The sequence below is a fragment of the Komagataeibacter ossonobensis genome, assembly GCF_057359305.1.
In genome coordinates this window covers 54,207-108,394 of record NZ_JBXAYQ010000003.1, presented here as the reverse complement: position 1 = coordinate 108,394, position 54,188 = coordinate 54,207, and the positions used below count along the sequence as shown (strand labels likewise).

63 protein-coding genes and 3 tRNA genes (2 of these 66 cut by a window edge) are annotated in these 54,188 nt (G+C 62.5%); 48 read left to right on the top strand and 18 right to left on the bottom strand.

Translation table 11 applies throughout. The features are described 5' to 3' along the window. The 19 genes from AC1RQ9_RS04480 to AC1RQ9_RS04390 form a co-directional block, all read left to right on the top strand. Nucleotides 1-1,267: the 3' portion of a UDP-N-acetylmuramoyl-tripeptide--D-alanyl-D-alanine ligase gene (locus tag AC1RQ9_RS04480; protein ID WP_485985740.1), read on the top strand. 128 nt of this gene lie to the left of the window's left edge; only the last 1,267 of its 1,395 coding nucleotides appear in the window; the start codon falls outside the window, past its left edge; it ends in the stop codon at nt 1,265-1,267. After that, nucleotides 1,267-2,358, top strand: coding sequence for a phospho-N-acetylmuramoyl-pentapeptide-transferase (gene mraY, locus AC1RQ9_RS04475; RefSeq protein ID WP_193732271.1), 1,092 nt, complete (start codon nt 1,267-1,269; stop codon nt 2,356-2,358). Before AC1RQ9_RS04480 ends, mraY begins: the two co-directional genes overlap by 1 nt. Further along, entirely contained in the window at nt 2,355-3,755 is a 1,401-nt protein-coding gene (murD, locus tag AC1RQ9_RS04470; RefSeq protein WP_485985739.1) for a UDP-N-acetylmuramoyl-L-alanine--D-glutamate ligase, read from the top strand. The genes mraY and murD overlap by 4 nt, the downstream gene beginning before the upstream one ends. Continuing rightward, nucleotides 3,752-4,915: an FtsW/RodA/SpoVE family cell cycle protein gene (locus AC1RQ9_RS04465; RefSeq protein WP_485985738.1), complete on the top strand. Its 1,164-nt coding sequence runs from the start codon at nt 3,752-3,754 to the stop codon at nt 4,913-4,915. Before murD ends, AC1RQ9_RS04465 begins: the two co-directional genes overlap by 4 nt. After that, the gene (locus AC1RQ9_RS04460) at nt 4,912-6,027 is read left to right on the top strand and encodes a UDP-N-acetylglucosamine--N-acetylmuramyl-(pentapeptide) pyrophosphoryl-undecaprenol N-acetylglucosamine transferase (protein WP_485985737.1); all 1,116 of its coding nucleotides are present in this window, start codon (nt 4,912-4,914) and stop codon (nt 6,025-6,027) included. Before AC1RQ9_RS04465 ends, AC1RQ9_RS04460 begins: the two co-directional genes overlap by 4 nt. Nucleotides 6,028-6,059: 32 nt before the next feature. Then, entirely contained in the window at nt 6,060-7,514 is a 1,455-nt protein-coding gene (gene murC, locus AC1RQ9_RS04455) for a UDP-N-acetylmuramate--L-alanine ligase (RefSeq protein WP_010509263.1), read from the top strand. After that, on the top strand, nt 7,511-8,476 hold the full coding sequence (murB, locus tag AC1RQ9_RS04450) for a UDP-N-acetylmuramate dehydrogenase (RefSeq protein ID WP_485985736.1): 966 nt from the start codon (nt 7,511-7,513) through the stop codon (nt 8,474-8,476). Before murC ends, murB begins: the two co-directional genes overlap by 4 nt. Beyond that, a complete protein-coding gene (locus AC1RQ9_RS04445; protein ID WP_485985735.1) occupies nt 8,473-9,414 on the top strand; it encodes a D-alanine--D-alanine ligase in 942 nt (313 codons plus the stop codon). The genes murB and AC1RQ9_RS04445 overlap by 4 nt, the downstream gene beginning before the upstream one ends. Beyond that, entirely contained in the window at nt 9,411-10,343 is a 933-nt protein-coding gene (locus tag AC1RQ9_RS04440) for a cell division protein FtsQ/DivIB (protein WP_485985734.1), read from the top strand. The genes AC1RQ9_RS04445 and AC1RQ9_RS04440 overlap by 4 nt, the downstream gene beginning before the upstream one ends. Beyond that, nucleotides 10,340-11,743: a cell division protein FtsA gene (ftsA, locus tag AC1RQ9_RS04435; protein WP_485985733.1), complete on the top strand. Its 1,404-nt coding sequence runs from the start codon at nt 10,340-10,342 to the stop codon at nt 11,741-11,743. The genes AC1RQ9_RS04440 and ftsA overlap by 4 nt, the downstream gene beginning before the upstream one ends. 77 nt (nt 11,744-11,820) lie before the next feature. Further along, nucleotides 11,821-13,332: a cell division protein FtsZ gene (gene ftsZ / locus AC1RQ9_RS04430; protein ID WP_193732280.1), complete on the top strand. Its 1,512-nt coding sequence runs from the start codon at nt 11,821-11,823 to the stop codon at nt 13,330-13,332. A gap of 169 nt (nt 13,333-13,501) precedes the next feature. Continuing rightward, nucleotides 13,502-14,467 (top strand): UDP-3-O-acyl-N-acetylglucosamine deacetylase, encoded by a 966-nt coding sequence (gene lpxC / locus AC1RQ9_RS04425; protein ID WP_485985732.1) that lies wholly within the window; start codon nt 13,502-13,504, stop codon nt 14,465-14,467. 82 nt (nt 14,468-14,549) lie between these two features. After that, on the top strand, nt 14,550-15,434 hold the full coding sequence (locus tag AC1RQ9_RS04420) for an outer membrane protein assembly factor BamD (RefSeq protein WP_193732282.1): 885 nt from the start codon (nt 14,550-14,552) through the stop codon (nt 15,432-15,434). A 39-nt stretch (nt 15,435-15,473) separates the two neighbouring features. After that, nucleotides 15,474-17,195, top strand: a complete 1,722-nt coding sequence (recN, locus tag AC1RQ9_RS04415; RefSeq protein ID WP_193732283.1) for a DNA repair protein RecN — start codon at nt 15,474-15,476, stop codon at nt 17,193-17,195. Nucleotide 17,196: 1 nt separating this feature from the next. After that, nucleotides 17,197-19,344, top strand: coding sequence for an NAD-dependent DNA ligase LigA (gene ligA, locus AC1RQ9_RS04410; protein WP_485985731.1), 2,148 nt, complete (start codon nt 17,197-17,199; stop codon nt 19,342-19,344). Between the two features lie 155 nt (nt 19,345-19,499). After that, complete coding sequence (locus AC1RQ9_RS04405) at nt 19,500-20,621, top strand: BMP family ABC transporter substrate-binding protein (protein WP_485985730.1); 1,122 nt, start codon at nt 19,500-19,502, stop codon at nt 20,619-20,621. Further along, entirely contained in the window at nt 20,614-22,200 is a 1,587-nt protein-coding gene (locus tag AC1RQ9_RS04400; RefSeq protein WP_485985729.1) for an ABC transporter ATP-binding protein, read from the top strand. The genes AC1RQ9_RS04405 and AC1RQ9_RS04400 overlap by 8 nt, the downstream gene beginning before the upstream one ends. After that, nucleotides 22,200-23,264: an ABC transporter permease gene (locus tag AC1RQ9_RS04395; protein WP_193732287.1), complete on the top strand. Its 1,065-nt coding sequence runs from the start codon at nt 22,200-22,202 to the stop codon at nt 23,262-23,264. Before AC1RQ9_RS04400 ends, AC1RQ9_RS04395 begins: the two co-directional genes overlap by 1 nt. Continuing rightward, nucleotides 23,261-24,199: an ABC transporter permease gene (locus AC1RQ9_RS04390; protein WP_485985727.1), complete on the top strand. Its 939-nt coding sequence runs from the start codon at nt 23,261-23,263 to the stop codon at nt 24,197-24,199. The genes AC1RQ9_RS04395 and AC1RQ9_RS04390 overlap by 4 nt, the downstream gene beginning before the upstream one ends. On the opposite strand, the gene AC1RQ9_RS04385 is transcribed toward AC1RQ9_RS04390, so the two are convergent. Together AC1RQ9_RS04385 and AC1RQ9_RS04380 are read right to left on the bottom strand one after the other, a co-directional pair. Beyond that, a complete protein-coding gene (locus AC1RQ9_RS04385) occupies nt 24,196-24,651 on the bottom strand; it encodes a hypothetical protein (protein WP_485985725.1) in 456 nt (151 codons plus the stop codon). The two genes, AC1RQ9_RS04390 and AC1RQ9_RS04385, sit on opposite strands and share 4 nt — an antisense overlap. Beyond that, nucleotides 24,644-25,177 carry a hypothetical protein gene (locus AC1RQ9_RS04380; protein WP_485985723.1) on the bottom strand — a complete coding sequence of 178 codons (534 nt, stop codon included), beginning with the start codon at nt 25,175-25,177 and terminating at the stop codon, nt 24,644-24,646. Before AC1RQ9_RS04380 ends, AC1RQ9_RS04385 begins: the two co-directional genes overlap by 8 nt. A 203-nt stretch (nt 25,178-25,380) precedes the next feature. Here AC1RQ9_RS04380 and AC1RQ9_RS04375 point away from each other — a divergent pair, with 203 nt between their 5' ends. Further along, the gene (locus AC1RQ9_RS04375) at nt 25,381-27,582 is read left to right on the top strand and encodes a TonB-dependent siderophore receptor (protein ID WP_485985722.1); all 2,202 of its coding nucleotides are present in this window, start codon (nt 25,381-25,383) and stop codon (nt 27,580-27,582) included. Between the two features lie 141 nt (nt 27,583-27,723). Here the strand turns inward: AC1RQ9_RS04375 and AC1RQ9_RS04370 are convergent, their stop codons facing one another. Further along, the gene (locus AC1RQ9_RS04370; protein ID WP_485985721.1) at nt 27,724-28,827 is read right to left on the bottom strand and encodes an ABC transporter substrate-binding protein; all 1,104 of its coding nucleotides are present in this window, start codon (nt 28,825-28,827) and stop codon (nt 27,724-27,726) included. Between the two features lie 142 nt (nt 28,828-28,969). On the opposite strand from AC1RQ9_RS04370, the gene AC1RQ9_RS04365 reads away from it, so the two are divergent. Then, nucleotides 28,970-29,045, top strand: a tRNA-Asn gene (locus AC1RQ9_RS04365). Between the two features lie 425 nt (nt 29,046-29,470). On the opposite strand, the gene AC1RQ9_RS04360 is transcribed toward AC1RQ9_RS04365, so the two are convergent. Beyond that, complete coding sequence (locus AC1RQ9_RS04360) at nt 29,471-30,427, bottom strand: alpha/beta hydrolase (RefSeq protein ID WP_193732291.1); 957 nt, start codon at nt 30,425-30,427, stop codon at nt 29,471-29,473. A gap of 532 nt (nt 30,428-30,959) precedes the next feature. Between AC1RQ9_RS04360 and AC1RQ9_RS04355 the strand changes: the two genes are divergently transcribed. Then, nucleotides 30,960-32,177, top strand: a complete 1,218-nt coding sequence (locus AC1RQ9_RS04355; protein WP_485985720.1) for a cation:proton antiporter — start codon at nt 30,960-30,962, stop codon at nt 32,175-32,177. Between the two features lie 210 nt (nt 32,178-32,387). Here AC1RQ9_RS04355 and AC1RQ9_RS04350 read toward each other — a convergent pair whose 3' ends face one another. Together AC1RQ9_RS04350 and AC1RQ9_RS04345 are read right to left on the bottom strand one after the other, a co-directional pair. Next, the gene (locus tag AC1RQ9_RS04350) at nt 32,388-32,600 is read right to left on the bottom strand and encodes a DUF6911 family protein (RefSeq protein WP_485985719.1); all 213 of its coding nucleotides are present in this window, start codon (nt 32,598-32,600) and stop codon (nt 32,388-32,390) included. A gap of 126 nt (nt 32,601-32,726) precedes the next feature. Next, a complete protein-coding gene (locus AC1RQ9_RS04345) occupies nt 32,727-33,974 on the bottom strand; it encodes an MFS transporter (RefSeq protein WP_193732294.1) in 1,248 nt (415 codons plus the stop codon). A gap of 106 nt (nt 33,975-34,080) precedes the next feature. Here AC1RQ9_RS04345 and AC1RQ9_RS04340 point away from each other — a divergent pair, with 106 nt between their 5' ends. From AC1RQ9_RS04340 to AC1RQ9_RS04320, 5 genes are all read left to right on the top strand, one after another. Then, nucleotides 34,081-34,452 (top strand): tRNA-binding protein, encoded by a 372-nt coding sequence (locus AC1RQ9_RS04340; protein WP_485985718.1) that lies wholly within the window; start codon nt 34,081-34,083, stop codon nt 34,450-34,452. Further along, a complete protein-coding gene (gene gpt, locus AC1RQ9_RS04335; RefSeq protein WP_019086624.1) occupies nt 34,452-34,934 on the top strand; it encodes a xanthine phosphoribosyltransferase in 483 nt (160 codons plus the stop codon). Before AC1RQ9_RS04340 ends, gpt begins: the two co-directional genes overlap by 1 nt. 145 nt (nt 34,935-35,079) lie before the next feature. Continuing rightward, a tRNA-Pro gene (locus AC1RQ9_RS04330) sits at nt 35,080-35,156 on the top strand. 22 nt (nt 35,157-35,178) lie between these two features. Continuing rightward, a complete protein-coding gene (locus AC1RQ9_RS04325; RefSeq protein WP_019086625.1) occupies nt 35,179-35,484 on the top strand; it encodes an ETC complex I subunit in 306 nt (101 codons plus the stop codon). Between the two features lie 27 nt (nt 35,485-35,511). Next, nucleotides 35,512-35,588: transfer RNA gene (locus tag AC1RQ9_RS04320), tRNA-Arg, on the top strand. An 82-nt stretch (nt 35,589-35,670) separates the two neighbouring features. Here the strand turns inward: AC1RQ9_RS04320 and AC1RQ9_RS04315 are convergent. From AC1RQ9_RS04315 to AC1RQ9_RS04260, 12 genes are all read right to left on the bottom strand, one after another. Then, nucleotides 35,671-36,864: a tyrosine-type recombinase/integrase gene (locus AC1RQ9_RS04315; protein ID WP_485985716.1), complete on the bottom strand. Its 1,194-nt coding sequence runs from the start codon at nt 36,862-36,864 to the stop codon at nt 35,671-35,673. After that, complete coding sequence (locus AC1RQ9_RS04310) at nt 36,797-37,153, bottom strand: DNA-binding protein (RefSeq protein WP_485985714.1); 357 nt, start codon at nt 37,151-37,153, stop codon at nt 36,797-36,799. Before AC1RQ9_RS04310 ends, AC1RQ9_RS04315 begins: the two co-directional genes overlap by 68 nt. Further along, nucleotides 37,140-37,577, bottom strand: coding sequence for a hypothetical protein (locus AC1RQ9_RS04305; RefSeq protein WP_485985713.1), 438 nt, complete (start codon nt 37,575-37,577; stop codon nt 37,140-37,142). Before AC1RQ9_RS04305 ends, AC1RQ9_RS04310 begins: the two co-directional genes overlap by 14 nt. Continuing rightward, nucleotides 37,574-38,257 carry a DUF7168 domain-containing protein gene (locus AC1RQ9_RS04300; RefSeq protein ID WP_485985711.1) on the bottom strand — a complete coding sequence of 228 codons (684 nt, stop codon included), beginning with the start codon at nt 38,255-38,257 and terminating at the stop codon, nt 37,574-37,576. The genes AC1RQ9_RS04305 and AC1RQ9_RS04300 overlap by 4 nt, the downstream gene beginning before the upstream one ends. A gap of 23 nt (nt 38,258-38,280) precedes the next feature. Continuing rightward, the gene (locus tag AC1RQ9_RS04295) at nt 38,281-38,535 is read right to left on the bottom strand and encodes a hypothetical protein (protein WP_485985710.1); all 255 of its coding nucleotides are present in this window, start codon (nt 38,533-38,535) and stop codon (nt 38,281-38,283) included. Beyond that, entirely contained in the window at nt 38,532-38,657 is a 126-nt protein-coding gene (locus tag AC1RQ9_RS04290) for a hypothetical protein (RefSeq protein WP_485985708.1), read from the bottom strand. Before AC1RQ9_RS04290 ends, AC1RQ9_RS04295 begins: the two co-directional genes overlap by 4 nt. After that, nucleotides 38,654-38,950, bottom strand: coding sequence for a hypothetical protein (locus tag AC1RQ9_RS04285; RefSeq protein WP_485985707.1), 297 nt, complete (start codon nt 38,948-38,950; stop codon nt 38,654-38,656). The genes AC1RQ9_RS04290 and AC1RQ9_RS04285 overlap by 4 nt, the downstream gene beginning before the upstream one ends. Beyond that, entirely contained in the window at nt 38,947-39,219 is a 273-nt protein-coding gene (locus AC1RQ9_RS04280) for a hypothetical protein (protein ID WP_485985706.1), read from the bottom strand. The genes AC1RQ9_RS04285 and AC1RQ9_RS04280 overlap by 4 nt, the downstream gene beginning before the upstream one ends. Then, a complete protein-coding gene (locus AC1RQ9_RS04275; RefSeq protein WP_485985705.1) occupies nt 39,216-39,578 on the bottom strand; it encodes a hypothetical protein in 363 nt (120 codons plus the stop codon). The genes AC1RQ9_RS04280 and AC1RQ9_RS04275 overlap by 4 nt, the downstream gene beginning before the upstream one ends. Nucleotides 39,579-39,706: 128 nt before the next feature. After that, complete coding sequence (locus AC1RQ9_RS04270) at nt 39,707-40,057, bottom strand: helix-turn-helix domain-containing protein (RefSeq protein ID WP_485985704.1); 351 nt, start codon at nt 40,055-40,057, stop codon at nt 39,707-39,709. 380 nt (nt 40,058-40,437) lie between these two features. Then, nucleotides 40,438-40,935, bottom strand: coding sequence for a hypothetical protein (locus AC1RQ9_RS04265; protein WP_485985703.1), 498 nt, complete (start codon nt 40,933-40,935; stop codon nt 40,438-40,440). A gap of 150 nt (nt 40,936-41,085) precedes the next feature. Further along, a complete protein-coding gene (locus AC1RQ9_RS04260; protein ID WP_485985702.1) occupies nt 41,086-41,868 on the bottom strand; it encodes a DUF4145 domain-containing protein in 783 nt (260 codons plus the stop codon). Between AC1RQ9_RS04260 and AC1RQ9_RS04255 the strand changes: the two genes are divergently transcribed. The 21 genes from AC1RQ9_RS04255 to AC1RQ9_RS04155 form a co-directional block, all read left to right on the top strand. Further along, nucleotides 41,867-42,070 (top strand): hypothetical protein, encoded by a 204-nt coding sequence (locus AC1RQ9_RS04255; RefSeq protein WP_485985700.1) that lies wholly within the window; start codon nt 41,867-41,869, stop codon nt 42,068-42,070. The two genes, AC1RQ9_RS04260 and AC1RQ9_RS04255, sit on opposite strands and share 2 nt — an antisense overlap. Next, the gene (locus AC1RQ9_RS04250; protein WP_485985699.1) at nt 42,067-42,789 is read left to right on the top strand and encodes a hypothetical protein; all 723 of its coding nucleotides are present in this window, start codon (nt 42,067-42,069) and stop codon (nt 42,787-42,789) included. Before AC1RQ9_RS04255 ends, AC1RQ9_RS04250 begins: the two co-directional genes overlap by 4 nt. Next, complete coding sequence (locus tag AC1RQ9_RS04245; RefSeq protein ID WP_485985698.1) at nt 42,782-43,072, top strand: hypothetical protein; 291 nt, start codon at nt 42,782-42,784, stop codon at nt 43,070-43,072. The genes AC1RQ9_RS04250 and AC1RQ9_RS04245 overlap by 8 nt, the downstream gene beginning before the upstream one ends. A gap of 16 nt (nt 43,073-43,088) precedes the next feature. Then, entirely contained in the window at nt 43,089-43,715 is a 627-nt protein-coding gene (locus tag AC1RQ9_RS04240; RefSeq protein WP_485985697.1) for a hypothetical protein, read from the top strand. Next, entirely contained in the window at nt 43,715-43,924 is a 210-nt protein-coding gene (locus AC1RQ9_RS04235; protein ID WP_200409965.1) for a hypothetical protein, read from the top strand. The genes AC1RQ9_RS04240 and AC1RQ9_RS04235 overlap by 1 nt, the downstream gene beginning before the upstream one ends. A gap of 178 nt (nt 43,925-44,102) precedes the next feature. Next, entirely contained in the window at nt 44,103-44,348 is a 246-nt protein-coding gene (locus AC1RQ9_RS04230; protein ID WP_019085768.1) for a hypothetical protein, read from the top strand. After that, nucleotides 44,333-44,605 (top strand): hypothetical protein, encoded by a 273-nt coding sequence (locus AC1RQ9_RS04225; RefSeq protein ID WP_141300207.1) that lies wholly within the window; start codon nt 44,333-44,335, stop codon nt 44,603-44,605. Before AC1RQ9_RS04230 ends, AC1RQ9_RS04225 begins: the two co-directional genes overlap by 16 nt. Beyond that, the gene (locus AC1RQ9_RS04220; protein WP_485985695.1) at nt 44,602-45,804 is read left to right on the top strand and encodes a hypothetical protein; all 1,203 of its coding nucleotides are present in this window, start codon (nt 44,602-44,604) and stop codon (nt 45,802-45,804) included. The genes AC1RQ9_RS04225 and AC1RQ9_RS04220 overlap by 4 nt, the downstream gene beginning before the upstream one ends. Continuing rightward, nucleotides 45,801-46,004, top strand: coding sequence for a hypothetical protein (locus AC1RQ9_RS04215; RefSeq protein WP_485985694.1), 204 nt, complete (start codon nt 45,801-45,803; stop codon nt 46,002-46,004). Before AC1RQ9_RS04220 ends, AC1RQ9_RS04215 begins: the two co-directional genes overlap by 4 nt. Before the next feature lie 214 nt (nt 46,005-46,218). Continuing rightward, nucleotides 46,219-46,764: a hypothetical protein gene (locus AC1RQ9_RS04210; protein WP_485985693.1), complete on the top strand. Its 546-nt coding sequence runs from the start codon at nt 46,219-46,221 to the stop codon at nt 46,762-46,764. A 113-nt stretch (nt 46,765-46,877) separates the two neighbouring features. Next, nucleotides 46,878-47,285 (top strand): hypothetical protein, encoded by a 408-nt coding sequence (locus AC1RQ9_RS04205; protein ID WP_485985691.1) that lies wholly within the window; start codon nt 46,878-46,880, stop codon nt 47,283-47,285. 330 nt (nt 47,286-47,615) lie between these two features. Continuing rightward, a complete protein-coding gene (locus AC1RQ9_RS04200) occupies nt 47,616-47,792 on the top strand; it encodes a hypothetical protein (RefSeq protein ID WP_485985690.1) in 177 nt (58 codons plus the stop codon). Continuing rightward, nucleotides 47,792-47,914, top strand: a complete 123-nt coding sequence (locus AC1RQ9_RS04195; protein ID WP_485985689.1) for a hypothetical protein — start codon at nt 47,792-47,794, stop codon at nt 47,912-47,914. Before AC1RQ9_RS04200 ends, AC1RQ9_RS04195 begins: the two co-directional genes overlap by 1 nt. Before the next feature lie 147 nt (nt 47,915-48,061). Then, nucleotides 48,062-48,937 carry a tyrosine-type recombinase/integrase gene (locus AC1RQ9_RS04190; protein ID WP_485985688.1) on the top strand — a complete coding sequence of 292 codons (876 nt, stop codon included), beginning with the start codon at nt 48,062-48,064 and terminating at the stop codon, nt 48,935-48,937. A gap of 44 nt (nt 48,938-48,981) precedes the next feature. Then, nucleotides 48,982-49,161 carry a hypothetical protein gene (locus AC1RQ9_RS04185; protein WP_485985687.1) on the top strand — a complete coding sequence of 60 codons (180 nt, stop codon included), beginning with the start codon at nt 48,982-48,984 and terminating at the stop codon, nt 49,159-49,161. Further along, nucleotides 49,158-49,766: a DUF3164 family protein gene (locus tag AC1RQ9_RS04180; protein ID WP_485985686.1), complete on the top strand. Its 609-nt coding sequence runs from the start codon at nt 49,158-49,160 to the stop codon at nt 49,764-49,766. Before AC1RQ9_RS04185 ends, AC1RQ9_RS04180 begins: the two co-directional genes overlap by 4 nt. A gap of 271 nt (nt 49,767-50,037) precedes the next feature. After that, a complete protein-coding gene (locus AC1RQ9_RS04175; RefSeq protein WP_485985685.1) occupies nt 50,038-50,805 on the top strand; it encodes a DNA adenine methylase in 768 nt (255 codons plus the stop codon). A 24-nt stretch (nt 50,806-50,829) separates the two neighbouring features. After that, nucleotides 50,830-51,513: a hypothetical protein gene (locus AC1RQ9_RS04170; RefSeq protein ID WP_485985683.1), complete on the top strand. Its 684-nt coding sequence runs from the start codon at nt 50,830-50,832 to the stop codon at nt 51,511-51,513. 2 nt (nt 51,514-51,515) lie between these two features. Next, the gene (locus tag AC1RQ9_RS04165; RefSeq protein WP_485985681.1) at nt 51,516-52,157 is read left to right on the top strand and encodes a hypothetical protein; all 642 of its coding nucleotides are present in this window, start codon (nt 51,516-51,518) and stop codon (nt 52,155-52,157) included. Nucleotides 52,158-52,312: 155 nt separating this feature from the next. Continuing rightward, nucleotides 52,313-52,897, top strand: a complete 585-nt coding sequence (locus AC1RQ9_RS04160; protein WP_141260444.1) for a helix-turn-helix domain-containing protein — start codon at nt 52,313-52,315, stop codon at nt 52,895-52,897. After that, nucleotides 52,863-54,188, top strand: partial view of a phage terminase large subunit family protein gene (locus AC1RQ9_RS04155; RefSeq protein WP_485985680.1) — the 5' portion only. 696 nt of this gene lie beyond the right edge of the window; the window shows 1,326 of its 2,022 coding nt (coding positions 1-1,326); it begins with the start codon at nt 52,863-52,865; its stop codon lies off the right edge, out of view. The genes AC1RQ9_RS04160 and AC1RQ9_RS04155 overlap by 35 nt, the downstream gene beginning before the upstream one ends.

Sequence of the window (54,188 nt, the reverse complement as noted above, 5' to 3'; positions counted from 1 at the left end):
GTTCATTGCGCTGCAGGGTGAAAACAGCAACGGGCACGACCATGTGGCCGCAGCGCTGGATGCGGGGGCTGCGGCAGTCGTTGCGCATGAACCATGCGGGATTGACGACCCGCGTATCCTGATGGTCGGCAATACGCTTGCGGCCATGCAGGACATGGCGCGTTTCGCACGCGCGCGCTTTGCCGGGCGCATGGTGGCGGTGACCGGCAGCGTGGGCAAGACATCGGTCAAGGACATGCTGCGCCATGCGCTGGCGGCGTGCGGCCCCACCCATTACGCGGTGGCGTCATACAACAACCACTGGGGCGTGCCGCTGACGCTGGCGCGCCTGCCGGCCAGCGCCGCGTACTGCGTGTGCGAGATCGGGATGAACCACCCCGGCGAAATCGCGCCCCTGGCCACCATGGTGCGGCCCGATGTCGCGGTGGTGACGACGGTTGCGTCCTCCCACCTGGGGCTTATGGGCAGCCTTAACGCCATTGCGCGCGAAAAGGCGGAAATCCTGCTGGCCCTGCCGCGTGGCGGGACCGGGATCGTGCCCGCGCATGTCACCGGCGCGAATTATTTCCGGCGCAATGCCGAAAGCGTGGGGGCCACGCTGTGGTGGGCGGGCCATGCGCCGGACTGCACCGTATATGAAACGGATGTGAAAACCGACGCGCAGGGCAGCGGGTTCGACCTGTCCCTGCCCGGTTGGCAGGGACATGCGCAGGTGAACGCGCCGGGACGCCACATGGCCGATAACGCCATGCTGGCGCTGGCCGCAGCCCATGCGGCGGGCGCGGATATGGGCCATGCGGTGGCCGGACTGGCCACCTTCCACCCCGGCGCCGGACGCGGGGCGATGGCAAAGGTGATGCATGACAAAGTCACCCTGCTGGATGAAAGCTATAATGCGTCCCCTGCCTCCGTACGGGCGGCCCTGGACCTGCTGGGGCTGGTCGCCACGGGGCGGCGTGTCGCCATTCTGGGTGACATGCTTGAACTGGGTGCGTTTGCACGGCATGAGCATACCTCCCTTCTCCCTGCCGTCCGCGCGAACGCGGATATTGTCTTCTGTTGCGGCCCGAATATGAAAACACTCTTTGACACCCTGCCTTCTTCCCTACAGGGGGGGTGGATGCCTGATTCCAGCCAGCTTGCGCTACTTGCGCGCGCGGCCCTGCGCGCGGGGGACACCGTCATGGTCAAGGGCAGCCTTGGCAGCCGGATGCGCCACGTCGTCAACGCCCTGCAGGCCGATGACGCGCGGGTGGGACAGGCCTAATGCTGTATGACCTGTTCCAGCAGCATGCGGGGGCGCATACCTCCATGCTCAACCTGTTCCGCTACATCACGTTCCGTTCCGGGGCGGCATGCCTGACGGCGCTGGTCATCAGCCTGTGCCTTGGCAATCCGCTGATTACGCACCTGCGCCGCATCCAGCGCGGGGGGCAGCCGATCCGCACGCTCGGGCCGGAACGCCACCTGATCGAAAAGGTCGGCACCCCCACCATGGGCGGCGTGCTGATCCTGATCTCGCTGTTCGGGTCCACCCTGCTGTGGGCGGACCTGACCAACGGGTTTGTCTGGGCCGTGATGCTGATTACGCTGGCATTCGGCGCGGTGGGCTTTGCCGATGATTACCTGAAGCTGTCACGCCGCAATACCGATGGCGTTTCCAAGCGCATGCGGCTGGGGTGTGAATTCGGCGCGTCCCTGATCGGTGGCATCTGGCTGGAACACATGATGCCGCCCGACCTTGCCAACCACCTGGCCTTCCCGTTCGTGAAAGACCTGCTGCTGCCGCTGGGCTATGCCTTTCCGCTGTTTGCCATGATCACCATCACGGGCTTTGGCAACGCCGTGAACTTTACCGACGGGCTGGATGGTCTGGCGATCGTGCCGGTCATTATCGCGGCCCTTGTGTTCGCGCTGATTTCCTACCTGGTGGGCAATCATGTCTTTGCCGACTACCTGCAACTGCATGCCGTGCCGGGCACGGGGGAGCTTGGGGTGTTCTGTTCAGCACTTGTGGGCGCGGGGCTTGGGTTCCTGTGGTTCAACGCGCCGCCGGCTGCCGTGTTCATGGGGGATACGGGGTCGCTGGCGCTGGGTGGCGCGCTGGGGGCGGTCGCGGTCGCGGTCAAGCATGAACTGGTGCTGTGCATTGTTGGCGGGCTGTTTGTGGTGGAAACCTTTTCCGTCATCATCCAGGTGTTCTGGTACAAGCGCACCGGGCGGCGCGTATTCCTGATGGCGCCACTGCACCACCATTTTGAAAAGAAGGGCTGGGCGGAATCCAAGATCGTCATCCGGTTCTGGATCGTATCCATCGTGCTGGGGCTGTGTGGTCTGGCCACGCTGAAACTGCGATGAGCACGGCCTTCCCCCCGTCCCTGCTGGCCGCGCACCATTACGGCGTGGCAGGTCTGGGCCGCAATGGCGCCGCCGCCGTCAACGCCCTGCTGGCGATGGGGGCCAGCGTGCAGGCATGGGACGACCGCGCGGAAGCCCGTGCGGCCCTTACCCCGCATGAACGGCTGAAGGTGGCCCCCTTTGACAACATGCTGGGTCTGGCGGGGCTGGTGCTTTCGCCGGGCATTCCGCACAACCTGCCCAGCCCCCACCCGCTGGCGCGCATGGCGGTGGAGGCATTCGTGCCGATCCTGTCGGATGCGGAACTGCTGTACCGCGCCGTGCGCACGGCGGGCAGCCGTGCACGGTTCGCGGGCATTACCGGCACCAATGGCAAATCGACCACCACGGTGCTGCTGGCCCACATGCTGGCCGGTTGCGGCATGCCGGTTGCGGCTGGCGGCAACCTTGGCCCGGCCGCACTGTCCCTGCCGCTGCTGCCCGATGACGGGGTGTACGTTCTGGAAATGTCGTCCTACATGCTGGAACGGCTGGAGCAGATGCATTTCAATGTCGCCTGCCTGCTGAACCTGACCCCCGACCATCTGGACCGGCATGGCGACATGGCGGGCTACACCACCGCCAAGCTGCATGTATTCGACCACCAGCATGCGGGCGACCTGGCGGTACTGGGCGAAACCCTGCCCGATTACGAGACGATCCGCAGGCGGCTGGCGATCACGCGGACCACCATTGCCTGCGTCAGCGGCGCCGACATGCCGCAATGCGACCTGTACTGCACGCCCGACGCGCTGTGTGACCATGAAGGCGTGATCGCCGACCTGCGCGCGGCCCATGACCTGCCGGGCACCCATAACCGTGAAAACGCGGCGGCCGCCACCGCCATGGCGCTGCATCTGGGCATGCCACGGGCTGCGGTGGAACCCGCCCTTGCGTCCTTCACCGCACTGGACCACCGGCAGAAAACCGTGGGCAGCATTGATGGCGTCCGATTCATCAATGACAGCAAGGCCACCAATGCGGACGCGACCGCGCGCGCGCTGGCGTGCCATGACCGGATGGTATGGATCGCGGGTGGCACGGCCAAGGCTGGCGGGATCGAGGAACTGGCCCCCCTGTTCGACCGCATCGCCATGGCGCTGCTGATCGGGCGGGATGCACCGGCGCTGGCGGCAACGCTGGCCCGCCACGGCATTCCCCACCGCATTGTCGAAACCCTTGAGCGCGCCGTGCCCGAAGCACTGGAGTGCGCGCGCGAACCGGGGGCTGATGTCGTGATGCTGTCACCCGCCTGCGCCAGTTTCGACCAGTTCAGCGGGTTCGAGGCGCGTGGCGCGCATTTCGCCGCACTGGTGCATGAACTGGCCGCCAGCAGGGACGGAACCGCCCGCGCATGAGCGGCATATCGCGCATAAACACGTCATGGGCGGCACGGTGGTGGCGCAGCATCGACCGGGTCACGCTGATCTGCGTGGGGATCCTGATCGGTTTCGGCTATATCCTGATGCTGGCCGCCAGCCCCGCCGTGGCCGTGCGCATTGGCGCGTCGCGCGACATGTTCATTTTCAAGCAGGTGTGCTTCCTGGTCCTGGCGGCGCTGATCGTCGTTTTCACGTCCATGATCTCGCTGCGTGCCGTCAGGCTGACGGGGTGGATCGGGTTCGTGCTGGCGCTGGCCGCGACATTCATGACACTGGTGCACGGGATCGAGATCAAGGGCGCGCGGCGGTGGATCGCGCTGCCGATGATGTCGGTGCAGCCATCGGAATTCCTCAAGCCGTTCTTTGCCGTGGTCACGGCGTGGCTGCTGACCGAACGCCAGACGCGACGGTATTTTCCCGGCATGCTGATGGCGATCGGGCTGTTCGCGCTGGTGCTGCTTTTGCTGAAGTCACAGCCCGATATCGGGATGCTCAGCGTCATTACCACGGTTTTCCTGACCCAGCTTTTCATTGACGGGCTGAGCCTGTTTCTGGTCGGCGCAGGGGTGGCGGGCATGGTCGCGGCCTTTGCCGGGGCGTACATGGTGTTCCCGCACGTGCGATCACGCGTGGAGCGCTTCCTCAACCCTGCCGTGGGTGACCATTACCAGATTGACACGGCCCTGCGGGCCTTTGGCAATGGCGGCCTGCTGGGCCGTGGCCCCGGCGAGGGCCGGGTGAAGGACCTGCTGCCCGATGCGCATGCCGATTTCGTCTTTGCCGTGGCGGGGGAGGAATTCGGCATGCTGGTCTGCCTGTTCATCGTGGGCGTGTTCGCCACCATCGTCATCCGCACGCTGCTCAAGCTGCTGCATGAAAACGACCCGTTCATTACGGTGGCGACGGCAGGGCTGGTGACGGGGTTCGGGCTTCAGGCCTTTGTCAACATGGGGTCCACGCTGCACCTGATCCCGACCAAGGGCATGACGCTGCCCTTTATCTCCTATGGCGGTTCCTCCGCCATGTCGGTTGCGCTTACAATCGGCCTGGTGCTGGCGCTGACCCGCAACCGGCCGGGGGAAGGCCGGTACGGACAGTTCGGTTCCCCTTCTTCATCGCAGAAAGCACCGTCATGACCCGTCACTGCATTGCTGTCGCGGCCGGAGGCACCGGCGGCCATTTTTTCCCGGCCGAGGCACTGGCCTGTGAACTGGTGCGCCGGGGGCATGACATCATCCTCATGACCGACCGGCGCGCGGGCCAGCGTGAAACCGGCGTCTTTGCCGGGCGGCAGCAGTTTGTCCTGCCCGGTGCGGGGATTGCGGGGCGCGGCATCATCCGGGCCGCGCGCGCAGCCATGGCACTGGGCCGCGGAACGGTGCAGGCGCGTGGCATCCTCTCGCGCATCCGGCCTTCGGCCGTTATCGGGTTTGGCGGATACCCGTCCGTGCCGCCGCTGCTGGGGGGCAGCCTGCTACCGAAAAAGCAGCGGCCGCTCCTGTTCATTCATGAAGGCAATGCCGTGCTGGGCAAGGCCAACGGTTTCCTGGCCGCCCGCATGGATGCAATCGCGACATCGTTCCCTGTCGTTGCGGGCGTGCCCGATGGCGTGCCCACCACGCTGACCGGCATGCCGGTGCGGCCTGATATCGCGGCCCTTGCGGGCGAAGGGTACGAGCCGTCAAACGGGGTCATCAACCTGCTGGTATGGGGCGGGTCGCTGGGCGCGCGGGTATTCAGCGATGTGGTGCCGCCTGCCCTTGCCGCCCTTGCCCCGGCGCTACGCGCGCGCGTGCAGGTTACACAGCAGGCCCGCGCGGAGGATGTGGACCGCGTGGCGGGCGCCTACCGTGCTGCCGGCATTCCCGCCACCATCGCCCCGTTCCTTGACAACGTGCCCGACCGCCTGCGCGCGGCCCACCTGGTCATCGGGCGCGCGGGCGGGTCATCGGTTGCGGAACTGACGGTGGCGGGCCGCCCGTCGCTGCTGGTGCCGCTGCCCATCGCGGCACGCGATGAACAGGGGGCGAATGCGCAGGCACTGTGTGACGCCCATGCCGCGTGGATGATCCGCCAGCCCGATTTCACCGCCCCCGTCCTGACGCAGCGCCTGACGGAACTGCTGGCCGACCGTGACCTGCTGGCCCGCACGGCACGGGCGGCAAGCCGCCTTGGCCGCCCTGACGCCGCCGCCCGTCTGGCGGATATGATAGAAGCCCGCTTGCCCGACATGCCCCGCACCGCTTAATTCCGCCAGCGCGAACACGGAGACCTGATTACATGAGAGCCCTGCCCCTTTCCATTGGCACCATCCACTTCGTCGGCATTGGCGGAATTGGCATGTCCGGCATTGCCGAAGTCCTGCACATGCTTGGTTACGCGGTGCAGGGTTCCGACATTGCCGAAAGCGCGAATGTCGCGCGTCTGCGCGCCGCCGGCATTCCCGTGACCATCGGCCACGACGCCGCCAACCTGGGCGGTGCGCAGGTGGTGGTGACCTCCACCGCCGTCAAGCGCGACAACCCCGAGGTCGTGGCCGCGCGCGCGCGCCTGATCCCGGTGGTGCGGCGTGCGGAAATGCTGGCCGAACTCATGCGCCTGCGCTGGTCGGTGGCGGTGGGCGGCACGCATGGCAAGACCACCACCACCAGCCTTGTCGCCGCGGTCCTGGAAGCGGCGAAGCTGGACCCCACGGTCATCAATGGCGGCATTATCGAAGCCTACGGCACCAACACCCGCATGGGTTCGGGCGACTGGATGGTGGTGGAAGCCGATGAAAGCGACGGGTCGTTCCTGCGCCTGCCCTCCGTCATTACGGTCGTAACCAACATGGACCCCGAGCACCTGGACCACTGGGGCACGGAAGAGGCGATGCAGGCGGCGTATGACCAGTTCGTCTCCAACATCCCGTTCTACGGCTTTGCCGTGCTGTGCATCGACCATCCGGCCGTGCAGCAGATGATCCCGCGCCTGTCGGACCACCGGATCATCACCTATGGTTTCTCGCCCCAGGCGGACGTGCGCGCTGAAAAGGTGATTACCGACAAGCTGGGGGCCACGTTCGAGGTCGTGATCACCAACCGCAACCGCAACCGATCCCGCCGCGCGGGGCCGTTCCGCCTGCCCATGCTGGGCCACCACAACGTGCAGAATGCGCTGGCGGCCATTGCGGTGGGGACCGAGATGGAAATAGACGATGCCACCATCCGCTCGGCCTTTGCCGCCTTCCGTGGGGTCAAGCGGCGTTTCACCCGCACGGGGGAAACCGGCGGCATCACCATCATTGACGATTACGGCCACCACCCGGTGGAAATCGCCGCCGTGCTGAAGGCCGCGCGCCAGGCGGGCGCGGGCAATGTGATCGCGGTCATGCAGCCGCACCGTTATTCGCGGCTGAAGACCCTGTTCAACGAATTCTGCACCTGCATGAACGACGCGGGCACCGTCATCATCGCCGATGTCTATGCCGCAGGCGAACAGCCGATCGAGGGCATTGACCGTGACGCGCTGGTCGAGGGGCTGCGCGAACGCGGGCACCGGTCCGTCGTGCCGCTGCCGGGGCCGGAGCACCTTGCGGAAATGATCAACGCCATTGCCCGGCCGGGTGACTTTGTCGTCTGCCTTGGCGCTGGCAGCATCACCAACTGGGCGCAGGCGCTGCCCGCGCAGCTTGCGGACCTGCAGGGCATCGCCCATGCCCCCGCCCCCACCCAGAAGGCGGATGCCCATTCATGACCGCCACCGCCCCCCTGCCGCAATGGGCACAGGTTCTGGATACGGAGGGCTTTCGCCCGCGTGGCCGCCTGACGCCGCAGGCCGACCTGGGCCTGCGCACGTGGTTTCGCGTCGGCGGCGCTGCGGAACTGCTGTTCCAGCCCGCCAGCGCCGAGGACCTGGCGCAGACCCTGCGCCACCTGCCGCTGGAGGTTCCGGTCATGCCGCTGGGCGCGTGTTCGAACGTAATCGTGCGCGATGGCGGGATTGACGGGCTGGTCATCCGCCTTGCGCGTGGTTTTTCCGCCATTATGCGCGATGGGGACGGGCTGGTGGCAGGGGCGGCATGCCTTGACATGACCGTTGCCGAACACGCGGCCGAAGCCGGGCTGTCGGGGCTGGAATTCCTGGCGGGCATTCCCGGTTCGATTGGCGGCGCCGTGGCCATGAATGCCGGGGCATACGGGTCGGACATGGCGGCGGTGCTGGACTGGGTGGAAGTGGTGACGCGCGACGGCAGGCTGCTGCGCCTGCCCGCCGCATCTCTGGATTTCGGCTATCGCCATGCCACCCTGCCGCCGCAGTCGGTCGTGGTCCGTGCGCGGCTGAACGGCATGGCGGCGCCGCCCGCCATCATCCGCCAGCGGATTGATGAAATCCGCGCCGCGCGTGAGGCGGCGCAGCCGGTGCGCGCCCGCACGGGGGGATCGACCTTCCGCAATCCCGACCCCGACGAATCGCAGCGCAAGGCATGGGAACTGATTGACGCGGCGGGCTGTCGCGGGTTGCGGGTCGGTGGGGCGCAGGTCAGTGAAAAACACTGCAATTTCATACTCAATACCGGCGACGCCACTGCAGCCGATCTGGAGGAACTGGGCGATACCGTAATCCGGCGCGTGCATGACCACACCGCGGTCACATTGCGCTGGGAAATCAAGCGGATCGGCCGCCCCGCCACGCATGTTACGGGAGAAAGCGCATGACGGCCCGCCGGGTCTGCATCCTGATGGGCGGCATGTCCGCCGAACGCGAGGTCAGCCTGGCCAGTGGCCGCAACGTGGCCGAGGCCCTGCGTGGCCGCGGGCATGACGTACACTGCATTGACGCAGGTCCCGACCTGCTGGCCATCGTGTCCGACCTGCAGGCCCACCACCCCGACGTGGTGTTCAACGCCATGCATGGCCGGTTTGGCGAGGACGGGTCGATCCAGGGTGTGCTGGACTGGATGGGAATCGCCTACACCCATTCCGGCGTGCGGGCATCCGCCACCGCCATGGACAAGGACGCGGCGCGGACCGTGTTCATGGCAGCCGGCCTGCCGGTCGCCATCGGGCAGGTCATGACGCCAGTACAGCTGGCACCGGCGGACCCGATGCCCGCCCCCTATGTGGTCAAGCCGCTGAACGAGGGATCATCCGTGGGGGTGGAAATCATCCTGCCCGGCAGCAACCGCCGCGCCACGGTGGCGGCGGAATGGACCTTTGGCGGCCAGATGCTGGTGGAAGAATACATCCCCGGCCGGGAACTGACGGTTGGCGTGCTGGAAGACCGCGCGCTGACGGTGACCGACATCACGCCGATGGGCAGCGGCCCCAGCTTTTATGACTATCAGGCCAAATACGCATCCGGCGGGTCGCGGCATGAACTGCCCGCACGCATCCATCCCGACGCATTTGAACAGGCGCGCACGCTGGCGCTGGCCGCCCACCGCGCGCTGGGCTGCCGTGGGGCCAGCCGCACGGATTTCCGCTATGACGACAGCGCGGGGCCGGATGCGCCCGGCCGCCTGGTCATTCTGGAAACCAACACCCAGCCGGGCATGACGCCGACCTCCCTTCTGCCCGAACAGGCGGCGGCCTGCGGCATGGACTACGCCACGCTGTGCCAGTGGATGATCGACCACGCGACCTGCCGTACATGAGGCGACCGACCGACAGCAGCGACCGCCCCTCCCGGCTTTCGATCTTCCTGCGCCGCCAGAAACGCCTGCTGCGCCCGGCACTGCTGGTGCTGGTGCTGGTGGTGATCGGGGTGGGCTGCGTCACGACATTCCGGCATTTCGGGTCCGATCCGCGTTTCGCGCCGCTGCGCGGGCGGATCATCAACATGCTGCCCCTGCGCATTACCGACATTGAGGTGACGGGCTGTGTGCTGACCAGCGAGACCGCGCTGCAAGAGGCGCTGGGCGCGCGCACGGGGGACTTCATCCTGGGCTTTTCCGTAGCAAGCGCGCGCGAACGCATCGACGCGCTGCCCTTTGTCGATCATTCCGTGGTGGAACGCCACCTGCCCGGCACCATCATCATCCACCTGTTTGAACGCCGCCCCTTTGCCGTGTGGCAGAATCACGGACATTTCATGCTGATCGACCGCGAGGGCCACCAGGTGCGTGACAAGGGCATGACCGGCAAGGACGCCGAGGCCTTCATGCAGCTGCCGCTGGTGGTCGGTCCCGACGCCAACACCGCCGCCGCCGCCCTGATTGATGAACTGTCCGCCCAGCCGGAGGTACGCAGCCATGTCGTGGCCGCATCCCGCGTGGGCCAGCGGCGGTGGAACCTGACCCTGCGCAACGGCACGACCATCCTTCTGCCCGAAGGACAGGAAGTTGCGGCGCTGAAGCGTCTTGCACAATTGCAGGAAAACATAAAAATACTGGACCGGCCGGTGATCGCCATCGACATGCGCCTGCCTGACCGCCTGATCGTGCGTGAAAACCCCGTTGCCCCGAACGACAGTGACCGGGATCGGGACGACACGCCGCCACAGGCTGACCCCACCGGGGATCAGGCCCCTGCCGCGCCATGGCTTTCTTCCCCCGAAACCGGCCCAAGACGGAGGCGGGCATGACTTATCCAGTGCCGGGCGTGGTCAGGACGACCGTGCCCGCAACCAAGACCACCACACCGGCCGCCCCGGTGCCCGCCATCCCTGGGGCCGGGACGCCAGCGCGCGTACCCCGCCCGCGGCCTGCGACATCCCTTGTCCCCGCGGGTGAGCGCCTGCCCACGCGCAAGCTGCGCACGGGACCGTTCAGCGTGCTGGATATCGGGTCCACCAAGATCGTATGCCTGATCGGGCGTGGCGAGCCTGACAACACCATCCGCATCCTTGGCCACGGGTGGCGGCGTTCGCATGGCGTGCGCTGTGGCGGGATCGTGGACCTGCGTGAGGCGGAAAGCGCCATCCGCGCCGCCGTGGCGCAGGCGGAGGACATGGCGACGGAACGCCGGGATTCGATTTTCGTCAACCTGTCCTGTGGCCACCCCGAAAGCCGCCACATCAACGCGCGCTGGTCCGTGGGCGGACGGGAAATCACGGATAACGACGTCAACCGGATCATAAGCGAGGGCCGGATGCGCGCCGTGTCCGAAGGGCGGTCGGCCATCCATACCCTGCCGCTGGATTACGCGGTGGATGACACGCAGGAAGTGCTGGACCCGCGCGGGCACCTGTGTGACCTGCTGTCCGCGCGCCTGCATGTGATCGACGCCAACACGACCGCGCTGCGCAACCTGGAAGCCGTGCTGTCACGCGTGGAACTGAAGATCGAGGGGATGGTGTCCTCCCCCCTCGCCTCGGGGCTTGCGGTCATGAATGAGGACGAGCGCAACCTCGGCGCCACCGTGGTGGACATGGGCGGGGGCACCACGTCGATCGGGGTATTTGGCGAAGGGCGTCTGCTGCATACCGCCACGATTCCCGTGGGCGGCCTGCATATCACGCGCGACATCGCGCACGGGCTGTCCACCTCCATCGACAATGCCGAGCGGCTGAAAACCATGCACGGTTCGGCCGAACTGCTGGCGGGTGACGATCACGATCCCATTCTTGTGCAGTTGATTGGTGACAACGACCATCATTATGTCAGAATTCCACGCGCAAGGATTGTATCGATCATACACCCCCGCGTGGAGGAAACCCTGGAGATGGTACGTGACAGGCTGGAAATGGCCGCGGTCGGCCCTGCATCCGACGGCCGCGTCATCCTGACCGGTGGCGGGTCGCTGCTGGAGGGAATCGGGCCGATGGCGGCGCGGATCCTGAACCGTCAGGTGCGTCTGGGCCGCCCGCGCCGCATTGTCGGCCTGCCTGAAAACGCGGCGACGTGGCCGATGTTCTCCACATCCGCGGGGCTTCTGGCCTGGGCTGCGGGGGCGGCAGATGAAATGGGCGAACCCGACACCCGTGACACCCGTCCCGGCAGCCTTGTCAGACGTTTCGTGGATTTCATACGTGACAGGGTATAATCTTGCATGAAAACCCTTTATTGTACTTTTGCCGTTAGTATGCCAGCACGCCTACCCCAATCCATCGGGAGCCAAGCATGACCCTCAACCTGACCATCCCGCAACAGAATCATTCCGATTTCACGCCTCGCATCACAGTGATCGGGGTTGGCGGCGGTGGTACGAATGCGGTGGACAACATGATCCATTCGCAGTTGCAGGGCGTGGAATTCGTCGTTGCCAACACCGATGCCCAGCAGCTTTCCCACAGCAGCGCCGACCGCCGCATCCAGCTTGGCCCCCACCTGACGCAGGGGCTGGGCGCGGGCGCGAAGCCCGAGATCGGCCGCGCCGCGGCGGAAGAAGCCTGTGACGAACTGTCGCGCCACCTTGATGGCGCGCACATGGTCTTCATCACCGCGGGCATGGGCGGCGGCACCGGCACGGGGGCCGCACCCGTCATTGCCCGCATGGCGCGCGAACGCGGCATCCTGACCGTGGGCGTGGTGACCAAGCCGTTCACGTTCGAAGGCCACCGCCGCGCGAAATCGGCGGAAGCGGGCATTGCCGAACTGCAGCAGTTTGTCGATACGCTGATCATCATCCCGAACCAGAACCTGTTCCGTCTGGCCAATGAGCGCACAAGCTGGAAAGACGCGTTCAAGATGGCGGACAACGTCCTGTACATGGGCGTGCGTGGCGTCACCGACCTGATGATGGCGCCGGGTCTGGTCAACCTCGACTTTGCCGATATCCGCACCATCATGGCGGAAATGGGCAAGGCAATGATGGGCACGGGTGAGGCCGAGGGCGAAAACCGCGCCATCGCCGCGGCCGAGGACGCCATTTCCAACCCGCTGCTGGAAGATACCTCGATGTCCGGCGCGCAGGGCCTGCTGATCAACATTACCGGTGGCGAGGACCTGACCCTGTTCGAAGTGGACCAGGCCGCAAACCGCATCCGTGAAGAAGTGGCCGAAGACGCCAACATCATCTTCGGGTCCGCCATCGATACCTCACTGAACGGGCGCATCCGCGTTTCCGTCGTGGCGACGGGCATCGACAACCCGCCCGGCGGCCATCCCGCCGCACGCCCGGCAGCGCCCCAGGCCGAAGCCGCCCCGGCGCAGCCCGCCCCGGCCGAGGCACCGCAGCAGGCGGCGCCGGTCGCCAGTGCCGCACCCCAGGGGGCACCTGCCGCGCCGCAGCAGCCGGCCGCCCCCATGGGCCAGCCCGCCGCCGGCATGCAGCCCCAGCGTCCCGCCGCGCCGCAGCCGCCGTCGCCCAACGCCGTACCGCCCCACATAGCCCAGGCGCAGCGCCCCGGTTCCCCGCGTTCGCCGCTGTTTACCGAAAGCGCCAAGCCACCCGCGCCGGAACCCCAGCCCGCGCCGCGCAGCCTGTTCGGGATCGTGACCGGTGCGCTGCGCCGTCATTCCACCCCGCAGCAGCCTGAACCCGCCCGCCGGACGGAACCCGCCATGCAGCCGCAGCAGCAGCAGCCACAGCAGCAGCCACAGCAGCCGCAGGGTCAGGACACGGGCGGCAACCCGACACCGGATGATGGCGGACTGGATATCCCCGCCTTCCTGCGCCGCCGTTCACCCTGATGACGGTCATGATGCATGGCCTGCCCCCTGTGGGCAGGCCATGCATCCCTCCTGCCGAACAGGTAACAATAGGCAATAATCCTTGACTGTCCTGGAAAGAGACATGGCAGTAGCATGATATCATGCCAGTTACTGTGAATCTTCCACACTTGCGTCAAGGATACAGGCAATGAACGGCATGCTGCCGCAAGCACCCGTCCCCTTCGGGACGGCGTCCCGACATGATGGACAGATGCAGCACACCATACGCCAGCCGATCAGCAGCATCGGCACCGGCCTTCATACCGGCAGGCGCATCAGCCTGAAGCTGTCCCCCGCCCCGGAAAATACCGGGATCGTCTTCCGTCGCAATGACATCACCCTGCCGCCGCTTGCGGCACGGTATGACACGGTGGTGGATACGCGGCTGAGCACGGTACTGGGCTGTGATGACGGAGATGGTCACGCCGAATGCATTGCCACCATCGAACACCTGATGGCGGCGCTGGCGGGCTGTGGCGTCGATAACATCTTCATTGATGTGGATGGCCCGGAAATCCCGGTTTTTGACGGTTCCGCGGCGGAATTCGTGTTCCTGCTGGAATGTGCGGGCATCACGCCCCAGGCCGCCGCGCGCCAGCATATCCACATGGACCGGACCGTGCGGGTGGAAGATGGCGATGCCTTTGCAGAACTGTCGCCCGCGACCAAGCCCGGCCTGACGATCGATATTTCCATTGATTTCCCGGCCGCCGCCATCGGTCAGCAGCATTATGTGACACTGGTGGAACCGGGGGCGTTCCGCCAGGATCTCAGCACCGCGCGGACATTCGTGCTGCAGCCTGAAATCGATTACCTGCATTCCGTGGGGCTGGCCCGTGGCGGATCGCTGGATAACGCCATCGTCGTCAACGGCGACAGCGTGGTAAACCCGTCCGGACTACGCCACCCGGATGAATTCGTGCGCCACAAGGTACTGGACGCGATCGGGGACATGTATCTGGCCGGTGGCATGATCAATGGCCATTTCCGTGGGCACAAATCGGGGCATACACTGAACAACCGCCTGTTGCGCAAGGTCTTTGCCGAACAGGCGAACTGGCATCGGGCCCCGCTTGGCACGTCCCTTTCCGCCCCGCAGCCGCAGGCCGCCTGATGCGGGGATGCGAAATCCGCACGTGGAGACTTCACCCGCCACCGGCACATGATATAAAGCTTCCATAACTGGAAGAGCCGGCATGTTCGCACCCACATCACACCATATCCCGCAACCCCTGCCCGCCACGCGCCAGATGGTCCGCTGGCTGGCGCTGCTGCCACTTGCGGGCCTGCTGGCGGCATGTGGACAGAGTGCCAGTACCATCAATGAACGCGCGCCGCGCGTCGGCTCGGCGGAGACGTTGTACAACAACGGCGTGGACGCCCTGCGTTCGGACCGGTACCTGCTGTCGGTCAACCAGTTCGATACATTGCAGCGCAACTACCCCTATTCCCAGTACACCGCCAATGCGCAGCTGATGGAAGGGTATGCGAACTACCTGCTGAACAAGTATCCCGAAGCCGTGCAGCAGCTTGACCGCTTTCTGGAACTGCACCCCACCAGTACGGATGCGGCCTATGCCTTCTATCTGCGCGCCCTGTGCTATTATGAACAGGTGGCCGATGTGCAGCGTGACCAGCAGGGCACGATCGAGGCGATGGACGCGCTGGAAGAAGTCATCACCCGCTTTCCCCAAAGCCCCTACGCCCGTGACGCGCAGCTGAAAATCGACCTGTGCCGCGACCATCTGGCGGGCAAGGAAATGCTGGTGGGCCGGTGGTACCAGCAGCAGAACGACTATCTTGCCGCAGCCGGCCGCTACCAGCGCGTGGTGCAGGATTTCCAGACCACCAACCATGTGCCCGAAGCACTGGAACGACTGGTGGAAGTGTATCTGGACATGGGCCTGCTGGAACAGGCGCGCAAGACCGGCTCGGTCCTGGCCTACAACTACCCCAGCAGCAAATGGTACACGGATGCGTACGATCACCTGCGCGCGCATCATCTGATCAAGGGCGTGGAAAGCAAGGACCACAAGCAGGGGCGGAACGTCTTTTCGCGGGCATGGCATTCGGTTTTCTGATTTCCGCCAACGATTATCTGTGCTGAACGGGAAGCCTGCATGCTGACACAGCTCTCGATACGGGATGTGGTCCTGATCGAAAAACTGGATCTGGCCTTTCCCCCCGGCCTGACGGTGCTGACGGGGGAAACCGGGGCTGGCAAGTCCATCCTTCTGGACAGCCTCGGGCTGGCGCTGGGGGAACGGGCCAGCGCATCGCTGGTACGCGCCGGGTGCGAACAGGCCAGCGTCAGCGCCAGTTTCGAGGTCGCATCCGACCATCCCCTGCACCAGCTGTTCAGTGAACAGGGCATCGTGCTGGATGATATGCGCGAACCCGTGCTGCTGCGCCGGGTCGTGACCACGGACGGGCGGTCGCGCGCCTATATCAACGACCAGCCCGTGGCCGTCAGCCTGCTGCGCCGGGCGGCGACGCTGCTGGTGGAAATACAGGGCCAGCATGAACAGATGGGACTGGCGGACCAGTCAACGCATCTGGACCTGCTGGATGTCTTTGGCGTGCCCGGCGCCCTGCGCACCCGCACCGCTGGCGCCTATCGCAAATGGATCGAGGCCACGGCGGAACTGGCGGCCGCACGGGCGGAAATGGAAAATGCCGCGCGTGAGGAAGACTGGCTGCGGCAGGCGGTGGATGACCTGTCCACCCTTGCCCCGCAGGAAGATGAGGAAACGCAGCTTGCGGGCCTGCGCCAGGCATTGCAGCAGGGCGAACGCCGGGCGGAGGCGATTGCGGCGGCGCTGGCCGACCTTGCGCCGCGCGACCGCCGTTCCCCCGGTCCGGCATCGGCGCTGCGCAACGCCAGCCGTGCATTGCAACGCCTGCTGCCCGCCCCCACCGACCTGAACCCCGAAGCCGTGGGCGCTGCCGAGCAGGAAGCCGCACAGGAAGCGCTGAACGCGCTGGAACGCGCGGAAGAAGCGCTGGCGGAAGCGGAAAGCATGCTCTCGCGCCTTGCCTCCGACGCGCAGGCCGACCCGCGCCTGCTGGAACAGACGGAAGAACGCCTGTTCGCGCTGCGTGCCGAAGCGCGCAAGCACGGCGTGTCCGTACCCGAACTGCCGGGGCTGCTGGCGGCCTTTACCGACCGGCTGGCGGCCCTTGATTCGGGTAATGCCCGGATCGAGGGGCTGGAGGCAACCGTTGCCGAAAACCGCGCGAAGTTTGAGGAGGTCGCCCTTGACCTGACCGCTGCGCGGGAAAAGGCGGCACGCAGGCTGGAACAGGCGGTGATGGCGGAACTGAAACCGCTGAAGCTGGAACGCGCGCGCTTTATCGTCTCCCTCGTCCCGCTGGAAGCGGAAGCCTGGAACGCACGCGGCAAGGAACAGGCGTCGTTCCTGATCGCCGCCAACCCCGGACAGCCGCCGGGTCCGCTGGCGAAGGTTGCATCGGGGGGCGAACTCTCCCGCCTCATGCTGGCGCTGAAGGTGGTGCTGGCGGGCCGGTCGGCCATTCCCACGCTGGTGTTTGACGAAGTGGATTCCGGTGTGGGCGGGGCCACGGCCTCGGCCATCGGGGAACGACTGTATACCGTGGGCCGCAGCGTGCAGGTACTGGTGGTCACCCACAGCCCGCAGGTGGCGGCACGCGGCGATGCGCACCTGCGCATAAGCAAGAGCGTGAACAGGGGCCGCACCGAAACCCACGCCGCCCCACTGGATGCACAGGCCCGGCGCGAGGAAATCGCCCGCATGCTGTCTGGCGACACCATTACCCCCGCCGCCCGCGCCGCGGCCGACAGCCTGCTGAAAGGGGTCTGACATGCCCCATGCCGCCCCGCCTGAATCCCTGGCCGAACAGGCGCGTCGCCTGCTGGCGGATTATGCCACGATGGAACAGGACAGGCCCCATGCCGAAGCCACGCTGGCGCAGCTTGCGACATTGCTGCCCGCGCTGGACGCTGCGTATCACCAGCATGATGCGCCACTGGTTGATGATGCGACCTATGACAGCCTGCGCCGGCTGAATACCGCGCTGGAAGAACGCTTTCCCGACCTGCGCCGCGATGACAGCCCGGCGGAAAAGGTTGGCGCGCCCGCCAGTGGTCCCTTCCACCGCCACCGGCACATGGTGCCCATGCTGTCGCTGGACAATGTGTTTTCGCGCGATGAGTTTGAGGGGTTCATCAGCCGGATCGCCCGCTTCCTCGGGCTGGGGGAAGATCAGGCGCGCGCCCTGTCCTTTGTCGCGGAACCCAAGATTGACGGCCTGTCCATAAGCCTGACCTACGAACATGGCCGTTTCGTGCGCGGTACCACGCGCGGCGACGGCACCGAAGGCGAGGACGTAACCGCCAACCTGCGCACGCTGAAGGACATTCCAGAACGCCTGCCCGCCCCCTTCCCCGATGTGATCGAGATACGGGGCGAAGTCTTCCTGTCCAAGCAGGCCTTCCTTGAACTGAACGCGGCACAGGAACGCGCGGGCGAAAAACCCTTCGCCAACCCGCGCAATGCCGCCGCCGGTTCCCTGCGCCAGCTTGACCCGAAGGTGACGGCCCGCCGTCCGCTATCGCTGTTTGCCTATGCCGCGGGCTTTTGCGACGCGCCACTGGCCGCGACCCACCACGGCTACCTTGAGCAGCTTGCGGCATGGGGGTTCGTGGTCAATCCGCTCAGCACACGGGTGAAGAATGCGGCCGAGGCCGAAGCCTTCATGGAGCGGCTGACGCTGGAACGCTCGGCGCTGGATTACGACATTGACGGCGTTGTGTACAAGCTGGATGACCGCGCGCTGCAGGACCGCCTTGGCTTTGCGGGACGTGCGCCCCGCTGGGCGGTGGCATGGAAATTCCCGGCCGAACAGGCCATAACCCGGCTGGAAAAGATCGACATACAGGTCGGCCGCACCGGCGCGCTGACACCGGTGGCCTTTCTGGAGGCGGTGAATGTGGGCGGCGTGATCGTCACCCGCGCCAGCCTGCATAATGAAGACGAAATCACGCGCAAGGACATCCGCGAGGGCGACCTTGTGCATGTGCAGCGCGCGGGTGACGTGATCCCGCAGGTAACGGGCGTGGTGCTGCCGCGTGACCATGACCGCCCACCGTTCCATTTTCCCCACACCTGCCCGGTCTGTGGCGCGCATGCCGAACGGCCGGAGGGCGAGGTCGTGTGGCGGTGTTCCGGTGGCCTGACCTGCCCGGCACAGGTGGTGGAACGGCTGATCCATTTCGTATCGCGCGATGCGTTCGACATTGACGGGCTGGGTGATCGCACGATCGTGGAATTCCACGAACTGGGGTGGCTGCGCACGCCTGCTGACATTTTCCGCCTGCCTGAACACGAAGCCGAAATCGCCAGCCGCGACGGCTGGGGCAAGGTTTCGGCCCGCAACCTGGTCAATGCCATCGCGGCCCGGCGCACCATTGAACTGTCGCGCCTGATCTACGCGCTGGGCATCCGCCGCATCGGCATCAACAACGCCCGCCTGCTGGCCCGGCATTACGGGTCCATGGCCAACTGGCGGCAGCAGATGGAAAAGGCTGCGGTCATCGGGTCGGACGAACGGCTGGAACTGGGATCGATCACCGGCATCGGTTCCGCCATTGCTGATGAACTGGTGGCGTTCTTTGCCGAATCCCATAACCGCGCCACGCTGGATGACCTGACATCCGTCCTGACACAGGTCACGGATGAGGAAATGGTGGCCGAAGGCGCATTGTCGGGAAAAACCATCGTGTTCACCGGCACGCTGACCACCATGACCCGCCCCGAAGCCCGCGCCGTGGCCGAACGGCTGGGCGCGCGCGTATCCGACAGCGTTTCCAGAAAGACCGACCTTGTGGTGCTGGGTGAAAAGGCCGGATCCAAGGCGCGCAAGGCCGTCGAGCTGGGTGTCGCCACCATGGATGAGGCCAGCTGGCGCACGCTGGCGGGCATGCCGCCCGTGGGGGAGCAGACCACCTGACGCAGGGGTGTGGGGCACGGACCGCGCACCGGCCTTGCATGTCCCTGCCACGTAACGTTTACTGTACACAACGCAGTTACAGGAGCATCCGGACGGACCGACACGTTACCTGCCGCAAGGGGATACGGCATGGATTTTCAGGGGGATAACATCTTATGACAGTTTCAGGGCCGCGGGGGCGGCTGCTGACAACGCGCCGCGCACTGCTGGGTATGGCGGGGGCTGCGGGTTCGGGGCTGCTGCGGCCCGCCCACGCGGCAGCCACGCCCGCATGGCGCAGGCCACTGGCGGAAGCGGATGCCGTGATCGGCTTTGGCCATACCGGGCCGATTACCGATGGCGGGTGGTCCATGGTGCATGACCGGGGCGTGCAGGCCGTGCGCCGCGCATTCCCGAAAATCCGCACCATCTATGTCGAAAGCGTACCCTATTCCGCTGACGCCACGCGCATTTTCCGGCAGTTCGTGGCCGAAGGCGCGCAGATGGTGTTCGCGACCTCCGAATACGGTGATTTCATCAAGGACGTGTCGGACCGCGCGCCGGACGTGGCGTTCATGGAATGTGACGGCACCAATGTGACCGGCAACCTGGGCTGGTATTACGTGGCGCACTGGTATGCCAGCTATATCATCGGCATTGCGGCGGGCCTTATGACACGCACGGGCAAGATCGGGTTTCTGGGCGCGTTTCCCATCCCGTCGGTCTATGCCTCGGCCAACGCGACGCTTCTGGGCGCGCAGTCGGTCAACCCGTCGGTTACGTTACAGAGCATCACCATCAACGCATGGTTCGACCCGCAGGCCGCGACACAGGCGGCGACCGCGCTGGCGGATAACGGGTGTGACTTCCTGTGCGGCATCATGGATGAACCGGCCTATCTGCGCGTGGCGGTGCAGCGCGGGCTGAAGGCGGCGATGTGGAACACCGGCATGCTGGATTACGGGCCGGAAGCCTATGTCAGTTCGGTGGACCTTGATTTCAATGATTTCTATGTCTCGCAGGTGCGCGACCTGCTGGCGGGCACATGGCAGCCGCAGGGCCGTTTCCTGACACTGGGGCACGGTGTGGACCGCGATGCATGGGGGCCAGGCGTGCCGCCCGCAGTCGCGCGCCAGGCCGACGCCATGCGCACGCGCCTGCTGGCGGGCTACAACCCGTTCCGTGGCCCGATCCATGACAACCATGGCCGCCTGCGCGTGCCCGATGGCGTCACGCTGAGCGATCTGGAAATCTATCACAGCGACTGGGCTGTCGCAGGAGTATCCGGCCTTGAATAAGCAGTCCGCCCCCCCCGGCGTCGCGCCGGGCACGCCGCCGGTCCTGCAGTTGCGCGGGATTGGCAAGTTCTTTCCCGGCGTGATCGCCAACAAGGACGTGGACCTTGATGTCTGGCCGGGTGAGATCCATGCCCTGCTGGGGGAAAACGGGGCCGGGAAATCCACGCTGATGAACGTCGTCACCGGCATCTACCAGCCGGAGGAAGGCGAGATCATCCTTGATGGCTACGGCCAGACCTTTACCGCCCCGCAGGAGGCGATCCGCGCGGGCATCGGCATGGTGCACCAGCATTTCAAGCTGGTACAGGCCTTTACGGTGGCGGAAAACATCCACCTTGGCTGGGATGAGGCGCCACGTATCGCCTCCCCCGCCGTGATGGAAGCCCGCACGCGTGAGATTTCCGAACGCTTCGGCTTTCCCGTCCGGCCCGATGCGCGTGTGTGCGACCTGTCGGCGGGCGAGCAGCAGCGTGTCGAAATCCTGCGCGTCCTGGCGCGCAAGGCCCGCCTGCTGATCATGGATGAACCCACCGCCGTGCTGACGCCGGAGGAGACGGGCGAACTGTTCCGCGCGCTGAAGGCGTTCCGCGCGCAGGGCAACGCCGTCATCATCATCAGCCACAAGCTGGATGAGGTGATGGAGATTTCCGACCGCGTCAGCATCCTGCGTGGCGGGCGCAAGGTTGGCACGTTCAACACGGCGGACTGCAATCCGTCCATGCTGGCGGCGACCATGGTGGGGCGTGACATCGTCCGGCGCAACATGCGCGCCCGGCCCGAAGGGGCTGCCCCCATCGCACCCGACCCGGTCATGCAGCTGCGCAATGTCAGCGTGCGTGACGACCGGGGGGTGGAAACCCTGCGCGATGTCAGCCTTGACCTGCATGGTGGCGAAATCCTTGGTATTGCCGGGGTCGCGGGCAACGGGCAGCGGGAACTGACGCATGTGCTGACGGGGCTTATGGCCCTTACGTCAGGCGAAATCCTTCTGGACGGCAGCCTTGTGGACCGCGCGGACCCGGCCCTGTTCGCGCGCGCGGGTGTCGGGCACATCCCCGAGGACCGGCTGCGCAGCGCGCTGGCGCCATCGCTTTCGGTCACCACCAACATGGCGCTGCGTGAATACCCCTACCCGCCCATCGGGACACATGGGCTGTATGATGCGCAGGCGGCGGGCGTGCTGGCGCGCGACATTGCGGAACTGGCTCAGGTCACCATTCCCGATTTCGCCATGCCCATCCGCAACCTGTCGGGCGGCAACCAGCAAAGGCTGGTGGCGCGGCGTGAAATCCGTATCGCCAGCCGGGTTCTGGTCGCGGCCTACCCCGCGCGCGGGCTGGATATCGGGGCGATCGCCACCATGCTGGGGTATCTGACCGACCTGCGTGACCAGGGGGTGGCGGTGGTGTTCATATCCGAAGATCTGGAAGATCTGCTGAATGTATCGGACCGGATTGGTGTCATGTTCCATGGGCGGCTCATGTCCGTAATCGATGCCGAGGCAGCCGACATGGCCACCATCGGCCTGCTGATGGGCGGCCGGGATGCCGCCGGTACCCAACCGGGAGCAACACAGTAATGGCCGCACGTGCATTCCAGCGCCTGCCCAGCGCACCGGCGGGGCGCATCCTTGTGCTGCGACTGGCGGCGATCGTGCTGTCGCTGTTCATCATCGCGGGCGTGCTGGCGCTGTCGGGGCACAGCCCGGTCACGCTGGCGGAACTGATCCTGCGTTCCACCCTTGGTTCACGCTTCGGGCTGGAAGATCTGGCCCTGTTCATGTGCCCGCTGCTGCTGACCGGGGCGGCGGTGACGGTATGTGGCACGATCGGGCTGTGGAATATCGGGGCGGAGGGCCAGTTCTATGCTGGCGCCATTGCCGCGACCGGTGTCGCCCTGGGGCTGCATGGCCCCGCCGTCGTGCTGCTGCCGATCATGACCATTGCCGGCATCCTGGGCGGCATGGCGTGGATTACGGTGCCGACGCTGGCACGCGCCTATGCCGGGGTGAATGAAATCATCACCACGCTACTGCTGAATTTCATCGCATCGCTGCTGACCTATTACCTGACCACCGGGCCGTGGCGCGACCGGATCAGCGGGGCGCAGGTTTCAACCCAGCGCCTGCCGGTCGCCATTCCCGAAATGTGGGGCATCGTGCACTGGGGCTTTCCCGTGGCCATCGTGATCGTGGTGGGGCTGGCGCTTGTGCTGTCGCGCACGCGGTGGGGATATGAAATCCGCATTGGCGGCGCCAACCCCGAAGCCGCGCGCTATGCCGGGATTCCGGTTCGGCTGCGCATCATTTCGGTCATGCTGCTGTCGGGGGCGCTTGCGGGCCTTGCGGGCATGTTTGAAGTCGCGGGCACCGTCCATCGGCTGCAGGGCGGCATGGCCAACAATTTCGGTTACCTGGGGATCGTGGTCGCCGTTCTGGCGCGCGGGTCGTGCCTGAATGTCATTCCCGCCGCCCTGCTTATGGCGCTGATCCTTGATTCCGGCATTGTCATGCAGACACAGCAGCTTTCGGCGTCGGTTGTCCTGGCCATTACGGGACTGATCCTGTTCATGATCGCCATTGGCGATGAACTGGCCCATTACCGGCCCGTGGCCAGTACCACGCCAAAGGGGAAAGCATCATGATCACGCTACTGACGGGCATGCTGGCCACCGCCGTGCTGGCGGGCGGGGTGCTGGCGCTGGCCGCCCTTGGTGAAGTGCTGGCCGAACGGGTTGGCGTGACCAACCTTGGCGTGGAGGGGCTTATGGCGCTGGGGGCGGTGACGGCGGTCATGACCGTATCCTCCGTTTCCTCGCCATGGGTCGGGTTGCTGGTGGCGGGGCTGGTTGGGGCTGCGGGCGGCATGGTGTTCGCCTTTGGCGCCGTGGTGATGCGGGCCAACCAGGTGCTGTGCGGGCTGGCGACAACCTTCATGGGGCTGGGCCTGTCCACGGCACTGGGTCACAATTATGCAGGCCAGCCGGTAACGACGACATTCGGCCATGTCTCCGTCCCGGTGCTGTCATCCATTCCGGTGATTGGCCCTGCCCTGTTCGGGCAGAATATCCTGATCGTGCCGATTTACGTGCTGCTGCCCGCACTGGTGCATTTTGTCATGTTCCGCACCCGCCATGGGCTGAACATGCGCGCGGTGGGGGAAAACCCGGCGGCGGCGGATGCGGCGGGCATTCCGGTCATGGCCATGCGGTTCTGGTATGTCACCCTTGGCGGTGCGATGGCGGGGCTGGCGGGGGGATACCTGACGCTGACCTATGTACCCGTATGGTCGGAAGGCATGGTGGCAGGTCGCGGGTGGATTGCGCTGGCACTGGTGATCTTTGCCGGGTACCGCCCGGTTATCGTCACGCTGTCCGCGCTGCTGTTCGGGCTGGTCACCGCCCTGTCCTTTGTCGGGCAGGCGCATAACTGGCCGATTGACCCGGCATTCCTGAACATGCTGCCATATCTGGGCACCATGGCCTTCATTATCGTGCCGGTCGTGGTCTGGCACCGCATGCGGCGGGTCATGGCGGCCCCTGCGGCACTGGCGCAGCCCTATTACCGCGACGTGTGCTAGGCCGCACCACCAGACGGCGCGGACATGAAGACAGCATGGCCGCGCCAGCAGCGGGATGGGACAGGCAGGCGACTGTCCCGCATATCACGAAGGGCATTGCTGGCGGGACGGCCGAAACGCCTCTGGCAGCCGTTCAGTGCCCGGATGCCCTGGATATAATTACGTCCATCGCGCATGGTTGTCGTAATCCGCGCCCTGCCATTGCAGCCGCTTGATTTCGTTGCGTAATGATAACTCACGATAAACGTGTTGGCATTTTCCTGTGCAATATCGATCAGGCGTATGGGATCGGCCAGGCTGCCATAAAACCGGGTGATGTTTTCTGGCGCGAAGGCCGGCCGGGTGCGTTTTTCCGGCACGACCATGGCTGAGGCATTGCCCCCCTGCCCGTCCCCCAATGCGGCATAGAACGCGCGGATTGTCGTTGCCGCGGTTCCATACTCATCAATCAAAATCCATGGGCTTTTCCTGTGCGGGCGCAATCGACGTGACGGTTACAAGCAGTGGTTCATGGTAATGACCCGTTTCCGCCGCCATCGGATTCGTAACCTTTACTGTAACAATCTGGTGCAGAAGGTTACGAAACTGCTCGAATGCAGGTTGTTCCGCCGTTAACTGGACATCCTGAAAAATGTTCCCCGGATCAGCAAACCCATCCACATCATCTGCAATGCAGATGGGATCATGCAGTTTCAGGATATAGGATGGTTCAGGTGTATCGCCCTTCTGCACATCTTCATAATTGGGTGGCCCGGGAAACACGACATAATCCAGCGTTCCGGTCAGTTCCGATGGTTCCTGATGCTGCAGATCATAGCAAGACCCGGCCCATGCGGCCGTCTGCCAGAAGGCGCATACAATTGAAACTAGCGCAATCGGGAAATATTTTCTCATTCCAAATAATCCAAAAATAATTTCTGGTAATATATTTTTATTTACTTTCCCTGTCCATGTGGGATTCTGGAAACCATCCTGCATCCGTTAATAAAAACCAGAAAAACTATGGTCCGGCCGGTTCCGACAGACGGAATGCCGGTCAGCAGGTCGCCCGCCCCGGATGGATACCGCGCCAGCACGAAAAGCCACTTTGCAGACACGTTTTGATATGTATTGCAAATGATTCTCAATTACTATACGACCCCACTTCCACACGGCAGAAAATGGCAGGAATGAGGTCAGGCATGCAGCGCAGCAGGGTTTTTTATGTATTTCCTCTTTCACTTCTGGTGACAGGGCATGCCCTTGCGGCTGATCTGGTTGAAAAATCGGACCACACCCATCGTGCGCGGCCGTCGCGCGTGAAAAAAGCAGCCCCCCAGCCTGACGCGAACGCCGTGCAGGCGGAAAAGCTGGAGGTCCATGCCCGCAGGCCGGCGACAGTCGCGTCCTCGGCCACGAAATCCGATACGCCGCTGATCGAAACCGCCCAGTCGGTCACGGTTGTCAGCCGCAACGAAATGGATGTGCGCGGGGTACTCAGCCTTAATCAGGCCGTGCGCTACACGGCGGGCATCACCCCCGACCTGCGTGGCGGTGGCGAGGGCACGCGCTATGACCAGTTCGCCCTGCGCGGCTTTACGGTCCCGACCTTCCTTGATGGGCTCAAGCTGCAGGACAGTCCCACGGGCTATGCCACGGCGCAGACCGATACGTCACGGCTGGAACGGGTCGAGATCCTGAAGGGGCCAGCATCCGCGCTATATGGCCAGTCCAGCCCCGGCGGCCTTGTCGCCCTGTCCAGCAAGCTGCCGACCGACCAGAAATTCTATGGTGGCGTCAACACGACGGGCGGCATGTTCGACCTGTATCGCGTGGATGCCGATGTTGGTGGTTACGCCACGAAGGACGGCATGGTGCGCTACCGGCTGTATGGCACGGTCAATGGCCAGCACAGCCAGATGAGCCGGACGGGCAGCCGGCGCTTTTCCATCAGCCCGTCCTTTACATTCGGCGGTGATGGACCGACCACGCTGACCATTCTGGGCAACTACCAGTACGATCCCGAAAATGGCACCTATGGCGGCGAACCGCTGGTGGGGTCGCTCAGGCCCGCATCTTATGGCTACCTGCCCCGGGATTTTTATGACGGTGATGAATCGTTCGAGAAATTCAACCGCCGACAGGGCGGCATCACCTATATTTTCAACCACCGTTTCAACGATAACTGGAGCTTTACCAGCCGCGGGCGGTACGATGACATCAAGACCATCTATCGCAGCGTGTACAACAACGGTTATTACACCAGTAATGACATGCTCAGCCGTTCCGCCTTTGGCACGAACGAACATACGCACAATCTGGCATTCGACAGCCAGTTCAAGGGCCATGTCCGCACCGGTCCCCTGCGCCATACGATGATGTTCGGCTTTGACTACATGCAGCAGAGCGCATCGGAAGAAGGGTTTTACGGTAGTGCGCCGGACCTGAATGTCCTGCACCCGGACTATAACATGGCCATTCCCGCCATGAGTCCATATCTGCATTACCAGACCAATTCACACCAGATCGGCATGTACGCGCAGGATGAAATGCGCTGGAAGGGTCTGGTCGTGACCGGCAGCCTGCGTAATGACTGGTATCGTTCGCAGCAGAACGAATACATGTACCATACATCATCGCATGAAAATCCCCGCCAGATTACATGGCGTGCTTCGGCCCTTTACCATTTCAATTTCGGCCTTTCGCCCTATATCAGCTACTCGACATCGTTCCAGCCGCAGTCGGGCACGGTTTCCAGCGATGGGGGCCACACGTTCCGCCAGGCAGATCCGTCCCTTGGCAAACAGCTTGAAGGGGGGCTGAAATACCAGCTTCCGGGCACGTCGCTGCTGTTTACGGCGGCGGGCTTCCATATTGAACAGACCAATGTGCTGGTTGCCGTTGGCAACCTGGGTTACAGCACGGAAAGCGGGAAAGTACATTCGGACGGTTTCGAATTCGAAGCCCATGCCGAGCCTTACAGGAACCTGATGATCACGGCCGCGGTCAGCGTGCAGAAAGTCCATGATGATTCGACGGGCAAGCCCCTGATCCAGTCCGGGACGGGCAACGCATCGCTGTTTGCGTTCTACACCATGCCTTCGGGGCCGGCAAAAGGTCTCGGCTTTGGTGGTGGCATGCGGTATTCGAACAAATCCTATGGTGGCGAGGCCAGCTATGGCAGCGTCTGGGTACCGCAATACGCCGTATTCGATGCGTCATTACGCTATGACCTGTCGAACCTTTCGCCCTCACTTCATGGCTGGACCGTCGCGGCCAGTGCCCGCAACCTGTTTGACAAGAATTACGTCGCGAACTGCCTGAGCTATGCCTCCTATAATCAGGAATGGTGCTATTATGGCGAGCGCCGGAACGCGCAGGCGAGCCTTGGGTTTACCTGGTAAATTCACCCGTCCCTATAATCCAACGCGCATCCGGCCTGAAAAAAATACGAGGAAGTTCCTGGTGAAGCTTTTTTCAAAAAGCTTCGTCAGAACCGCGCTTTTTTGAAAAAAGGCAACACCCAAAAACTTTTAGTTCCTATATCATCCCGACTGTCCCGCACCATGGCTGCCCCGTTGGCCATGGTGCAGGATATCGGCTGAAATGCTACGGGCGTAACCAGCCGAATCAAGGCTGTCGGGAAAGATGCCCAGCAGCTTGAGTTCATCCACATACCGCGCGACCTGTATTTTCAGGTCATTACCCACGGGGCTGACCCCCAGCACTTCGTGGCGCATCATCTGCAAAATCGTGTCCTGATCCATGCTGTCCACCCGGCCATCAAGCAGGGCCGCGGCTTCCGCCATATGTCCGGGCAGCCAGTGGGCAGCATGCGATAGCGCCAGCACAAGGGCCACGGCGGCACCCGGCGTCTGCGCCAGCAGGTCCGTCGAGACACCCAGCGCAAGATTTGTGCGTTCCGCGTACAACCCCTTCACGCTATTGACCAGTTCCACCAGATCCAGCGCCCGGTTGTTCAGCAGCTGCCACGCCAGCGGGTCATGCAGGGCCACGGCGTCCACCGTGCCCGCCGCCAGGGCGTCATCAATCTGGTCGGGCGGCAGGATCACCCAGTCGGGCGCTGTATCCGGGTTCAGTCCCTTGCGGCGCAGGATGACGGAAAAGAACAGCCGGTCCGCCATATCCGCATTCAGCACCGCGATCCTGCGGCCCACCAGATCCTCGATCTTGGCAATCCGCAGCCGCTTGCGCACCAGCAGGCGAAATGTCCCCGCCTGCAATCCCATGACCAGCCGCGCGGGCAGGTCCGCATCCGCCTGATACGCCTGCAGCCACGACAGCACGGGGGCCACGGCCGCCATGCTGCGCCCCGCCCGCAGGTCGGCAATGGCGTCCCGCCCCGTTACAGCGCCGGAACGCAGGTGCACATCCAGCCGGTACTGGGAAAAGAAGTCCTGCCGCAGCGCCACATTGTACAGCGTCGATGCCTGGGCAAACGGCCATGACAGCGTCAGGTCATGCGCTTCGCCATCCAGCAGCGCATCATCATGCCGTACGATACGGGCCTGCTGGCGGCTTTGCAGCCACTGCGCACCCACCACGGCACAACCTGCCCCAACCAGCAGCGGCATGACCGCACGCCGCAGCAGGCGTGGCGGCCGCCCTTCCCTGTTTTCATCGACCATTGGTGGGCATTTCTCCTGCAACACAAAGGCATTACCGTGCTTTCAGCCGGTCCGGTTTTCCATTTTCCCCCTTTTTGAAAAAAAGTTCAAAAGGGGGGTTTACGCCCCCCCACCAGTGTGGCTATAAGCTGCTCAACGCTGATCCCGAATAGCTCAGTTGGTAGAGCAAGCGACTGTTAATCGCTGGGTCGTAGGTTCGAGTCCTACTTCGGGAGCCATCTTACCTTAAAAATTAGTGTCAGATCAGCAGGGCTGGATTTCCTTAATCCGACTGTCTGTTCCATGCCATGGTAGACACGGCCATCGGACAGATGCAGCCGCACTTCAGGCGGTTGGTGATGTTATTCGCCGATATTCCCTATTCTTTAAATAAATGCGCCAGATCCTGCTTCTGGGCCGGAATAATCAGTCCAGTACCAGCATACCCATTGCGCGGCCATGGAATTGTCGAAAGCCCTGCAGTGGAAGCGACAACTGGCGTCCACCGCATTGCAATGCAGTCTTACATACTGCCCTGTTTCAGAACATGTGAAAATTTTACCATGTGTGCGGAAACATCCACCCCACCAGCAATGACGGCAGAATATGAAAACCCGGCCGAGACATCACGTCAGGGCCGGGTCAGGTCAGGTCGGATCAGGGATTACAGGCCAAGCGTACGCTTCAGCCCTGCGCAGTAGGCATCCATGAACCGGCGCGACAGTTCCGCATCCGGCACGAACATGTCGAACACATGGTATGCGCCCGGCACGACCATGACCTCGGTCGGGATACCTGCGGCCATCAGGCGGCGGGCATAGTCCAGATCCTCGCACAGAAACAGGTCCATCGACCCCACCCCGATAAAGGTGGGCGGCAGGCCGGACAGGTCCTTCGCCCGCGCGGCAGATGCATAGGCCGGCGTGTCATCGCCCCCTGCCTTCGCCCCCAGATACGCTTCCCATGCATATTTGTTGGCCGAACGGGTCCAGACATATTCACCAAAATCGGGCGCGGGATCGACCTTGGTCGCCGTACGGTCATCCAGCATGGGATAGATCAGCAGCTGGTAGGCAAGCCTGTATTCCTTGCGGTCGCGCGCCATCAGCGCCAGGGCCGCACTCAGCCCACCACCCGCACTTTCACCTGCCACGGCTACCTTGTCGCGATTGATGCCCAATCCGGCCGCGTTGTCATGTACCCATTTCAGGACGGCGTAACAGTCCTCGATCGCGCCGGGATATTTGACCTCTGGCGCCAGCCGGTAATCGACAGAGACAATGACAAACCCCATCTTGCTGGCCAGCACCTGGCATTTCGGGTCATCCACTTCCGGATGTCCCGAAACCAGTCCACCGCCATGGATATAGACAATGGCCGGGGCATTGGGCCGCCGCACGCGGGGGCGATAGATCAGGACACGCACGTCAGGCGCACCGGCGGGACCAGGAACATATTCTTCCTGCGTTTCCACATCCGGCAGGGGACGCCCTTCGATCAGCCGCACCGACGTCATGAATATCTCACGCACTTCCGGCAGCGACCGTCCGGACAGGCCATCAAATGACGGCATTTTTTCCAGAATCGGCAGGAATTCGGGATTTACGACATTTTTGGGCATGGTGAAGCAGGTCCTCTTCAATCAGAAGCCGCCCATGGGGGCGCCTTCGCTGCCTGTAACCGTCACGCACACAAGCGTGATCAACCATGACTGACATCAAATAATTTTCTCTATATATGCATATAAAATATAAAATTATGGGTTTTTCTTATCTGTTATATTTGTAAATCAATTCATTTCATCAATTTATATATTGTATGTGCCATTCGAATATAAAATATACTTCGTATGCCGTAATGAAATCATCGCACGCCATGCCATGATGCCAGCAAGGTGATGCATCCGGCCTGCCGCGCCATCAAACCGCCGGTCCATACCGGCGTTTCCATATACTTGCGCTGTATCGTGGCGGGCTTCCGGCCGTCGCGACAAGAACTGTTGCCTTTTTACAGGCATAGTCAGGCACGGAATGACAAAACAGGATTGCCCTGACCAGCAGGGCATATATTTCCGGACATTAAGAAAAATAAAAGTTCCAATTTTAATTTTTTACATATAACCTATTCATATTATATATGGGAAAGGTTTGAGATTGTCGAACACTACGGCGCTTGTTCTTGATGCTGCCCTGTTTGTTATTTTCCCATGGGCGGTATGGCGACTGGCACATAGGGCAATTCCGATTGTTGTCCTGCCAATCCTGCTCGGGATCGTGCTGGCGGTCATGCATGCGCCGGTGCATGAAATCGGCATCCCATCCGTTTATGGTGACAATATCGGCTGGCTGGCCGTGCTGGTGCTGGCCTTTACCGCCGGGCTGGAAATGTGGCAGCCCCCCGATGCCAATGCATCAGCCCATACCATTCCCCCGCCCCCTCTGGGTCGCCTGCTGGGTGGTGCGCTGGTGGCGCTGGGGGGACCGTTCGTCATCGGCTCCTTTCTGGTCTATTATTTTTTCCTGCCCCTGCATGGATGGCATCCGCCGCATGTCGGCCGGCTGATCGGGTCACTGGCCATCGGGCTATGCATTGCGGTCAGCGCCCTGCCGGTGCTGATCGGCATCGTGCGTGAACTGCCACCGCTGCAGCGATCGATCGGGCAGCTTGCACTCAAGCTGGCGGTGGTGGATGACGCGGCGCTGTGGATCGGGCTGGTCATCCTGCAGTTCGCGGCCCGCGGGCCTGCGGCGCTGCATGGCTGGACCGGGCTGGAGGGGGTGGCGGTTGTCCTGCTCGTAGCCCTGGCCATCATCAGCAACTGGGCGACACGCAACATGCCCAACCCGCCCCAGCTGGTGATCTGGGCGGCGGTGCCGGTCTATCTGGCCGCAGGATCATGGGCCAGCATGCATCTGGGCCTGCATGAACTGATCGGGGCGTATTTTGCCGGTGCGCTCATGCCGCCACGCTGGGTCGTGCGCCTGCCGGTGGAACAGGTCGGGCGGTTTTCCCTGATCTGGCTGGCGCCGATGTTCTTTGGCCATAGCGGGCTGCATATCAATGGTGATGCGCTGACGTGGCCCTCGGTCCTCGCGTCGCTGATGCTGGTGGTCATTTCGGTGCTGGCCAAGATGGGATCGGTCTATGCCTTTCCGCCCGCGCCCGGACTGACGCGGCGGCAGGCGCTGGGGGTGGGCGCCCTGCTGCAATGCAAGGGACTGATGGAAATCGTGGCCGCAACCATCCTGCATGCGCAGGGCATGCTGTCGGATTTCGCCTTTGCGTCCCTCATGGTGCTGGCGGTCATTTCAACCGCGCTGACCGGCCCGTTGTTCCGGCTGTTCGCCCCACGCATCCGTCATGGCGCGTGACTGTAATAAAAAGACACCCTTCCGGGCATTGCTCCATGGCCTTTCAGACAGTCCCCAAGGGACCGGATCGGGCGGGCATCCGGATAAAGCAGGCCATATGACCATAACCCGCAACCTGTCCACCTCCGTGCATGAGACGAATACAAAGATTACAGGGTATTGTCCGGGGTGCGGTTCAGCATAACTGCGTCATTACGCCCTCCCGGACATTCAAAAAAACGACCTGAATATTGTCAGCGCCAGATGAAAATTCCTGGTTAGCATTCTGGAATCATACAGATCTTCCAGAATGGGAATCATTCCGGGCTTTATCGTGCCGGAATATACTGTCCTGACATCGCAATCGTCATTTTCTTCGCACCCAAGCGTCAGCAGGCATATTTCCCGTTCGCGTCTCAACTGCGGACTGGATGACGTATCCACATCACCCAGACCGACCAGCCGTCATATCTGCAGGTCGCGTTCAGAAGGTCCAGCAGGTCACCCGGCGAAGGGGCGGTTGATTTCCCATGGCAGCCCTTTCCCTGAATACACCAATTTTATCCCCGGTCATTCCGGCGTAATGTCATCCAGTCGGTCAAGACGCCACAGCCCGGGAAACATCCGTATCCACGCGATGGTAATGGCCAGCGTGCCGATCCCGCCCAGGGCGACCGAGCCAACCGGCCCGATCAGGCTGGCCACCATCCCGCTTTCGAATTCGCCCAACTGGTTGGATGACCCGATGAACAGCATGTTCACCGCCGAAACCCGCCCGCGCATGCTGTCGGGCGTGCGCAACTGCACCAGCGCGCCACGCACCACCACGCTGACCACATCGGCCGCCCCCAGCACCGCCAGCGCGATGATGGATACCGCCATGGAACGCGACAGGGCAAAGACCACCGTCGCCACGCCAAAGATCGCCACGGACAGGAACATGCGTGCCCCCGCCCGGCGGTTGAGCGGCCGCCACACCAGTATGACGGAACACATCACCGCCCCGATAGCCGGCGCGGCCCGCAACAGCCCCAGCCCCAGCGGCCCGGCATGCAGGATATCACTGGCGAAAACCGGCAGCATGGCGGTCGCTCCCCCCAGCAGCACGGCGAACAGGTCCAGCGAGATCGCGCCCAGCATATCGGGCCGGGCGCGCATGAAGTGCGCGACCTCCACAAACGTGGCCAGCGAAAGCGGCACCCGTGGCCGGGGTGTGTAGACCAGGCGGATACATAACGTACCAACACACGCACAGGCGAAGCCGATGGCGCAGACAAGGTAGCACACCCCGGCCCCCGCGCCGTACAGCAGCCCGCCCACCGACGGCCCCGTCACCGCCGCCGCCTGAAACAGCGAGGACGACACCGCCGCGGCACGTGGAAACACATGCACGGGCACGAGCGATGGCAGGAAAGTCTGCTGGCATGGCATTTCGAACGCGCGGGCGGCGCCAAACACCATGACCATGGCATAGATCATCCACGGCGTGGTCCACCCGCCCAGTGCGCCGATGGCCATGAGCAGGGCGGACAGGGCCTCGATACACTGGCACGTCACCACGATCATGCGACGGTCGAGGTGGTCCGCCGCATGCCCCGCCGGCAGCAGAAGTCCCGCCATGGGCAGGAACTGCGCCAGCCCCACCAGAGCCAGCGCCGTCGTGCTGTGGGTCAGGGCATAGATCTGCCACCCCACCGCGACGGCCTGCACGCAGGCGGAAAAGGAGGAAGCCGTACGGGCGGCAAGGAACGCGGGCAGTCCGGGGTGACGGTGCAGGGGCACGGCAACCGGGGGCGGTGGAACGGGAGCGGAAGACATGATGCCGTCACCCTAACAGCACCGCTGCGAAATATCCTACGTCCTGCCCCTAAAAATTACGTTCACCTGTTTGCAAATCGGCCCCGATACGGGCAAAAGCTGTTCCATGACAGACCCTGTTGAGCATACAGCCGTGCCCGGCGCGGCGGGGGACGTACCGACCCGCGACTGGCTTGATATCCGGGCCGGGACGGTGGTGGATGCACACCCCGTGCGCGAAACGCCGCGGCACACCTTCCGGCTGACCATTGATTTCGGTCCCCATATCGGGGTCCGGTCATCGGTGGTGCAGGTCAACCACCGCTATGTCCCGGCCCGGCTGGTTGGCCGCCAGATCTGCGCGGTGATCAATGTCCCGCCCCGGCAGGTCGGTTCCCTGCGCAGCGAGGTGCTGACACTGGGCATGCCCGACAGTAATGGAGAGGCCGTCCTGATCCGACCCGATGGCCGTGTCCCCGATGGAGGAAAACTTTTCTGATGGCTACAAGCTACGCAACCGTAACATGGGACCAGCTGCACCGCGATGCCCGCCAACTGGCCAGCACGCTGATGACCCGTGGCCCCTTCAGGGGAATCGTGGCCATCACGCGCGGCGGCATGATCCCCGCCGCGATCATCGCCCGTGAACTGGACTGCCGCCTGATCGACACCATTTCCGTCGTGACCTATGACGAGGAAAAGATGGGCGAACCCTCCGTCGTCAAGAACGCCGACGCCGCGGGCGATGGCGAGGGCTTCCTGATCATTGACGACCTGGTGGATTCGGGGGTCACGGCGCAGCTTGTGCGCAAGATGCTGCCCAAGGCGGTATTCGCCTGCCTGTACGCCAAGCCCGCCGGCCGCCCGATCACGGATATTTTCGTGGTCGAGGTCCCGCAGGACACATGGGTACTGTTCCCGTGGGATACGGCGCCGCTGTTCATTCCGCCGCTGGCCAGCAAATCGGTCGAAAAGGCCTGATCGGGGCACTTTCTGCCCATCACACGCCTTGTTGTTCGCCGCGCCCGTCCACACTGCTTGCCGCAGGGACGATGGGCGCGGTATTTTTTTGCAAGAATGTGCTTGCCAGAACAGCAGTTGCCACATAGGTTCCCGCTCGTGGTCGCGGGGCGTGGCGCAGCCTGGTAGCGCGCGTGTTTTGGGTACACGAGGCCCCCGGTTCGAGTCCGGGCGCCCCGACCATATCCAGGGAGTACGGATCGTAATGCGAGCCCGGATTTACAGGCAGTCAAAACCCTCTACCCAGTCAGGTCAGGCCGGAACCCATACATGGGTACTGGATTACGGGCAGAACCGCCCCCGTCATATCGATACCCTGATGGGCTGGACCGGCAGCGCCGATACCCCGTCGCAACTGCGCCTGCAGTTTCCCGATCAGGACAGCGCCGTAGCCTATGCCACGCGCGAAGGGATCGCCTTCGATATCGAAATCCCCACCCCGCGCATTCGTCGCCCCAAGGCCTATGCGGATAATTTCCGTTATGACCGGATCCAGAACTGGACGCACTAGGCCTGATCTGGCACAAGTGCAGGCCACGCGCCCTTAGCTCAGTTGGATAGAGCAACAGCCTTCTAAGCTGTGGGTCGCTGGTTCGAATCCAGCAGGGCGCGCCATTTTTTCAATGACTTAGCGTCCGAAAAGTTTGCACGGTTTGCAGATGGTTTGCAGTGCACTATGGCTCATTGCGGTTTTGCCTTACCCCAGACGGCCCCGTGTAGCAGCGATGGAGACCACCTTGCTGGTCTCCCGCTCCTGATGCTGTTCCCACAACTGCATACCCGCAATCGCGACCTCAGTGCGACGCGGCAAGTATGTGTCGATGATCCGTTGGCAATAATCGATCCCGTGACCACTGATCGAAGCGATCTGGGGCGTCGTGGCCCCTGCTTCTGCCAGGCGGACGATACCCGTGCGGCGCAAGTCACGGCGTTGCCTGTGATTTTCATCAAGCTGCTCCCTGACTTCTTCTTTCGAAAAGCCTTCACGGAAAAGCTTTCTGGCCGCTCCCTGTGCCATTCTGGCTATGACCTGATCCCATGCACGGCTGAAATTGCGCCGCGCCCACTTCTTTCCTGTCGGGCTTGGTACCAGCAGCTTCGCACTTGGCTTGCCAATTCGGCCGACGACATTGCCCGATTGGGACGCCGTTTCCTGATCGATCTGACGCACGCGTTCACGCAAGAGTCCGGCCAGACGTTCATGCACGGGCACATCCAGCAGCGTCCCCGTCTTGGATTGTCGCAAGGCTATGAACAGACGCCCGTCCCGTTCGGAAATGAGGGACGCATCCATGCTCAGCACATCGCTGGGTCGTTGGACGGTGTAAAGCAGCAGCATGTAGGCCAGTTGGAGCGAGGGGCGGGCGCGGGCAAGAAACTCGTCCTCCATTTCATAGCTCCAGATCTGGACGCGACTGGCGATGTGCAGCCGGCCGAAGCGTTCGGCAACATTTTCAGTCACGATCCCCTGTTCCTTTGCCCGCGCCAACAGGATCTGCAGCAAGGACAGGATCTGATTGGCTTTGCGCGGCGTGCTGCGCATGCGCTTTTTGATCGCCATGATTTCCTGACGCGTGATCGCTCTGGCAGGAATGTCCCCCCAGTCGTCACGCATGCGATCCAGATATCCGCGATAGAGCCTACGGGTGCTCTCGCGCAGCCTGTCCTGCACGTCTTCATCCCCAAGATAATCCACGATCAGGGCGGCAATCGAGCCGGGCACGATGCCGGCTTCGGTCACTGGATCCTGAAAGCTGAGGCGGTCAAGGGCCGCCTCACGCGTGTGACCAAGGAATTTCTTGGTCGCACGGTCGTAAAAATACTCAAGTACCGAACCGTCGCGGCGCTTCTTGCGCACGACGTTCAACCCGGTTCTGCGGGAGCGTGGCATTCATTCTCTCCACTAGAGATGGCGTTGTGACCAGGCTTTCTGCAGAAACGGGGGCACTGGTTGCAGCCGGTGCCCCCACCCCGATTCCAGAGGCCTGATCGGCGTATAGGTCGAGCAACTGACGATCCCACGTCAACCTGCCACCTCGACCACCACGCGGACGCGCCGGCGGCCACCACCCCTGCTTCACCTCATCATCGAAGGTCGAAATGCTGACGCCCAGATACATGGCCGCCAGATCCTTCGTCAGGTACCGTGGCCAGAACGGTAGCTGATCAACTGCTGGCATCGGTCCCCTTCCCTTCCTTCAACCACGCCTGCACGCCGCGCGCGCGGATCAGCTTCACATTCCCTTCCTTGACCAGAGGCCCACGGAAAACGATCCGGCACGGGCTACCGCTTTCGACCACCTGACCAAGGTATTGACCGGTCCCGTCGCCATAGATCTCCACGTCGTAGATCTCCTGCCCGAACTGGAGGCCCCGCAGGCACGGATGCGCCTGATCGTTCAGGGCATGCGGTTTCAGTCCGTTGGACGCATAAGCGGCCGCGATCAGGACATTGGCGGCAGCCCGGCGATAGTTCTGCCAGTTGGGCACCAGTGCGCCGCCACGGATGGTCTCGACCATGGCGTCGGGACCACGCGGGTCATTGTATGATTGGCACAGCGCACGCGCGCCGGCTTCAACGACGTCGCCGGGAGTGGTGCTCATGGGACATCCCCCGCGATAGCCAGCCGCTGTTCACCTGACATGGGCGCATGCAGCTGTGCCTTGCGGCCTTCCCTGTGGCCATCACAGAACGCCTGGTCAGACCGGCGCGAGGGCGGCGCGGCACGCCCCCTCATTTCCTCCATCTCGCCAAGCGCCGTGTCTTCGTAGCGGAGCAGCAGCTGCTCTTCCTCGGGCGAGATGACAAGGCGCTGCGCCTTGCTGCGCACGGCAAAGATCCAGCCCTCGGCAAAGTTGTCGGCCCGGCTGATCTTGGTGGTGCGTTTGATGCGCTTGTTCTGCGCCCCCAAGAAGTCAGCACGCGCCTGGCGCAGCTGTCGGCTGAGCACATCGCACGTATAGGCTGCGATCTCGGCACGGTCTGACAGACCGTAGAAACGGATCTGGCCAGAGCCTTCCATAAAGACCGACCTTACCCCGAAGACCGCATTGATCATTGACCAGAGACGGGTCTGGTATTTGGTCGGCCGGGTCTTTGCACTCCACGTAAAGCGACCCGCAAAATCCCCTACATTCGACAGGACCAGATCATCCTCGGTGATCTGGTGTTCGTGCATGAGCTGCTGCGCGCGCGCCAGTGCGGCGGCGACTTCGTGCGCGTTGCTGGACCTGGACAGCGCCAGCAGCTTCTTGAGGCGCTCCATGACTGCTTTCTGGCTCATGCCCTTTCCGGTAGCTGTCCCGGTCATGATTGGCCTCCCACTTTCCGAGGCATGCTGTAGGTCGTGACGAAGCCGCCCCGGTCGTCATACCCGGACTTGGCCAGCATGCCGCTGCGCACCAGGCCGTTAAGAATCCGCGTGACGTGGCTCTGCCGTTTCAGACCGGGCATGAAGCGGCGCACGGTTGTGGCTGGGACGGCAGGCGCATGGGTGTAGCGGATGGCGTCGCGGTGGGCGTCCAGCACCTTCTGGCGCATGCCGATGTGGACTGTCTTCATGGCAGGCACTCCAGAATGATCAGCCCCAGGCAACCCCATACGACGAAGAAAAACAGCACATGCGCGCCGACTTCCTGCACTGTTGGCAGGTTATGACGGACGTGTTCGGGAAGGTGGATCATGTCCGCACCTTCCCAGCCTTTCGGCGCGCGGCGAAAATGGTGGCTTCGATCTCGCCACTGGCGTTGTCGATGGGGGCCGCGCGCAGCAGCAGGCTTTCCATGTCCATCCAGCGGGCATCGGCCTGACTGGTGGCGTGGCGGCAGGCCTGTTCGATACCTTCGGCCTTTGCCTGCTCGGCATCGATCATGAACCGGTTGTGCTGGTGCAGCAGGTTCATGGCGACGGACTGGTTGGTCAGGGTCGAGCGCGATGCCAGATCGCGCGGCGCCATGGGGCGGAAAATGTCGGTCATGCCGCAACTTCCTTGTCGTTCGGTACGTGGCTGGCCACGCGGTGACAGCCGATCTGGTGGGTAATGATGTCCTCGGCATCCATGGCGCGGGTCAGCAGCGCCATACACTGGCGGATGCGCCAGCGTTCGGCGTGGGTGAGGACAATGCCCGGAGCAGGGTTGGTGCATAGCGCCAGGCGCAGCTGGCGTTCGCATTCCTGCCGGCGCAGGACCGCGGTCTGCAGGTCCCGCGCCTCGCTGGGGTTGATCGTGGGCAGCGGAAGGGTCATTGGCCATCCCCTGCCTCTTTAATTTTTTCGGCGAGAACCGAGGCCTGCAGGGCATCCCATGCACGCTTCACCTCGACGAATTCCAGCACGGTGACCGCGCCGCCCCCGCCAAAATTCTTGCTGATCAGCCGGATCAGGTCGAGGGCACGGCTAACGCGGTGCAGTTCCAGCAAGCGCTGACGGAATGGGCCATCACCATCCAGACAGTCCCGCTGGATATCCGCGATCATTGCCCGGGCTCGGGTTTCATCCTGCGCGGAGAAAACAACGGCTGCACCGGGACCGAGCGGCTGCCACCGCATGGTGTCCAGACTGATGACCTTTTCCGGCGGCTCAATGCGGGTCAGATCGCCGCTCATGAGCAAGCGTCCGGCATGGTCTGAAGATTGGAATGGGTAAACACAAAAACCTCCATCGCGGGTGGCGATGGAGAGGAATGTGATATTAGCTCACATATTTAGTCAAGCGATTTGTGAGTTATACGCACTTAGGCGTCACCAATCACATCCTTGTTGACGCGCTGTAGCATCAGCTTCAAATGGGTCTCTGCTTCGTCCTTTGGCATGGATCGAAACGCATAAAGGAGCAGAGCCTCTTGATCGTTTTGGGCTTCTGCCTTTCGCTTGTCTCCAATTCCTGACGTAAGCCAGTCTAAGGATAGTCCGAATTCGCTGCACATTCTGATGAGTAACTCCCGTCCAGGTTTCTCATCACCACTTTCGATTTTAGATAGATAAGAACGGGAAATAGACAGCCCAGATACAAAATCTGCCTGTTTCATTTTCATCTCTTTGCGCAGCTCACGAATGCGCTGCCCGATGGTTTTCTTAGATTCCATGAGTGTGAGTATGCCTATCAGGCACAATTCATGTGTGAGCCTGACACACGCACATGCTTGACATTATAATGTGAGTTATGCTCACTCGTGAACATGGATGTGCGTAATATCATTCGGGCGGCCGGTGGCCCTTCTCGTATAGGAGAGGCCATAGGGAAAACCCATTCGGCTGTATGCCGCTGGAAAAAGGTCCCCAGCGTGCATGTGCTGACCGTGGCTAGCCTGTCTGGAATATCGCCGCACACGATTCGTCCCGATGTGTTTGGCCCTGAACCGCCGCAACAAGCCCCGGAACAGGCAACTCCATGGTGGGACCTCCCCGGCGCCCATGGTGGACAAAGGGGGGCGATATGAACGCACCCCCATCCCGCGCTAAAACATCAGGCACGATGTGCCCAGAGCCACGTCCCCAGGTTGGGTATCGTTTCTCCGGTTTCGGCGTCGGACGCCTCTCCGATTCGACGATATTTGAACTGCCGAACATCGTGCCGAAGTTCGCAATATGCGTGCAGGTCGGTGATGATCGTGACGCCGTCACGGTTGACGTAGAAGTCAAACGCTTGAACGTCGATCGTGCGCTGGGTCTGTTCCTTGTTGGCATCCGTGTAGTCAATGATAACGCGGGCATTGCGCACGTTTTCCCTGAATGTGGGCTGCGTGGTCTCGCGTCGGCGCGGGTTCGGGGCTTCGATATGGCTGCCGCCGGTCGTCGGCGCGTCCGGGTCGGACGGCAGGTGCTTGCCCATGCGGGCGAGCAGCCAGATTACCAGTCCAAGACCGATAACGGCGAAGGCTATGCCAAGCCCCAAGCTGACGAAAAAGCTTGTTCCCAGAAGATGGGAAATAACGATTGCGGCAATCGCGGCTACGATTGCCATGAATTGAGCCATTTACCAGTTCCCATGGTGTGTGTTGCAACAACCATGGTGGGCCAAGCGGGCCGGTCGGGCAATCGACTGGCCCGCAAGGGTGCGTTCCTGCGCATGATGACAGAGCACCGGGGGGCAGCGGGGGACGGCGTGAGCACGTCACTTTTTTTTCCTCTTGCCCAGTTTCGGACTGAAGTTCAGCCATCGTGCGGTCTTTTGGGCTACACTATCGGGATCAAGCTGCCCGTTATCCGCGGTAGCCTCCCCGCGCATACGCTTAATCATCTCAGGCAATGTGACGAGATAAATCAGCGTCATTTTCGTGAGGTTGGCGAGGTCATCCAGTTCCGCGTTCGACAGTTCGTCGCCATCATGTGTCGCCACATTGCCCAAATAGCCGATGTGTTCCGCCCATTCGCCAATAGCCGGAGCCAGCAGCCCTTCATTCGAGAGACGCCCAAGTCGTCGACCCAGCATTTCAATTTTATTGGGATCAGCGAGAGGATTAATATTCTTCGTCGCAAGGTCCAGAGCCGTTCTATACCCAACGCCCGAAAGAAGGTTCTGACCGCCCAAACGCGTCTCTTCGGCTTGTATAAACGCGTTACTTACTTTTTTGGGCAAAAATTCTGGGATGTCGGGCTGTGGTTCGGGCGGCCACTGCTCCAATATTTCGATAAACAGGGTAATATCCTGCGGGATTCCATGGGTGATAGGCAGCCCTCGCGCAATCATGAGCGCGGCCTGAAAGATCATATCCCTTCTTATTGCCTCAACACGCAATCCGACAGGACCGTAGCAAGTCAAGTTGCCGCACACGGCTGCTATCGAGAAATATTGCGCGTCTTTTGGCTCTGCAGCGGGGCTGAACAGCGATCCAATCCTGAAAGTAGAGTCCGACCGACAATGCGGACATTTCAGGCGGAAGGTGAAAGAACTCATGTCTGATTATTCCATTACTCAGGCGCGGGACCACATGGCGAATGCTGAACGTAGCATTCGCCGCGCCATGTCTGCGAATTCTCCGTCTGAACGGACCGAACGACTGTCCCACGCATATCTGGCCACGCAGCCGGAAGGCCGGGATGCTTTTGCAATGGTGCTGATTGCCCGCGTGGCAATGGCAGGTCGGGGGGCAGCATGAAAATCGACGCACTTGGAATCCGGGTCAATGGACTGGAAGTTTCCAACACTGACCCGGATCTGATTTTTCTGATCAGTCCTCGGCAGATGGCGTTCCTGCTGCGGGCGCTGCAAAGCGCGCAGTCAGATACGACCGCGCCCAGTCCAACCACTCCTCTGGCGTTGTGGCTGGAAGGGTTTGAAGCTCGGTCTCGATTAGAACAGTCGATGACCCAAGATAGCGCGTCTTGGGTTCGTAACCTGACTGACGCTGTTCCACGCTTTCCTCGTCTATCACCGCAACGGTCAGAGCGACCTGATAGGCAGGCGTTCGCGAATCTGGACTCAGATCCTGTTCGATCGAAAGCGACACAATCGTTAACTGATGTCTCATGGGATTCCTCTGCTTCGTCTTGTGTGGAAGCAGACAAAGTAGAGGATACGGGGGATGGCGTCATGTCATCCCCCGGCATAACTGCTGGTCCCGATGACTTCGATGCCGCCCTGGCAGAACGCGACGGTGAAAAGTTGGAGATCGTCACCGGGCAGAGTGGCGTGTCCGATTTCATGCATGGCATTCGTCCCCCTGCTCTGGCAGATGCCCTGAAGACAGATGAGGTGGTCAGGCGTCTGTTTGCCCGTGCGCGGCAACTCAACGCGAAAATCAAAGCATTGCGTGGGGGGGCGGCAACCGGCGCTGCGGGTAGCAAGGCAACGCAGAAAGGGCAGCATCGTGGCTAAAGCGCCGATGCCGCCGCGTCCTTTCGTCGTTCGTGATCCGGAACCGATCGCACCGGCATTTCCCAGCTTCTGGTGCGCATTGCTCATACCGTGGAAGTGGCCCGCGCGCAGGCGCGGCCTGCTGCGGCGCGAGTGCATATCGCGCGCCCAGAATGTCGGGCTGCAGGACCCGCAAGAGATCGTCAAGGCAGCATGCATTTTCGAGCAGTACCTGTCCGGAATGCTGCCTTCCGAGGTGTCCGATGAAGACGCGGCACCATCCCCGTTTCCTCCAACTGTCTGAATAGGAAATCGCCCTCATGTCGAAGGGATTCAGCTTTTTTAACGGTGCCCAGAACAGGCGCGCGGCGTGCCTGGACATGGCCATCCGGCATGCCGATGCGGCCGGCTACACTTATGAAGCCGAGGACGTAATCACGAACGCGGCTGCGTTCGACGATTACATCATGACTGGCAATGTGCCGTCGATGGATGACGACACGGACGCGGGTGATGACGCATCTGAGCCGGTTATCGGTGTCTTCGCCGGTCTGGGCACGCTTGATAATGAACCGGTGCTGGATACGCCGGTGGCGAAGGGTGCTGCAGGCGAAGCAAAGCCGACCGCAGATGACCAGGGCGACACGGACGCTGGCGCTGTATCCGAAACCGAAAGCGAAAAACGGGTGATCGAACAGATGCTCGCGCACGTGGCCAAGATCGGTCTGCGCCTGGAGGGTCAGAAGATCGCTGATGACGGCGTAGATTTCGATTGGCAGGGCCGCCTTCCCGCCGATCCTCTCTTGGTCATGATTGCAACGAATACTGCGGAAGACATCTCGTCGAAGCTTGGAAAGCTTTTCAAGGCCGGTCATGTCTGCGCGGTGCATTATGACGAAAAGGGCTTCCCTTGCGTGTCGTGGTCGCCGGTCAGCGCGGCGGCCTGATGACCCATCATTCACCCACCGCCATGACCAGCGGCGCAACCTGCCAGTGGATCGAGGGGACCGTGCGCCATGGCGTGCGGCCCGCGTTCTGCGGCAGGCCTGCGTGCGTGCGTCGTGTGTGGTGTGGTGAACATGCGGTGCGTGTGTTCGCGGCCCCTGCACGGGCTGCGGACCTGGGCAATCCTGAACAGAATGAGGTGTCAGCATGATGGCGGCATCAGGTCTGGCGCAGCGCATGCCCCGTCCCTCACCCGCGATGGCTGGGACATGCGCTGCTTCATATAGACCCCTTTCCTACCCGGTCCTGATCTCACTTGTTGCTGAGAGAGATCATGGAGGAAACGGGTGGGAAAGAATTGGTCAAATTGCACTCAGAAGATTCATTTTATGACGGCCGCTGTTTACCGCGACACGGTCCGGGGCGTGTTGACGCGCCAGTACGGACGGATCCGGAACGGCGCCAAGCTTCTGGCCGGCCGGATCGATACCAGTCCGCGCACCGTGCGCAACTGGCTGGATGGTGTCTCCGCCCCGCGTGGCGAAGAACTGATGAAACTGATGATCGAGTGCGACGAGCTACGCGACGAAATTTTCCGTCTGGTGGATGAAGGTAGGCAATGCCCAAACGAATAAAACTGCCACGGGGCATCTCTTTGGACTTCGGGCGTGGGTTTGGGCTGCGACTGGACCGGGGCAGCAGTTTTCCGTCCCTGAGCCTGTTCCTGACCCGGATCTATGCACTGCCTGATGGCCTGACAGGCATCATCACCCACCTGATCGCAAACCGGCAGGCATTGCGCCTGGCGACAGCCGAACTGGAGCGCCTGCGCGCCCGGTGCGCGGACTGTCCGCACGAATGCCCGCCGCAGGCTGAGGAAGGCGACGCATGACGACCCTGCCAACAGTTGCCGATTTCGACGCCGGGGTCGTGCCGCCGTGGTCCATGATCCGCACCATGCCAGCCGAGGCGCGCGGCGTGGCGCATTCCCTGATCGACACGCTCAAGGCCAACCGGATGATCGTGCTGCGCAGCGGCACGCACATGCTGACGGATGCCGAGGTTGCGACCTTCATAAGCGAAAGCCCGGACGTGCTGGCCCGCACGCTGCCCATGATCGAGCAATGGGGCTTTGCCGCGCGGGATGATGATGGCGCGCTGTACAGCCCCCATCTGCTGCAACGTGAGATCCGCCGGCAGGAGCGTGCGCGGCGGCGTGCCGAGCGGGACGAGGCCCTGCGCCAGTTCGAGGCTGCGCAGGCGGCCGGGGCCATTCCTGCGGACGATACGCTGCGCGGCTACAAGGCCCGGATCAATGGTGGCAATGGTGGCCGCCCACGCAAAGGGGAAACACCGGAGCAGGCACGCGCCCGCCGCGCACAGGAAGCCGAGGACACCGTCCGTCAGCGCCACATGCCGCTGATGGTGTCTGTGCCGGCCACCCAACCGGCAGAAACCGAAAACCGAAACCAAAATCCAAATCGGTTTTCGGTTTCTGGGGGTTCGGTTTCAAAACTAGGTTCTTCGGTTTCCGTAGATATAGATAAAGATAAGGATATTAATTCATCTATATCTGAATCTGTCGAAACCGGTTTGCCCCAAACCGATGCCGTCATCGAACGCGGCGCCATCGATCGGACGGTCAAGGCGGTGATGGAGGCGGCAGGCTTCCCCAGCTACAGCACGCGCCGGCATATCGGCATGGTCCGTAAATGGCTTCAACAGGGCATACCGGAAGCCGTGATTGTCCAGGCGATAACCGATCACACGGCTGACATGCACGAAAACCGGGAAGTTCCCCAGCACGCAGGCTGTTTCGACAAGCCCGTGCAGGCGGCCTGGTCCCAACACCAGATTGCAGCTGACCTGCCTGAACCGCCGCCATCTCCGGTCATGCAGGAATGGGAAAAGCAGGCCCGCGCGGATCTGGCCGAAGACCGGCGCAAATGGTCTGACCTGATGCAGCAACTGGGCGACTACGGCCGCGCCAAGCAGGAATGGGCACAGACGGCCGCCAGCCTTGGCAAGCCACCTGAACTGACCCTTGACGCCTATCTGGATGCCTACCGACCGCAGGACGTGGCGGCATGAACATGCGGCGGCACAAGCATGTGCGCGAACTGATCGCGCGTGCTCGTGCCCAAGGCCGGCATGGCAGCCTGACCAGCAAGGGGCATATCCGCCTGATGCATGATCGTGCGGCGCGGTTTGTCATCGCGCCTGGCACGCCATCGGATTACCGGTCATGGAAAAACACGCTGGCGCAGATGAACCGGCTGGTACCAGCCTAGCCTGCATGTGGATTATTTCGCGGTCTATGGCGGTCCGCACCCATTAAAACTGGCGGAAAACAGGAATTGGCGACTCGGCTACTGACCTGTGTACAAAAGAGGGATATATTGTGGCCAATTCCTGGCCGCTGATCGATCCTGCCTGATGCCCAGATGCAGCAGGTTCCGCAAAGAGACGATGACGCCGGGAGTCCTGCTTACTGAAAGGCTTCGCGTGTCAGTCGCCGCCCTTTCCCGTCGTCGGGCACAGTCGCCCGCTCAGTCCGCCTACCGTCCCGATTTCCGTCCGTCGGAGACACGTATCGCCCACCATGACCTTGCGCTGGTGGATGTCGAGATCACCAAGAAATCCCGCCCTGTCGAGGTCTGGCGTCGGTGCGCCGGGCTGTATGGCCTGTTGCGTTCCAAGGCGATTACCGAAGGGCAGGTCCAGTCTGCCCAGTTCTGGGCAACCGATTACGAAATCAGTGCCCTGGGCGGAACCGATCCGGAAATGGAACACGGTGCAAAACGCGGTGACATTCATGACGCCATGATCGGGCGCATGGGATCTGCCGCGCGCCGCAACTACATCCGCCAGCGCATCGGTGCGCGCGGCGAGCAGCTGCTGGTGCTGCTGATGATCGATGGGCTGTCCCTCAATGATATGGCGGCACGGCTGAAACAGGACAAACGCAACACGTCAGGTGCGCTGTGTTTTCTGCTGGAACAGCTTTCCGAACATTATGACGGGATGCCGGGACCTTTATGGAAAGGTTGACGTGCCACCGCTTTTAAGTCATTTGTGGCAAACTATCGTTATGCGTGGGTCCAGAGAGTGGACGCCACGCTTTTTTTATGCCCGCTCGGGCGTTCCCAACATAGAGCCATCAGATGAAATCACAGCTGCCGACCCTGTCGCGCGGCGATATTGTCGTGCGCGGTAACCGGCATGGCATTGTCGTGACCCTGACAAAGCAGCGTCTGTTGGTCGTGCCGCTGGAATGGAACCCCTTCCCGCGTCATCGCGCGGATGTCGGGATCGGCACGCTGACCTCGCAGGTCATGTTCCATGACGCGGTTGCGCGGTGCGGGGATCGCCAGTGGGTCAGTCGGGAAGCCCAGCATTTTGCAGGCCGCGTGGCCCCCGCTGTCGTGACGACCATCGTAAACGCCATCCGTCGGGAAGAAATCGCCCGTCAGACTGAGCGGCTTCCCGCCGGCCTGGTCAAATCGACACTGGCCTTCGGTCCCATGATGGGCAGTCGCGGGCGGCGGGTTGGCGCGCCTTCGCTGGGATAATGGAAGGTTCGTAGAAAACCGTCTTAATCGCCATGTATTCCGGTTCGAGTTGGCAGTTTTCTGCCGATATTCATGTGACAGGACGCAAAAGCCATTTCCGTGTGACTGTGCTTACCGTGCAAGTAGATAACGAGGCGAAAAGCGACAATTACGGTTCCTTAAATTGCTGCTGTTTCGCCAATCTTGCTGCCATGGGCCGCAAAAGATTTTCTGGCATGGCTGTGTTTGTTCACAGCCATGCCCGTAAAACAATGACTGCTTGAAAAAGCAAAGGCCGCCGGTGGGCAAACACCGACGGCCTTCTGTTCCACCCCCTGAACGGACCAGAGGATGAATAAGCCTGATTATAGCAAGGATCTGGTGAAAATGAATCTCCATTCGATGGAAATACATGGCCACCTACCGTCCATCGTGTGGTGGGCAGTTGCCTTCGCAATCGTCGTGATTGCCATCAGCATAATGTTGGGCGTGCTGGGACACTATGGCGTTTATGGAAACAGCAAATAATGACTGGTCTGATACATGCACTGAGCGCAATGCCGATCGTCCGGTTCTTCGATCTGCTCATTCTCGCGGGATGGATCGTGGCGCAGCCCATGCTGTGCATCGCCATCTGGCGCGCCCCATAGCCGCAAGGATAACTCAAAGTTATCTGGCAGCACCGGATCGGGCATCCGCAAGATAACCCCATGCAGGGGCCTGATAGCCGCAAGATAACACCAGTTATCTGGCGGATTTCAGGGGGGCTTAACCACCCCGTTTTATAATGAAATCATATGGTTAGCGGAGACCGCGCCATGCCGTCCACTGATGAGGCCCCAAAAGCCCCTCAGAACTCGGCCGACAATCTGCTGATCAAGACATGGCTTCACAACCGTGGTGCGAACACGCGCCGCGCGTATGAAAGCGATGTCCGCGCCTTCCTTGCGCATGTGGACAAACCACTGGCGCAGGTGACGGCGGCCGACCTGCAAAGCTGGTACGACAGCCTGACGGGAGCGGACGCCACGCGACGGCGGAAGCTGATGGCCGTCAAGTCGCTGCTGTCCTACGGCGCTGCCATGGAAATGCTGCCCCGCGATGTGGGGCCTGCCGTCCGTGTGCCGAAGATGCGCGACAGCCTGCATGAGCGGATCCTTACGCAGGAACAGGTGCGTGACCTCATTGATGGGGAAACGGATCCGCGCAGGCGCACCATGCTGCGCGTCCTGTATGCCACCGGGCTGCGTATCTCCGAGCTTTGCGCCGTCCGGTGGAAAGACCTCAAGCGCCGCCAGCAGGGCGGCGTCGCCCATGTGTTCGGCAAGGGCGGCAAGAACAGAACCGTCGAGATCCCCGCCAAGGTGTGGAAGGAGATCGTGGCGCTGCGTGTTGATAGTCGGCCAGAAGCGCCGATGGTCCCCGGCCACGATGGCGGTCCGCTTAGCGTCGATGCGGTCCACCGCTCCGTTAAGCGGGCCGCGAAGCGCGCAGGCCTGCCATCGCAGGTTTCCGCGCACTGGCTGCGCCACGCGTACGCCAGCCACATGCAGGACAATGGCGCGCCGGCGCATGTGGTGCAGCAGCAGCTGGGCCACACATCGCTGGCGACCACGACACGATACAGCCACGCACGCGAAGGCGCGGGCGCTGGGAAATTTCTGGACCTGTAGCGCCATGCGCGCCGGTCCCCTCACCCGTGAAGCAAGGAAGCCTCATGAAGCCGAGCCGCAAGCCGCGCCAGCCCGCAACGGATGTCACCGTCTGGGAGCGTGCCGCCGCGCATTATCGTCGTATTGCGGGTCGTGACCGTCGTCCCGGCGTGAAGATCTGGGCCAGCGATCGCGCAGCGGAATGCGCGGCCAACATGCGGCGTGCGCAGTGGGAGGCCGCGTGATGGTGCCCGAAAGCTACATGCAGGATTCCGCCGGGCGCCTTGTGCCGCGCGACAAGGTTAAGCCCGAACACCTGATGGTGGATGAATTGGTGCGCGAACTGTTCGGCGGCGCTGCCGATCTGCGCAAGGCCCTCAGTGGGTTTCGTTTAAAGGCGTTCGAGGACATTCGCACCGTCCTGGCGCTCATTGCCGAGAAGTATGGCACCACCTATGGCGGCCAGAAGGGCAACATCACGCTGACCAGCTACGATGGCCTGAAGAAGCTCACCATCGCGATGGGCGATTCCATTTCGTTTGGACCGGAACTGCAGGCCGCGAAGTCGCTGATCGACAGCTGTCTGGGGCGCTGGTCCAAGGGCGCCGACGAGAACCTGCGCGTCATTGTCACGGATGCGTTCGAGGTCGGCAAAGAGGGCAAGATCCGCACGGACAAGATCCTCAGCCTGCGCCGCCTCAATATCGATGATGAGGAATGGCTGCGCGCGATGCAGGCCATTTCCGACAGCATCCGCATTGATGCAACCAAGGCTTACATCCGCTTCCATGAGCGCGACCGGGCGGAAGATGATTTCCGACAGGTGCCGCTGGACATTGCGCGGGCATGATAAACACGTGCTTGACGCGTTCCGGCAAATGATGGATTCGGTAGGCAGGCGCGCCAAGGCATAGGGCGCGCTTTGCTCGATCACGCCCGGACTTAGTCCGGTCGGACGGTTTCCTTCGCCTCACAGGTTTGGGGGCGAGGGCTGGTTTGCTTGCGACAAACCAAACCGCGCAGGTGGTGCTGCGCACGGGAAACCCCCGCCCCGGTTCCTGTGAAGGAACGGGCGTTCGAGTATCATTTCAATGTCACATAGACAAATTTCGGCGACTCCCGTGTCGCCTGTTGCCCCCTATCTGGGCGGCAAACGTAACCTTGCGTCCCGTGTCATCGAGCGCATCGCCAAGGTGCCCCATGATACCTATGTCGAGCCTTTCATCGGCATGGGCGGTGTGTTCTTGCGCCGGCCGTTCCGCGCAAAAGGCGAGGTAATCAACGACGTTTCCCGCGACGTCTCGAACCTCTTCCGCATCCTGAATCGGCACTATGAAGCCCTGATGGACATGCTCAAGTTCCAGCTGACCAGCCGGGACGAGTTCCAGCGCCTGCTGGACATGAACGCGGATAGCCTGACCGATCTGGAGCGTGCCGCACGGTTCCTTTATCTGCAGCGTACACGCTTCGGCGGAAAACCAATGGAGCGGACATTCGGCGTAGCTGTCGCCAGTTCTGCCCGTTTTGACGTAACGCGGCTCGGACCGATGCTGGATGAAGTCCACCAGCGCCTGTCTGGTGTGGTTATCGAATGCCTGCCCTACGAACGGCTGATCACCAAGTATGACCGGCCACGCACGCTGTTTTACCTCGATCCGCCTTACTGGGGATGTGAGGACGATTACGGGAAGAGCATTTTCTCGCCTGATGACTTTGGCCGGATTGCTGACCTGCTGGGCAGCCTGAAAGGCCGCTTCATCATGTCGATCAATGATGTGCCGGAAATCCGGGAGATTTTCGCTCGTTTCCAGATCGAGGAAGTCATGACCACTTATTCGGTCGGTCTGAAAAAGAAGCCTGCGGCCGAGTTGCTGATCACTTCGGTCTGACCCTATCCATTTCGGGAAACCCTTATGCACCCCACGCACCATGTACACATCAGCACGGGCTTCATGTTCGTGTGCCTGCTGTTCATTGTCGTCATCGTTGCCATGTTTGTATGGCTGTCCTGGTCGGATCGGCGTGCCAAGCTGATCAAGATGCAGATCGATCAGCGGCATGAAGAACAGATGGAGCGGATCCGGCGCGGACATGATAACCAGATTGCCCGGGCCGTTGCCGCCGATACCCGACAAAAAGCCGAGACGAGCGGCGCAAGCCCCAAGGCTGCTTTCGCAAGCTGCATTGCGTCCGATGGTAGTCGTCTCGGGGAGCGCACCTATGGCGATCCTTCTGACCCGTTTGGACGTCGTGCACGTCGCGATCGCGACCCGGTCTACAATGGCAGTACCCCCGCATCCCCCGTCATCGTCAATACCGGTTCCGGTCGTTCGGGCGGATCTGACTTTGTCGAAGGTGCGCTCTTGGGCGGTATCGCCGGGTCGATGATAGGCGGTCGCGACCATGACACGGTCATTGAACGCGACGTCAGCACCCCGGCACCGGCTCCCGCTCCTGATCCATTCTCAGGCAGTGGTAGCGACGCCGGATCCAGTGGCGGTGGTTTCGACTACAGCAGCGGTGGCGGCGATAGCGGTGGTGGCTTTGACTGCGGCGGCAGCAGCGGCGGGTTCGATAGCGGTGGCTGCGACTTCTGACCATGGGTGATTTCAGCATCACGCTGGATACATCACGCATCCAGCGTGATCTGTCAGACATGCAAAAGCAGATCCCGTATGCCACGTCCATCGCCGTAAACACCCTGGCCTTCGATGCCATGCGGCTGGAGAACAGCGCGATGTCGGAAATCTTCGATCATCCGCGCCCCTTCACTATACGCGCCACGCAGGTGGACAAGGCGACGAAAAGCGATCCGACCGCGGTCGTGTCGCTGCGGGACCAGCAGGCGAAATACCTGACGCCATATGAAACCGGGGGCGACCACTGGGTCGGTGCCAAGGATGGCGCTGGTGATCTGCTGGTGCCGGTGGATGGCAAGACCGATGCATATGGGCAGATCCCGCGCGGGCTGATCAAGCGGCTGCTGGCACGGCCTGACGTGTTCGCGGGCACCGTCCGTGGCATTCGTGGCATCTGGCAACGTCCGTCACGCGGGACACGTCGTGACGGCTCGCGTGGAACCAAGGGCGCGACACGCCTGAAACTGCTCTATATGTTCAGGCCGAACAAGGCAGTGGACAAGCATCTCGACTTCGAGCAGCGCGCGGCGGAGATGGTCCAGCGTGAAGGCCCGAAGGTCATCGAGGCGGCGATCCTGAAAACCATCCGCACGGCCCGCTGACCCACGGACAGCCCAGATGCACGGGAGGGTCGCCCTCCCCGCGTAGGGAATGCCTTGGGTCCTTCCTGCGACTTTTCGCATCGCGGGGTTGCGCGAGCCCGTACGATCTCTAGCTGAGATAAAATTTTCAGGTTGCAGTTGCAGTTGCACTTTCCGTGAAAAAATCCTCGATCAGCCAGAGTGAAGCCGCGCGCCGCGCAGGCGTAAGCCGTGCGGCAATTCAAAAACATCTAGCGTCTGGCAGGATTGTTTCCGACGGCAAGCGCGTGGACGTCGCGTCGTTCGAGGAGTGGCTTGCCGAGCGCACGGACCTGCAACCTGACCTGCAACCAGAGGTGCAACCCGGGTTGCAGGTTGCAGATGAGGTTGCACCCATCAATGAGCTGCGGCCGGACCTGATACCGGACGAAGCGTGTCAGCAGATCGAGAAAGGACTGGCTCCCTACACGACGCAGGAAGCCAACCGGATTGAGAAGAACTACAAGGCGCTCATGCGCAAGCTGGAATACGACCTGAAAGCTGGAAAGGTCGTTGAAAGCTCGAAGGTGGTCGAGACCGTCGGCGAGGAATACGCCCGCGTCCGCACCAAGCTGCTCGCCATGGCTGCTGAGAAAGCCCCGTCCCTGCACCGCTGCAAGACCGTAGCCGAAGTGCAGGACCGTCTGACCACGCTAGTGACACGCGTCCTGGAAGAACTGACTGCGGATGGCGATCCTATCACCGGGCAGCAGCCTCTATGAGCGGGGGCTGAAGCTATTCCGGGCTGAACTGGCGCGCGTGCGCCGGGAGACACTCAAGCCGCCGCCGCGCCTGACCCTGAGCCAGTGGGCGGCGAAGTATGCCGTCCTCTCGCGGGAGTCCAGCGCGGAGACCGGCCGGTTCGAGGCCTTCGCCTACCAGAACGGCATCATGGATGCCTTCACGGATCCGGCTGTCGAGCGGATCTACGTCAAGAAATCCGCCCGCGTCGGTTACACGAAGATCCTCGACCACGCTGTCGGCTATTACCTGCAGCAGGATCCCTGCCCGATCCTTCTGGTGCAGCCGCGTGAAACGGATGCCGAGGACTACAGCAAGAGCGAAATCGCTCCCATGCTGCGGGACACGCCCGTCCTGGCAGCCCTGACGGGCGATCCCAAGTCGCGTTCGTCGTCCCAGACGCTGCTCAAGAAGACCCTGCTGAACGGGTCATCGCTGACGCTGGTGGGAGCGAACAGCCCGGGCGGCTTCCGTCGTATCACCGCCCGCATCGTGCTGTTCGACGAGGTGGACGGCTACCCGGTCAACGGCGCGGGAAGCGAAGGTGACCAGATCGCGCTGGGTGCCAAGCGGTCGGAGACATTCTGGAACCGCAAGATCGCGGCCGGATCCACCCCGACCATCGCGGGCCTGAGCCGGATCGAGAGCCTGTACGATCTGGGCGACCAGCGGCGCTACTACGTGCCATGCCCCCATTGCGGGGAAAAGCAGCCTCTGGAATGGGGCGGCCCCGACACGGCCCACGGCATCAAGTGGGACAAGGACCAGGACGGCAACCATCTGCCGGAAACCGCACATTACGTGTGCCGGCACAATGGCTGCATCATCGAGGAGGCCGACAAGCCCGGCATGATCGATGCCGGGGAATGGGTAGCGCATGCCCCGTTCAAGGGCATCGCCTCTTTCCACATCTGGGCAGGTTACTCCCTGTTCCCGAATGCCAGCTGGACCAAGCTGGTAGCAGAATGGCTGGACGTCAAAAACGACCCGCTCAAGCGCCAGACCTTCATCAACCTAACGCTGGGCGAGGCTTACGAAGATCGCGGCGACGGTGCGCTGAATGAAATCAGCCTGGCCGCCCGCGTGGAAGTCTGGCCCGGGGAAGTTCCGGACGGCGTAGCCATACTGACAGCCGGCGGCGACACCCAGGACGACCGTGTCGAACTGGAGATCGTGGGCTGGGGCCGGAATGAGGAACGCTGGTCCATCGCCCATATCGTCATCGAGGGAGATCCGGACGGCCCCGAACTGTGGGAACGAGTGGACGCGGTT

Excerpts from the sequence above, each read along its gene's own strand:
- mraY (WP_193732271.1), top strand. The coding sequence starts at position 1,267 with ATGCTGTATGACCTGTTCCAGCAGCATGCGGGGGCGCATACCTCCATG.
- murD (WP_485985739.1), top strand. The coding sequence starts at position 2,355 with ATGAGCACGGCCTTCCCCCCGTCCCTGCTGGCCGCGCACCATTACGGC.
- AC1RQ9_RS04465 (WP_485985738.1), top strand. The coding sequence starts at position 3,752 with ATGAGCGGCATATCGCGCATAAACACGTCATGGGCGGCACGGTGGTGG.
- AC1RQ9_RS04460 (WP_485985737.1), top strand. The coding sequence starts at position 4,912 with ATGACCCGTCACTGCATTGCTGTCGCGGCCGGAGGCACCGGCGGCCAT.
- murC (WP_010509263.1), top strand. The coding sequence starts at position 6,060 with ATGAGAGCCCTGCCCCTTTCCATTGGCACCATCCACTTCGTCGGCATT.
- murB (WP_485985736.1), top strand. The coding sequence starts at position 7,511 with ATGACCGCCACCGCCCCCCTGCCGCAATGGGCACAGGTTCTGGATACG.
- AC1RQ9_RS04445 (WP_485985735.1), top strand. The coding sequence starts at position 8,473 with ATGACGGCCCGCCGGGTCTGCATCCTGATGGGCGGCATGTCCGCCGAA.
- AC1RQ9_RS04440 (WP_485985734.1), top strand. The coding sequence starts at position 9,411 with ATGAGGCGACCGACCGACAGCAGCGACCGCCCCTCCCGGCTTTCGATC.
- ftsA (WP_485985733.1), top strand. The coding sequence starts at position 10,340 with ATGACTTATCCAGTGCCGGGCGTGGTCAGGACGACCGTGCCCGCAACC.
- ftsZ (WP_193732280.1), top strand. The coding sequence starts at position 11,821 with ATGACCCTCAACCTGACCATCCCGCAACAGAATCATTCCGATTTCACG.
- lpxC (WP_485985732.1), top strand. The coding sequence starts at position 13,502 with ATGAACGGCATGCTGCCGCAAGCACCCGTCCCCTTCGGGACGGCGTCC.
- AC1RQ9_RS04420 (WP_193732282.1), top strand. The coding sequence starts at position 14,550 with ATGTTCGCACCCACATCACACCATATCCCGCAACCCCTGCCCGCCACG.
- recN (WP_193732283.1), top strand. The coding sequence starts at position 15,474 with ATGCTGACACAGCTCTCGATACGGGATGTGGTCCTGATCGAAAAACTG.
- ligA (WP_485985731.1), top strand. The coding sequence starts at position 17,197 with ATGCCCCATGCCGCCCCGCCTGAATCCCTGGCCGAACAGGCGCGTCGC.
- AC1RQ9_RS04405 (WP_485985730.1), top strand. The coding sequence starts at position 19,500 with ATGACAGTTTCAGGGCCGCGGGGGCGGCTGCTGACAACGCGCCGCGCA.
- AC1RQ9_RS04395 (WP_193732287.1), top strand. The coding sequence starts at position 22,200 with ATGGCCGCACGTGCATTCCAGCGCCTGCCCAGCGCACCGGCGGGGCGC.
- AC1RQ9_RS04390 (WP_485985727.1), top strand. The coding sequence starts at position 23,261 with ATGATCACGCTACTGACGGGCATGCTGGCCACCGCCGTGCTGGCGGGC.
- AC1RQ9_RS04380 (WP_485985723.1), bottom strand. The coding sequence starts at position 25,177 with ATGCAGGATGGTTTCCAGAATCCCACATGGACAGGGAAAGTAAATAAA.
- AC1RQ9_RS04375 (WP_485985722.1), top strand. The coding sequence starts at position 25,381 with ATGCAGCGCAGCAGGGTTTTTTATGTATTTCCTCTTTCACTTCTGGTG.
- AC1RQ9_RS04370 (WP_485985721.1), bottom strand. The coding sequence starts at position 28,827 with ATGGTCGATGAAAACAGGGAAGGGCGGCCGCCACGCCTGCTGCGGCGT.
- AC1RQ9_RS04360 (WP_193732291.1), bottom strand. The coding sequence starts at position 30,427 with ATGCCCAAAAATGTCGTAAATCCCGAATTCCTGCCGATTCTGGAAAAA.
- AC1RQ9_RS04345 (WP_193732294.1), bottom strand. The coding sequence starts at position 33,974 with ATGTCTTCCGCTCCCGTTCCACCGCCCCCGGTTGCCGTGCCCCTGCAC.
- AC1RQ9_RS04340 (WP_485985718.1), top strand. The coding sequence starts at position 34,081 with ATGACAGACCCTGTTGAGCATACAGCCGTGCCCGGCGCGGCGGGGGAC.
- gpt (WP_019086624.1), top strand. The coding sequence starts at position 34,452 with ATGGCTACAAGCTACGCAACCGTAACATGGGACCAGCTGCACCGCGAT.
- AC1RQ9_RS04325 (WP_019086625.1), top strand. The coding sequence starts at position 35,179 with ATGCGAGCCCGGATTTACAGGCAGTCAAAACCCTCTACCCAGTCAGGT.
- AC1RQ9_RS04315 (WP_485985716.1), bottom strand. The coding sequence starts at position 36,864 with ATGCCACGCTCCCGCAGAACCGGGTTGAACGTCGTGCGCAAGAAGCGC.
- AC1RQ9_RS04310 (WP_485985714.1), bottom strand. The coding sequence starts at position 37,153 with ATGCCAGCAGTTGATCAGCTACCGTTCTGGCCACGGTACCTGACGAAG.
- AC1RQ9_RS04305 (WP_485985713.1), bottom strand. The coding sequence starts at position 37,577 with ATGAGCACCACTCCCGGCGACGTCGTTGAAGCCGGCGCGCGTGCGCTG.
- AC1RQ9_RS04300 (WP_485985711.1), bottom strand. The coding sequence starts at position 38,257 with ATGAGCCAGAAAGCAGTCATGGAGCGCCTCAAGAAGCTGCTGGCGCTG.
- AC1RQ9_RS04295 (WP_485985710.1), bottom strand. The coding sequence starts at position 38,535 with ATGAAGACAGTCCACATCGGCATGCGCCAGAAGGTGCTGGACGCCCAC.
- AC1RQ9_RS04290 (WP_485985708.1), bottom strand. The coding sequence starts at position 38,657 with ATGATCCACCTTCCCGAACACGTCCGTCATAACCTGCCAACAGTGCAG.
- AC1RQ9_RS04285 (WP_485985707.1), bottom strand. The coding sequence starts at position 38,950 with ATGACCGACATTTTCCGCCCCATGGCGCCGCGCGATCTGGCATCGCGC.
- AC1RQ9_RS04280 (WP_485985706.1), bottom strand. The coding sequence starts at position 39,219 with ATGACCCTTCCGCTGCCCACGATCAACCCCAGCGAGGCGCGGGACCTG.
- AC1RQ9_RS04275 (WP_485985705.1), bottom strand. The coding sequence starts at position 39,578 with ATGAGCGGCGATCTGACCCGCATTGAGCCGCCGGAAAAGGTCATCAGT.
- AC1RQ9_RS04270 (WP_485985704.1), bottom strand. The coding sequence starts at position 40,057 with ATGGAATCTAAGAAAACCATCGGGCAGCGCATTCGTGAGCTGCGCAAA.
- AC1RQ9_RS04265 (WP_485985703.1), bottom strand. The coding sequence starts at position 40,935 with ATGGCAATCGTAGCCGCGATTGCCGCAATCGTTATTTCCCATCTTCTG.
- AC1RQ9_RS04255 (WP_485985700.1), top strand. The coding sequence starts at position 41,867 with ATGTCTGATTATTCCATTACTCAGGCGCGGGACCACATGGCGAATGCT.
- AC1RQ9_RS04260 (WP_485985702.1), bottom strand. The coding sequence starts at position 41,868 with ATGAGTTCTTTCACCTTCCGCCTGAAATGTCCGCATTGTCGGTCGGAC.
- AC1RQ9_RS04250 (WP_485985699.1), top strand. The coding sequence starts at position 42,067 with ATGAAAATCGACGCACTTGGAATCCGGGTCAATGGACTGGAAGTTTCC.
- AC1RQ9_RS04240 (WP_485985697.1), top strand. The coding sequence starts at position 43,089 with ATGTCGAAGGGATTCAGCTTTTTTAACGGTGCCCAGAACAGGCGCGCG.
- AC1RQ9_RS04235 (WP_200409965.1), top strand. The coding sequence starts at position 43,715 with ATGACCCATCATTCACCCACCGCCATGACCAGCGGCGCAACCTGCCAG.
- AC1RQ9_RS04230 (WP_019085768.1), top strand. The coding sequence starts at position 44,103 with ATGACGGCCGCTGTTTACCGCGACACGGTCCGGGGCGTGTTGACGCGC.
- AC1RQ9_RS04225 (WP_141300207.1), top strand. The coding sequence starts at position 44,333 with ATGCCCAAACGAATAAAACTGCCACGGGGCATCTCTTTGGACTTCGGG.
- AC1RQ9_RS04220 (WP_485985695.1), top strand. The coding sequence starts at position 44,602 with ATGACGACCCTGCCAACAGTTGCCGATTTCGACGCCGGGGTCGTGCCG.
- AC1RQ9_RS04215 (WP_485985694.1), top strand. The coding sequence starts at position 45,801 with ATGAACATGCGGCGGCACAAGCATGTGCGCGAACTGATCGCGCGTGCT.
- AC1RQ9_RS04205 (WP_485985691.1), top strand. The coding sequence starts at position 46,878 with ATGAAATCACAGCTGCCGACCCTGTCGCGCGGCGATATTGTCGTGCGC.
- AC1RQ9_RS04200 (WP_485985690.1), top strand. The coding sequence starts at position 47,616 with ATGAATAAGCCTGATTATAGCAAGGATCTGGTGAAAATGAATCTCCAT.
- AC1RQ9_RS04195 (WP_485985689.1), top strand. The coding sequence starts at position 47,792 with ATGACTGGTCTGATACATGCACTGAGCGCAATGCCGATCGTCCGGTTC.
- AC1RQ9_RS04190 (WP_485985688.1), top strand. The coding sequence starts at position 48,062 with ATGGTTAGCGGAGACCGCGCCATGCCGTCCACTGATGAGGCCCCAAAA.
- AC1RQ9_RS04185 (WP_485985687.1), top strand. The coding sequence starts at position 48,982 with ATGAAGCCGAGCCGCAAGCCGCGCCAGCCCGCAACGGATGTCACCGTC.
- AC1RQ9_RS04170 (WP_485985683.1), top strand. The coding sequence starts at position 50,830 with ATGCACCCCACGCACCATGTACACATCAGCACGGGCTTCATGTTCGTG.
- AC1RQ9_RS04165 (WP_485985681.1), top strand. The coding sequence starts at position 51,516 with ATGGGTGATTTCAGCATCACGCTGGATACATCACGCATCCAGCGTGAT.